This window comes from Ruegeria sp. HKCCA5426 (genome assembly GCF_013034585.1).
Lineage (GTDB): Bacteria > Pseudomonadota > Alphaproteobacteria > Rhodobacterales > Rhodobacteraceae > Ruegeria.
In genome coordinates this window covers 55,212-112,882 of record NZ_WQGH01000004.1, presented here as the reverse complement: position 1 = coordinate 112,882, position 57,671 = coordinate 55,212, and the positions used below count along the sequence as shown (strand labels likewise).

Here is a 57,671-nt window from a genome sequence, read left to right as displayed (position 1 = left end):
ACAAGGTCACGACCGACGCCTGCAAAGTCTGCCAGTGGCGCCATGATCGGCATCGAAAGCGTGGCCAGCCCAGACGAGGACGGCACCAGGAATGACATCAAGATCTGAATGCCAAACATCGCGTTGATAAAGGCGAACTCGCTCAGCCCCGAGACAAACCCCTCGGCTCCGGCGAGGATTGTGTCGGTGATTTTGCCCGCGTCCATAATCACGACCACGCCGCGCGCGACGCCAATGATCAGGGCAACGCCCAGCAAATCGCGCGCTCCGTCGACGAAGGTTTCCACAAAAGTCCCTTCGTCCATTCTAGACCCTTCATCCGTTTTCCCGACCCACCAAACGATGATGGACATCACCAGGAAGAGACCGGACATTTCCGCCATCCACCACCCCAGCGCGACAACACCATAGATCATAATGGCGAAGGTAATCCCGAAAAGAACCAGAATGATCGAACGCGTCTTGGTCATCTCGGGGAACGTATCATTGCTTTCCAAACCCTTTAGGAAATGCGCCCGGTTTTCCTCGACCTGATCGGCCACCACGGACAATGACGGGTCGGCTTTCACGCGTGATGCGTATCGCATGACGAATGCGATGCCTGCAGCAAGACAAAGAATAAGGATAATGAACCTAAGAACGATCCCGTTAGTGAACGGAATACCCGCACCTTGCGAGGCAACAACTGTTGCAAATGCGTTGAAGGTTGAGCCCAGGGTCCCAATGCCTGCGCCAAGCATGATCACCGCGACCCCGGTCAAGGAGTCGTACCCTGCCCGAATAAAGACCGGAATAATCAGAGCGTAGAACGCCAGGGATTCTTCCGCCATGCCATAGCTTGTCCCGCCAAAGGCAAAGGCGACCATCAGGATTGGGATCATCAGGATTTCCCGCCCGGCCAACCTGTGCAGCAACCAACCGATGCCGGCGTCGATAGCTCCTGTCTTGGTTACAACCATCAGGAAACCGCCGATGACTAAAACAAACAAAGCGACATCAATCGCCGCGCTGGATGAACTTCCCAGAAGACCGGGATCGTACATACCTGCAATCGGGGCAAGGATAACTGCCGTAAGTCCTTGGGGGTTCGGCTCGACTTCGTGGTAGGTGCCCGGGACAGGCGCTTCGCTGCCCAGAGCTTCGTTCATCTGACGGTCGTACTCACCGGCCGGAATAACCCATGTAAGGGCGGCCACGACGGCAATCAGTATGAACAGAATGGTAAAGGCGGTAGGAAATTTGAACTTGGACATATGAAACTCGCGCTGGGTGAAGCTGAGAAACTGGGCAGTTAAACATTTGAATATTTATGTCTCAACCTAGTACTAACGCGGTGACTTGTCACTTTCGTAAAACATGAGGTTGTCGAACACATTGAACAATGTCTGCCATGCGCTCAAAGAGGCCACTGACCACGCTGTAGAGGAAGGTCTGTACCGAGTCGCATCCGTATCGGATGAGAAGCCGTGTGCTTCGCCTACAAAAAAGCGTTTTTGCGTCTGGACCTCCACTTTACCTGTTGATACACGCTCCTCAGTTCCGGCGTAGCTCAGAGGTAGAGCAAGCGACTGTTAATCGCTGGGTCGTAGGTTCGATCCCTACCGCCGGAGCCAAACTCGGACCATCAGACAAGACATTCTCGGCCTATCGCCAGGACTCCCACGCAGTAGGGACGACATGTTCTGTCAGATTTTTGGCAACGTATCATTGCCAAAATTTTGCCAGGAAAAACGGCAACGGCTGGCAATTGTGTGCAACGCAGTGCAACTTTGGGTGTTTCGCCAGACATCCTAAACCCAGCGAAACCCCTTATTTTATGGCGATGCCGGTGTTCCCCAAATTCGAGCCAACGATCCGTTAATCAATTGGTCGTAGGTTCGATCCCTACCGCCGGAGTCATTTTCCCTTATTTCAAATACTTAGCCCGTAAGGGCATCCGAAAAGTCCGCACGAAGGTTGCGCTTAAGCACCTTGCCCGTAGCGTTCAGTGGCAGCGCGTCCACAAAGACAACCTTGTCAGGAATCTGCCATTTGGCAATTTTGCCGTCGAAGTATGACAGCAGTTCGTCCTCCGACGGGTCCTGCCCCTCGGCCTTTACCGCAACCAATAGAGGACGCTCGTCCCACTTGGGGTGCGGAACACCGATCACAGCGGCCGTCGCAAGCTTGGGATGGGCAACGGCGATATTCTCCAACTCAACTGAACTGATCCATTCGCCACCAGATTTAATGATATCCTTGGATCGGTCACGGATGGTCATGTACCCGTCGGCATCCAAAGTCGCCACATCGCCAGTGGCGAACCAGCCATCCTGCAGCAGGTTCTGATCCTGCAGTTCAAAATAGCTGTCCAGCACCCAATACCCGCGAACCAGCAAATCACCCTGAGTTTCACCATCGCGGGGCAGTTCATTGCCGTCATCGTCAACGATTTTCAGTTCGACGCCATAGCACGGCCGGCCCTGACTCTCGCGCAGCTTGTGCTGCTGTTTAATCGGCAGATCAGCGTGTTTCGCCATGGGTTGATTCGCCGTACCCAACGGGCTCATCTCGCTCATGCCCCAGGCGTGAACAGTGTCTACATCATAGGTGTCACGGAATGTTTCGATCATCGAGGGTGGGCAGGCCGCGCCGCCGATAACCGTTCGCTCCAGACTGGTAAGTTTACTGCCCGACTTCCCTGCGTGGGCCAACAAACCCTGCCAGATCGTCGGAACACCCATCGCCAGTGTAACGCCGTAGGTGTCAATCAGGTTCACCAACGCCTCACCATGCAGATCCGGTCCGGGCAGAACCATTCGTGAACCTGACATCGCGCAGGCATAAGGCGACCCCCACGCATTCACATGGAACATCGGCACCACCGGCATCACAACGTCCACGGCGGAGTACCCGATGACATCCCGCGTATTCGAACCGAAGCTATGCAACACGGTCGAACGGTGGGAATACAACACGCCCTTCGGATTTCCCGTTGTGCCGGATGTGTAACACAGGCTGGACGCAGTGTTTTCGTCAAAGCTGGGCCATTGGAACCCTTCATCACCTGCTTCGATCAGTTCATCATAGAACTGAACACCGGGAACCTGCGCGATCGCGTCATCGTTCCTTGGCCCCATCAGCACGAAATGCTGAACTTCGGTCAGATGTTCTTTGATCGCCGCAACCAGCGGAATAAAGGTCGCGTCAAAGAACAGAACCCGGTCTTTCGCGTGGTTGATGATGTAGGTGAGCTGTTCGGGAAACAGTCTGGGGTTGATCGTGTGACACACAAAGCCTGCACCAGAAGTTCCATAGTATATTTCCAGGTGCCGCCGATTGTTCCACGCCAGTGTCCCGATACGCGCTTGCGGTTTGAGGTCCAGTTTGGTCAAGGCTGACGCCAGCTTTCGCGCATTCACCGCCACTTGTGACCAAGTGCTTTCGGTCACGGACCCGTCGGTCTCAACCGAGATGATCTCGGTCTGACCATGATAGCGATCCGCGTGTTCAATCAGTGACGAGATCAGCAGCGGCTGCGTCATCATTTGTCCCAGCATGGACATCCTCCCTGTAGTTGCACCATTTCTTTGCGACAGTGCATTTGTTCCGCCCCCTGCAACGACCAGCAGGGCATCTGTTAGGGGACCCACCCTGCCAAGCATTTAATTTGCTGACAATAATAGAATGCAGCTTTCCGCTGCGGCAAAAAGAAGTTTTTTCCTCAGTCCCGATGGCGCATCACATACGCCACCAACGCGGCGGTCGAACCATCCTTTTCAGACGCCGATTCCTCACCTTCCACGATCGGGCCAAGCGATGTTGCCAGTTCCTTACCTAGTTCGACACCCCATTGGTCAAACGAGTTAATTCCCAACAGCACACCTTCGACAAATACACGATGTTCATACAGCGCGATTATCTGCCCCAAAACAAACGGCGTAAGTTTTGGGTATATCAATGTGGTTGACGGTCGGTTTCCGGAAAAGACCCGGTGGCGGGCCTGACGTTCCAGCTCGGTGCCTTCCAACCCCTTCGCGGCCATGCGTTGCCGTGCTTCGGGCAGCGAACGCCCTCGCATCAACGCCTCGGATTGAGCCAAACAATTCGCCAACAATAGACGGTGGTGATGCGAAAGCTCCGGCTCGTGCCCTTCGGCTGCAACCATGAATTCGCAGGGAATAACGTCGGTACCTTGGTGGATCAATTGATAGAAAGCGTGCTGCCCATTGGTTCCGGGCTCGCCCCAGACAACCGGCCCTGAAGGAACCGCCAACGCTGTGCCATCCATCGCCACGGATTTTCCGTTCGACTCCATCTCGAGTTGCTGAAAATACGCGGCCAACCGCAACAACCGCTGATCATAAGGCAGAACCGCACGGCTGGCATGGCCAAGAACTTGCCGATGCCAAATACCGACGAGCGCCAGCATGACAGGCATGTTTTCACCCCAGTCAGCCGCTCGGAAATGCACATCCATGGCCTGACCGCCCCGCAAGAAGGCATCAAAAGCATTCGATCCGACGGCGATCATCACGGGCAAACCAACCGGCCCCCAGACCGAGTACCTTCCGCCGACCCAATCCGCAAAGCCGAATACCCTGTTTTCGGGAATGCCAAAGGCTTGCGTCTTGTCCAAAGCGGTGGACACCGCCGCGAATTGTGTCGCCGGGTCGCCCCCACCTTCGGTCATCCACGCCCGAGCCGTTCGCGCATTGGTCATGGTCTCAATGGTTGTGAAGGTTTTCGAGGCGACAATGACCAGCGTTCGCGTCGGATCCAGTTGTCTCAACGTATCGGCGATATGCGCGCCGTCCACGTTCGACACATAATGCAACCTTGGCCCATCGTGATACGGGGACAAAGCATGAGTGGCCATAACCGGACCCAGATCGGACCCACCGATTCCGATATTCACCACATCCGTAAAGCTGCCCCCTGCCCCGGTGACGGCACCGCCGCGCACCTCTTCGGCAAAGACCCGCATACGTTGAAGCGTGTCCAAAACGTCAGGCATGACATCCAGACCATCAACTTCTACCGGGCCACCGTCCAAATTGCGAAGAGCCGTGTGCAGCACCGCGCGGCCTTCGGTTTCGTTGATCTTGGTACCGCTGAACATCGCCTCGCGACGGTCGGCCAAATCTGCCTCATCGCATAACTGAATTAGGGCATCGCGGATCGTCGTATCCAACTGGGTCTTCGAGTAATCAAACAGCAAGTCCCCGGTCGAAGCCGAGAAAATGCGCGCCCTGTCGGCCGAATGTTCGAACAAGTCCAAAATCGCGCGGTCCTGCGCGCCGGCTGCCAGAGTTCTGAGGTTATCCAGTTTCATTGTCGTCACTCCGCCCAGTGAACCGTCATCCCACTTAGCACCGCTGCGATCGGTGCCTCTTCCGGATGCAAGGTAAGTGCTTGTTTCAACGCCTCGCGCTTTGCAGCCCCGAAGATCACCAGATGTTTGGACAAGGCCCCGTCCAGAACCGGTGCCGTCAGGGTTATGCGCGCCTCTGGCTGGACTTCGGTCCGGGCGATGGCCAGCGGCGGCGCGTGCCTATCAAGGGCCTCTTCCAATCCCTGCATTCCAGGAAAAAGTGACGCCGTATGCATGTCCTCTCCCATCCCCAGAACAAGAACCGACAGGGGAAGGACCGGAGTGATCAGGCTTTCGACTTCCGGCAGTACTGTCTCGGGGTCCTTGCCGTCCAGATACAGCGGAACATATTGCGCCGCTGATGCGCGATTTGTCAGCAGACGCTCGCGGATCAGTTTTTCGTTGGATCGGTCGCTACTGCCTGGCACGCAACGCTCATCCGTCGGTAAAATCCACACTCTGTCCCATTCCAGATCAGCGGCACACAACCCGTCAAAAATCGGCCCCGGGGTAGTGCCGCCGGGAACCGCCAGCGAAATCATGTCGTGATGCAGCAACGCGGCTTCCAGATCTCCGGCCAAGACGTTGGCGACGTCGATGGCCAGCATGTCCCTGTCGGCGTATTCCTGTATTTTCATGGGTTTATCCCTTGCCACCGGCGACCATCCCGTTTCATCAGCAGTTCGGCGTCGCCCGGGCCGGTACTGCCACTTTCATATGGTTTCGGCACGTCCCCACGCGACTGCCAACCCGCAATAATAGGGTCGGTCCACGCCCATGCGGCCTCGACTTCGTCGCCGCGCATGAACAGGGTCTGATTGCCGCGGATCACATCCATCACCAGCCGTTCATATGCGTCCGGCGGCTCTTGGTTTTCAGGCCCCAGCGCCTCGGCAAAGCTCATGTCCAAGGGCACGTCAACCAGACGCATGCCCCCCTGCCCAGGCTCCTTGATCGTCACCTTCAGGGTGATCCCTTCGTTCGGCTGCAGGCGGATCGACAGGACATTCGCGTGACGGCCAGCCTGTTCACCAAAGATCGAGTGCGGCGCATCCTTAAACATAACATTGATGACCGACGAGCGCGCCACCAACCGTTTGCCCGTTCGCAAATAAAACGGTGTACCGGCCCATCGCCAGTTGCTGACATGCGCCCGCAGCGCCACGTAACTTTCAGTGGTCGATCGTGGATTGCCCACGATCTGACGGTAGCTTGGCCCGCCCCCTTCAAACTGACCGCGCACGATATGGTGCGGTTCAACCGGGTCCAAGGCGCGGATAACCTTGAGTTTTTCATCTCGCACGGCGTCTGGGTCGAATTTCGCCGGCGGTTCCATCGCGATCAGGCACAAAAGCTGCATCAGGTGGTTCTGCATCATGTCGCGCATCGCACCGGCGCGCTCATAATACTCTTCCCGCCCGTCTATACCTACGGATTCGGCCACGGTGATCTGAATGTGATCTACGTACTGGCTGTTCCAGAGAGGCTCAAACAACATGTTTCCGAACCGTACTGCCATCAAGTTCTGAACCGTTTCTTTGCCCAGATAATGGTCGATCCGGTAGATTTGCTTTTCCCTGAAATGCGCCGCCAAGGTCGCGTTCAACACCTTCGCGCTGTCCAAATCGTGACCAAACGGTTTTTCAACGACAATTCGGGTCTGTTCGGTCGCAAGATCATGTGACTGAATTCGCTCGGCCAACGAACCGAACAGCCTTGGCCCAACGGAAAAATAGAAGGCGCGCACCCTGTCGGGCTGAAGCTTGGCCGCCAATGTCGACCACCCTTCGTCGGAACCATCATCTAGTGCAACGTAATCGACGCAATGAAGAAATGCCGCCAGCGCCGCCGCATCCTTGCACTGGACCGAGGCATGCGTTTTCAGCGATTCGGCCACAACTTGCCGAAAGGTTGCGCCGTCGTGCTTTGTTCTGGCGGCGCCAATAATCTGCACCCCATCGGCCCATTGACCAGCACAAAACCGACGGAACAGCGCCGGAAGGATCTTGCGCTGCGCCAGATCACCGGTTCCGCCAAAAATGACCAGATCAAAGGGGTCGACGGGTATGACACGAGAAACCATGTGTTTTCCTTACCTTGCCCCTAGGGTCATGTCCAATGTTAGCGCAACCATATTTGCGGCAATCTGCGTCTTCACAACTCTGTCAGGTCGGTTCTGCCCACTTAACGAACACAGGCCAAGGCGCTAAGTCTTTCACACGAGCTCAAAGAACCGGAAACCGGAATGAAAGACAACGCCCCTCAAAGCGCCAATATTGGCAAATTTCAGAACAAATTGGTGACAGCAGACGGGCAAACCCGTGCATCCGTGGCGTTGAAGAATCCTCAGACGCTTTGGTTCAATACTGGCACGCTGTGCAATATCGAATGCACCAACTGCTATATCGCAAGCAGCCCGACCAACAACGCGCTGGTTTACATAACCGCAGATGAGGTGTGCGCATATCTGGACCAGATCGAAGAACGCGCGTGGCCGGTACGTGAAATAGGCTTCACCGGCGGTGAACCCTTCATGAATCCCCAAATGATCGGGATGACGCGCGCCGCGCTTGAACGTGGGTTCGAGGTTCTGATCCTCACCAACGCAATGCAGCCCATGATGCGTCCCAAGGTCCGCGAAGGCTTGTTGGACCTGCAACGCGACTTCGGCAACAAGCTGACTTTGCGGATTTCTGTCGATCACTTCCGCCCTGAGCTTCACGACGAAGAGCGTGGGCAAGGCAGCTTTGACAAGACCGTTGAAGGTATGAAATGGCTACGCGACAACGGGTTTCAAATGGCAGTGGCCGGGCGTTCGGTTTGGGGGGATACCGACGCAGAAAGCCGTGCAGGATATGCCGCATTTTATGAGGCCCATGGTTTTGACATCGACGCGCAGGACCCCGCGCGGACCGTTCTGTTCCCCGAGATGGACGAAACCATCGAAGTGCCTGAGATCACAACCGCTTGCTGGGGCATTCTGGATAAATCACCCGAGGCGGTCATGTGCTCAAACGCAAGGATGGTCGTGAAACGCAAGGGCTCTGACAAACCCGCCGTGCTTGCCTGCACCCTGCTGGCCTACGAACCGGAATTCGAGATGGGTGAGACATTGGCCGAGGCCGAAGCTGATGTGCACCTGAACCACCCGCACTGCGCCAAGTTCTGCGTATTGGGCGGCGCAAGCTGTTCGGGCTGATCAGTTCAACTCGGGCGATTTCCAGTATTTGGTTCCCGACGCCCCTGCCGAAACGCGCCACCCCTTCTTGCTAAGGACAAAGAAGGAACGACCATCAGTAAACCTGAGAGTCTCGTCAGTGCGTTCTTCACCGTACATGGCGTCCGATTGGGCCGTAGCGTCGTATCCATAGTCAATGAACTTGTCCAAATCCGCCTGCGTTTCAAACAGGATAACGAACTTGGTTTCAAACCCACCGATTCCAATCGCGGCACCGACCCCTCCGGTTCCCATGTTCATATAGGTGTGCTGTCCGGTCTCTTTCGACACGGCCACACCGCGTCCGTATCCGGCGGACACCGGAAATACCGTCACCTTTCTGGAATCAAAAACCGCATATCCCGCGCTGACATCGTAAAGCGCCTGAGCCTCGGGGTTCTCTGCCATAAGCTGGGTAAGAACCTCGTTTGCCATGGCGTCAAGTTTCGCGCGTGTCTCTTCCGGGGTGGCTTCGTTCGACATCAGATCGGCAGTGGAGTCGATGGTGTCATCCACGGCGCTCACGCCCTTTTCGACTGTGTTCCCAACCGACTCGGCCCCACGCCCAATGGCGTTTGCAGTGTTTTCAGCACCCTTCTTGATTTTATCCAGGACGCCTTCGGCAGCGACGGGACCGCCAAGCATTGTGACGGCAAAAGCGAGATACAGAATTCGAGACATTGTGACTTTCCATATGGCAAACGGTTTGCATGCCACTCTACTCAATAAAACCGCGTTGAGAATACCTGTTCAGTTTATCCTGAATTCACCGACCATGTTGCGCCATTCTCCGGGGGCAATCATTTTCCGGTGCGTGTACCTCACCGAATGCAGCGGTCCTTCAATCTCGCGCTGCCAGAATTCGATGAAATCAAACAGTTTCGGGTGGTCCGGGGCAAGATCGTAATCCTGCCAGATGAACGTATTCAGAACGTGGATATAGTCGGGCATGTGATAGAAGAATTCCGCCGTCGTCAGCCCATATCCCTTGAGCATTAATTCGGTTTCGCTTTGCTCCATGCAGACCTCCAATTTCTTGCAAGGTCTCGTTAGGGTAACATGGAAACCCTCAAACTATTGAATAACAATATGTTACTCCGGTGTTACTGTGGTTTTTTGCCGGAAATGCTCAGCTGGCTTGCACCTTATGTGCCGGGTCTGATAAGATGCACACACAAGATATAGACCCAAGCCAAAGATCGGGCAGTTTACGTGAGCGATACGCCAGAAACCCCAGAAAACATGGATGAAACCCCGCCTGAGCGTCCCGTTTATGACGGTCCGACGGTGTCCATCGAATCCGAGATGCGCACGTCCTATCTGGACTATGCCATGTCGGTCATCGTGTCCCGTGCGATCCCTGATCTGCGCGATGGTTTGAAGCCGGTGCATCGGCGAATTCTGTACGCCATGCACGAAACCGGGAACACGCATGACAAAGCGTATCGTAAATCGGCGCGTCCCGTTGGTGATGTGATGGGTAAGTACCACCCGCACGGCGACAGCGCGATCTATGACGCGCTGGTGCGGATGGCACAGGATTTCTCGATGTCGCTGCCGCTGCTGGACGGTCAGGGCAACTTTGGTTCGATGGACGGCGATAACCCGGCGGCCATGCGTTATACCGAAGTGCGGATGGACAAGCCTGCCGCATCCCTGCTGGCCGATATTGAAAAAGAAACGGTCGATTTTCAGGACAACTATGACGGCAAGGACAAAGAGCCGACTGTCCTGCCCGCGCGGTTCCCGAACATGCTGGTCAACGGCGCCGGTGGTATCGCCGTTGGCATGGCCACGAACATCCCGCCACACAATCTGGGCGAAGTGGTCGATGCTACGCTTGCACTGATCGACGACCCGGACCTGACCTCTGAACAGTTGATCGAATACGTCCCCGGCCCCGATTTCCCGACGGGCGGTGTGATGCTAGGCCGGTCAGGTGCGCGCAAAGCCTATCTGGAAGGTCGCGGAAGTGTCATCATCCGCGCCAAAACGCGGACCGAGGAAATTCGAAAAGACCGCTATGCCATCATCGTGGACGAGATCCCCTATCAGGTGAACAAGGCGTCGATGATCGAAAAGATCGCCGAGGCCGTGCGGGAAAAACGCATTGAAGGCGTGGCGCACGTACAGGACGAATCTGACCGCAACGGCGTACGGGTTGTTGTGGAACTGAAACGCGATGCAACGCCCGAAGTAGTTCTGAACCAGCTTTACCGTTTCTCGCCGATGCAAACTTCGTTCGGTTGTAACATGCTGGCGTTGAATGGTGGTCGGCCCGAGCAGCTGACTCTGCGCCGGTTCCTGACATCCTTCATCGACTTCCGCGAAGACGTCGTCGCCCGCCGCACCGCCTATGATCTGCGCAAAGCGCGGGAACGCAGCCACATCCTGTGTGGTCTGGCCGTGGCCGTGTCGAACGTGGACGAAGTGGTTGCCACCATCCGGTCGTCAGCCGATGCCGCCGAGGCGCGCGAAAAACTGATGACCCGCCGCTGGCCTGCGGCCGAGATCGAAGGCTATCTGCGCCTGATCGACGATCCTCTGTCCAAGATGAACGACGATGGCACCTATAACCTGACCGAGGTGCAGGCCCGCGCGATCCTTGAACTGCGCCTGCAACGCCTGACCCAACTGGGCGTCAAAGAAGTCACGGATGAGCTGGAGCAACTGGCCGCCAAGATCAAGGAATACCTTGATATTCTTTCCTCGCGCGAACGCATCATGTCGATCATCGGCGATGAGTTGCGCGAAGTGCGTGATCAGTTCGCCGTTCCGCGCCGCACCGAGATCGTCGACTGGTCCGGCGACATGGAAGACGAGGACCTGATTGAGCGCGAAGACATGGTCGTGACCGTCACCTCGGGCGGCTATATCAAGCGAACGCCGCTGGCTGATTTCCGCGCACAAAAGCGTGGCGGCAAGGGCCTGTCAGGGATGCAGACCAAGGAAGAGGACGTCGTTACCAACCTCTTCGTTGCGAACACACATACGCAACTACTGTTCTTCACCACCGAGGGGATGGTCTACAAGCTCAAGACCTGGCGCTTGCCACAGTCCAGCCGCACCGGAAAGGGCAAGGCGATCGTCAACATCCTGCCGATCCCCACGGGCGTGTCGATTGCCGCAATCATGCCAGTGGATGTGCCGGACGACGAATGGGAAAACCTGCAAATCGTCTTCGCCACCAGCGCAGGCGACGTGCGACGAAACCGCCTGTCAGATTTCACCAATGTGCGCCGCAACGGCAAGATTGCGATGAAACTGCCCGAAGATGTTGAACTGGTGAATGCACGCATCTGTTCCGAAGATGAAGATGTGATGCTGGTCACCAATTCTGGCCGAGCGATCCGCTTCCGCACCACTGATGTGCGCGTCTTCAACTCGCGCGAGTCGACCGGTGTGCGCGGTATCAAGCTGACCAATGGCGACCGCGTTGTGTCGATGTCTGTCATCCGCCATTTCGTGGCCGGACCGGACGAGCGCGCGGCCTACCTCAAGATGCGCCGTGCCGTTGCGGGCATCGCCGATGACGGCGAAACGGACGAGGATGAAGCCTCACCCGGTACGATCACGCAGGAACGCTATGCCGAGATGTCGGCAGCCGAAAACCTAATCCTAACGATCACCTCGGGGGGCGCGGGCAAGCTGAGTTCCAGCCACGATTACCCGGTGCGCGGGCGCGGCGGCATGGGCGTCGCGGCAATGGACAAGGCCATGCGAGGCGGTGAGCTGGTGGCATCGTTCCCGGTTGAAATCGACGACCAGATCATGCTGGCCACTTCCAAGGGCCAGTCGATCCGTGTGCCGGTAGAAGGCATTTCCTTCCGCTCGCGTAGCGCGGGCGGTGTACGGGTGTTCAATACCGGCAAGGGCGAAGAAGTCGTCAGCGTCGCCTGGATCGCCGATCAGGGCGACGAGGACGAAGACGAATAAGCTAGCCCAAAAGAATCTGTAAGACCCCGTAGGCCAGCCTGCGGGGTTTTTCACTAAACGTCGCGCTCTGCTTGACCGGATTCAAAGGACCACAGTCACTACTCAGCTTTCAGCGCATTCCGGATAGACGAACACCCCTCTCCATCCGTTCCCGGGACACTCTATTGACCGGGGGATGGAATTCACGTGCCTACGCGTTCAAGCGGGCATGCTACAGGCGGTAAATCTCGCCAAATTTGTCTTCCAGATACGCCATCAAAGGCTCTGGCCCCGGCTCAACCCCGCTTGCACGGGTAATGATGTCACGCGGGGCATAAAGCCCGCCATATTGCTGTAGATTTTCGCGCAGCCACCCCGTTGCGCCCGAGGTATCGCCCTGCGCTAGTTGCGTATCCAGATCAGGCAGCGCCGCGCGCAGGGTCTGGTAAAGGCATCCGGCATAGACATTACCCAGTGCATAAGTCGGGAAATAGCCAAACAGCCCCACCGACCAGTGCACATCCTGCAGACAACCATTAGACGGCTTGTCGACCGCATAGCCGAAATCGGCCTTGAACCGGTCATTCCACGCAGCTTCCAGATCGCTGACCTGCAAGTCCCCGGCCATCAGGGCGCGCTCCAGATCAAAGCGCAGCATGATGTGCAGGTTATATTGCACCTCATCCGCCTCGGTCCGGATGTACCCGTTATGGACGCCGTTTACGGTGGCGTAGAAGGCGTCGGCGTCGCTGATCCCGAAATCGCCAAAGGCTGCTGTCATCTGAGCGAACAACCAACCGGTAAAGGCGCGGGATCGGCCCAATTGGTTTTCGTAAATCCGGCTTTGGCTTTCATGCACACCCATCGACACCCCACTGCCCAGCGGGGTCAACGCATAGGCTTGATCGATGCCTTGTTCATAGGCGGCGTGGCCGACCTCGTGAATGGTCGAGTAGAAACAGTTGAACGGGTCAGTTTCACTGGTACGGGTGGTGATACGCACATCCAGTCCACTACCCGAGCTGAATGGGTGCACAGCCTTGTCCACACGACCTGTGTTCAGGTCATAACCAAAGGTGGTCGCCAGCTTCTGCGACAGGCGCATCTGGGTCAGTTCGTCAAATGTGCCAGTCAGGCTCTGCGGCACAGGGCGGTCCAGTACAGCGGCGCGTAAGGCCACCAGACGTGGGCGCATCTGGTCGAATATATCGGCAATCTGGGTGCCGGTTGTGTAGGGCTCGTAATCCTCGACCATGGCGTCATAGACGTCACCGCCTTGGGCCAGCGCCGCACCCTCTTCACGTTTCAGGGCGACGACCTCTTGCAGCACAGGCAGAAACGCCGCTACGTCCTCATCCGCACGTGCCTGCGCCCATGTGCCCTGGGCCGACGAAGTCACGCGGGCGATGGCCTTGGCCAGATCGGCGGGCACTTTGACCGTGCGCTCAAAAGACCGGCGAATTTCGCGGATCTGTGCCTTGCCGACCTCATCCTGCGGGTCGGCCTGATCCAGCCACTCGGCCACGCGTGGGTCGGATCGGCGGGCGTGCAGAACGGATTCGATCGCAGCCATTTCCTCGGCCCGTTGCGGGGCGGCCCCGCGCGGCATCACCGTTTCCTGATCCCAGCCCAGCCGCCCGGCAATCTGCCCCAGCGCCGAGGTTTCGCGTTGAAAGGCCATCAGGTCATCAAAGGCGGTCATGTCAAACTCCTCGGATCGAGGCTGCGATTGGATAGGCGGTCAGGAAGCGCGCGCGCAGGATCAGGGTCCAGACAACAACGGCCATGAACTGGTGGACAATCGCGATCTGCCATGGTGCGGCATAGACCACGGTGACAATCCCGATCACAACTTGCAGCGCCAGCGCCGCAAAGGCGGCATTGAAGGCGAACCGCGTCTGTGGATGCGCACTGGTGCTGCCGCGCCGCCAGACGATGACGCCGAAAATCAGCAACAGGTAGCCCGCACAGCGGTGAATGAACTGCACCAATCCCGGGCTTTCGAAGAAGTTTCGCCACATCGGCTCCAGCATGGTGGCATCAGGAGGCAAAAGCTGCCCGCCGATCAGAGGCCAGTCGGTATAGGATCGCCCCGCGTCGATCCCGGCCACCAAAGCGCCGATCAGGATTTGCAGGAACGCGAAATGCATAAGACCGGTCGAGAGAAAAAACAGCTTTGCCTCTTTCGCGCGGCGGGCCTGCATCAAATCACGTTCTTCGCGGCCCAGCTCAAAGATGTACCACGCAAGAAACCCGAGGATCACAAAAGCCAGCCCCAGATGCACAGCCAGACGATAGCTGGCGACGGCGGTCATACCCTCGCCCTGCGTTACGCCCGAGGCGACCATCCACCAGCCCACGGCGCCCTGAACCCCGCCCAAAGCACCGGGTATAAGCAGCTTACCCGTCCAACCAGTTGGAATTTTCCGCGCCATAAGGAAGCCAAAGAACCCGATTGCCCAGACCAGACCAATCACGCGGCCCAGTTGGCGATGGCCCCATTCCCACCAGTAGATCGTTTTGAAATCGTCCAATTCCATCCACTGGTTCTGGATGCGCCACTGGTCGATTTCCTTGTATTTGTCGAACTCGGACTGCCAGTCGGCTTCGGACATCGGCGGGATTGCCCCGGTGAAGGGCCGCCACTCGGTGATCGACAAGCCGCTGTCGGTCAGTCGCGTCAGACCGCCCACGCCGATCATGATCACAACCAGCGCAAACAGCATCATCAGCCAAGCCCGGATCGCCTTGCGTGCACCGCCACGCCCACGGTCGATCATACCGGGCTGAATTGCCTCTTGTTTCTGGTCGCCCGAGACCTCTTCGAAGATGCTGCGCTTGCCGCTCATGCTGTCCTCATGTCCTTGTTTCGTCGCACGCTAGGGTGAAGCGGAAGATAGGTCCAGCCTCAGCCCTTGTCCTTCCAGCGGACCATCTGCCGCATGATCCCGTGCAGCATCTGCACATCCGCCCGCGTCAGCCGCATCCGAGACCAAAGGTTGCGCAGGTTGGTCTTCATGCCTTCGGCCTTTTCGGGGGGATAGAAAAAGCCCGCCTCGTCCAGCCGGTCCTCATAATGTTCGACCAGCTTTTCGACCTCGATCCCCGTGGCCCAGTCACCCTTGCCCAGATCGGTGGCCTCATGCACCACATCGGCACTTTGGCGCATCCACTCATATGCAGTCAGCAACACACATTGCCCAAGGTTGAGCGAGGCATATTCGGGGTTCACCGGGACCGAGATGATGGCGTTGGCCTTGGCAATATCCTCATTCTCAAGCCCGGCGCGTTCGGGGCCGAACAGCACGGCAACCTTTTCGCCCGCCGCGACCTTTTCAGCGGCGATCTGCATCGCGCGCTCGGGGCTGTAGACCGGCTTGGTCAGCCCCCGTTGGCGCGCCGTGGTGGCGAAGACAAACGTGCTGTCCGCCAACGACCCAGCCAGATCGTCAAACAACAGCGCCTCATCCAGTAACCGCCCAGCCCCGCTGGACATCGCCACCGCCTTGGGGTTCGGCCAGCCGTCACGCGGGGCCACGATCCGCATCCGGTCCAGCCCGAAATTCCACATCGCCCGCGCGGCGGCACCGATGTTTTCACCCATCTGAGGGCGCACAAGCACAAAAGAAGGCTGAGGTTGATCGCTGGGCATACCTTACTCCGAAAGTTCCGCCTGCTCTAATCGCCCCGCCTGATTAGGGCAAGCCGCCGCTGCTTCTTCTGTTCCCAAATACCCGCTCGGCAGGCTAAAAAGTTTGCTTCCCCTGCTCAATCCGCTAAACCGCGCCGAGAACTGAAAACTGAAGGACGCGCCATGGACACCCCCGAGCAGCCGCAGATTTACCTGATTACGCCTCCGACCATTGCGCTTAGTACCTTCCCCGACCAATTGGGCCGCGTGCTGGACAGCACCGAGATCGCGTGCATCCGCTTGGCCTTGGCGGGCAGCGACGAAGATACCATCGCCCGCGCCGCTGATGCCTGCCGCGAGGTTGCCCACGCGCGTGATGTCGCCATCGTCATCTCAAACCATGTCCTGCTGGCGCAACGGCTGGGTTTGGACGGGGTACATCTGGATGACGGAGCCCGATCAGTTCGGGCTACGCGCAAAGAACTGGGCGCGGATGCCATCGTCGGCAGCTTTTGTTCCGCCTCCAGCCATGACGGCATGACCGCAGGTGAAAACGGAGCGGATTACGTGGCTTTTGGCCCGGTCGGCTCGTCAGCTTTGGGTGATGGCAGCATCGCTGAAAAGGACCTGTTCCAATGGTGGTCCGAGATGATCGAGGTTCCGGTTGTCGCCGAAGGCGGCCTGACGCCCGAACTGATCCGCGACCTTGCTCCCCATACCGATTTCTTTGGCATAGGCGACGAAATTTGGTCGCAAGACGATCCGGTCGCCGCGCTGAAGACGCTCACCGACGCGATGTGAGCGTTAACCCTTGCACCTGCTGTGACGCTGCGGCATGACACGGGCATGACTCAGACTAGTGACATCCTGTGTATCGGCTCGGTCCTGTGGGACGTGATCGGACGCTCGGCCAGCGCCATGCGGCAGGGATCAGACGTACCGGGGCGGATTACACGCCTGCCTGGCGGCGTGGCGATGAATATCGCCATGACGCTGGTGCGGTTCGGCATGACGCCCACCTTGCTGACCGCCATTGGCCGTGACCCCGAAGGGGATGAGCTGGTTAATGCCTGCGCCCGGCTGGGCATGGTCACGGATCACATCTATCGCTCACTGGACTTGCCGACCGATCGTTACATGGCTGTCGAAGGGGCAAACGGGCTGATCGCAGCCATCGCCGACGCGCACTCGCTCGAGGCTGCGGGGGCCAAAATTCTGCGCCCCCTGATGCACGGGCCACTGGGCTACGAGAACACTCCGTTCGAAGGCCCGATCGCGCTGGACGGCAACCTGACACTGACCCTGCTGGAAGAAATCGCCCAAAGCCCAGCCTTCGCCAAAGCCGACCTGCGCGTAGCTCCCGCCTCACCCGGCAAGGCCGAGCGCCTGCTGCCCTTCCTCAAACACGCTCGCGCCACGTTATACGTGAACCTTGAGGAAGCTGGCATTCTGTGCCAACGCGAGTTCGCCGATTCCGAAAGCGCCGCCAAAGGTCTGCTAGACCGGGGCGCGTTGCGGGTGTTGGTCACAGATGGCGGCAACTCTGCCACTGTCGGCACCTCGGATGAAATCCTGACCCAGACACCCCCGTCCGTTCTGATCACCCGTGTGACCGGCGCAGGCGATACTTTCATGGCGGCGCATATCGCGTCCGAGGCCGCCGGGGCCGCCCCCGACGCTGCCCTGACCCGCGCCCTGCACGCCGCCGCCACTTACGTTTCCGGAGAAACCCCACTGTGATCGACATCCAATACTCGGCCGAAGTGCGCGCCGCCAAAGACGCGGGCCACCCCATTGTTGCGCTGGAAAGCACCATCATCACCCACGGCATGCCCTACCCGCAGAATATCGAGGTCGCAGCGCAGGTCGAACAAGATATCCGTGACGCAGGCGCAGTACCCGCCACCATGGCGGTGATCAAAGGCAAGCTGCATGTGGGGCTCGAGGCCGACCAACTAAAGGCACTGGGACAAGCGCAGGGCGTCGCCAAAATCTCACGCGCCGACATGGCCGCTTGCATCGCCACCGGTGGAACCGGCGCCACCACGGTTGCCGCCACGATGATCGCCGCGCAATATGCCGGGATCGAGGTCTTTGCCACCGGCGGCATTGGCGGCGTGCATCAAGGGGCTGAAACCTCGTTCGATATCTCTGCCGATCTGCATGAGTTGGCGCAAACCCGGGTGACCGTGGTGGCAGCAGGGGCCAAAGCGATCCTTGATCTGGCCAAAACGCTCGAGGTGTTGGAAACGCTGGGCGTGCCCGTGATCGCCTATGGCCAGGACGAATTCCCCGCCTTCTGGTCGACGCAATCTCCCTACGCAGCGCCATTGCGCATGGACAGCGCAGCAGAAATCGCCAACGCCCACGCCACCCGTCGCGCCCTTGGCCTGCCCGGCGGCCAGTTGGTCGCCAACCCGATCCCCGCCGCTGATCAAATCCCGGCGCTGGAACTGGCCCCGATCATCGCTTCGGCTCAGGCTGATGCCGACGCACACAGGATCACCGGCAAAGACGTTACTCCCTACCTACTGCAGCGCATTTATGAACAGACCGAGGGGCGGTCGCTGACCGCGAACATCGCATTGGTCAGAAATAACGCAAAATTGGCCGCCGGCATCGCCCGTGCCCTGTCCGAGTGAGCAAAGCTATTGTACCAAAGCCCCGGACTGCTTAACTAAATTGGCAAACACGCAGGACCGTAATGAACACGCCCTTTGACGAAGAACCTCACCGCCGACCGGGCCTATTTTCCCGGCTGCGCGCGTCATTTCTGACGGGCATCGTTGTCATCGCTCCGGTCTGGCTGACCATCTGGCTGATCTGGTCCGTGGTGGGCTGGATCGACAGCGCGGTCCTGCCGCTGATCCCGCAGAAATTCCAACCCTCGGAATATGTGGGGGTGAACCTGCGCGGCGTGGGCGTGGTGATCTTCCTGATCTTCACCGTGCTTGTCGGCTGGATTGCCAAAGGAATTCTTGGCCGCTCGCTGATCCACTTTGCCGAAAGCCTCGTAAACCGGATGCCGGTGGTGCGCTCGGTTTATTCGGGGATCAAGCAAATATCGGAAACGGTGTTTGCCCAGACGGAACGGTCCTTTGAAAAAGCCTGCCTGATCCAATATCCCCGCCGGGGTATCTGGGCGATCGGATTTGTCTCGACCACTGCGCGGGGTGAGGTCAGCGACCGCGCTGAAACCGGTGGCAACCTGTTGAGTGTTTTTGTGCCAACCACACCCAACCCGACCTCTGGATTTCTGTTGTTCTTCCCGGAAGAGGACGTGATCCTGCTGGACATGTCGATCGAGGACGCGGCCAAACTGGTGATTTCGGCAGGTCTTGTTTATCCAAACGAAAAAGACCCGTCGCAGCCGCCCGAGTGATCAGCCGAACATTTCGGGCAGATTGACCGTGCTGCGCGTGCCAAGGTCGGATTTGTGCTCCGCCAGAAACCGATCCATGGCTCTGCGCCCTGCATCCTTGAGCTTGTGCAACACGACCGGGTTTGGCACGGTCTTGGTGGCCACCGACAAATCATTCATAAGATCATCATCTGCGATCATGTGAACCAGAACGCGGCTCATCTCTCCGGCCTTTAGTTTTCCATCCGCCAATAAGCGCTGAACAAAGCTGATCGCGCGCAGTTCTCGAAACAGGGAGGAATTGAAACTGATCTCATTGATACGGTTCTGAATCTGCTGCGGCGTCCGCGGTATCTCGTCCCGTTCCAGCGGGTTTATATTCACGATCACCACATCGTCTGGCAGATCACCATTGAACAACGGATAAAGTGCCGGATTGCCGGTATATCCACCGTCCCAATAAGCTTCGGTTCTGCCGGACTTGGGATCAAAAATCTCGACCGCCTGAAACAGGTTCGGCAAACAGGCCGAGGCCAAAATGGCACCGGTCGAAACCTCTTGCCCGGTAAAAACCCGTATCTTTCCGCTGCGCACACAGGTTGCACAGACAAAAAGCTGCGGCCCGTCATCTGCGCAAATCTCGTCAAAATTGAACCGATCCACCACGGGCTCAAGCGGATTGCGATAAAAGGGACCATACGCATAAGGCGAGACCAATCTCGACCATGCATCGCCCACGGAAAACGGTAGCGAATATTCCATGGCCTGTGCGATCTGCGCGGGCTCCAACGACTGCATCCAGTTGGCAAGGCGCATGTCACCAACCGCACCCATCCGGGACCAAAGACCATTCAGATTTTCCCGCGCCCCCGCGCGGCCATCGTGCACCATGCCCGATTTAAACGCCGCCCCATTCAACGCCCCGGCCGAGGTTCCAGTGATCGCCGCGACCTCGATATCCTCTTCATCAAGAATTCGATCCAACACACCCCAGGTAAACGCCCCATGTGCGCCACCGCCTTGCAAAGCCAGATTGATCCTCTTCACGACCCACCCCTTCTTCTGTTTAGAAATACTTCGGGGGTGTGGGGGCAGCGCCCCCACGTAATCTCACAAAGCGGTCCAACCGCCATCCACGGAAATCGTCGTCCCCGTGATCTGCGCCGCCGCGTCCGAGCACAAAAACACCGTCGTGCCCCCCAGTTGCTCGACCGTTGCAAATTCTTTCGACGGTTGCCGCTCCAGCAGGACGTTCTTCACGACGTCCTCGCGGCTCATGTTGTATTCCTTCATCGTGTTCGGAATCTGAGCGTCCACCAAAGGCGTCAGCACATAGCCCGGACAAATCGCGTTGCAGGTGATTGGTTCCTGCGCGGTCTCAAGCGCAATTGTCTTCGTCATCCCCACGACCCCGTGTTTGGCAGCGACATACGCCGCCTTATAAGGAGAGGCGGTCAGCCCATGCGCCGACGCGATATTAACCACACGACCCCATCCTGCCTTTCGCATCATCGGCAAAGCGGCGGCAGTCGTGTGAAAGGCCGAGCTCATGTTGATCGCAATGATTGCATCCCACTTGTCGACCGGAAACAGGTCGATCGGCGAAACATGCTGAATACCCGCGTTATTAACAAGGATATCGCAAGCCCCGGCCTGTTCGATCAGGGCGCGGCATTCGTCCCCCTTGGACATATCTGCCTTGATATAGCGCGCGTTGGTGCCAGTCTCCTGAGAGATTTCCGCAGCAAGGGCGTGGTCTTCGTCAAGGTCGGTAAAGGAATTCAGAACCACATCTGCGCCGGCCTTGGCCAATTCACGGGCAACCCCCAATCCGATCCCTGAGTTCGACCCCGTTACGATTGCCGTTTTTCCCTTAAGGCTCATGGCCGCTCTCCCTTAGAATCCGTATCGGCGACACAGTGCCATGCTGCACGTGCAAAGAAAACGAAGAATGACCTTGCGGAACGGATTGACAAAAACTCGGCCAAAAAAAACGCCCGCACGAAGCGGGCGTTAAGTTATTGAGGCAGGTTTCATACAGGCAAGAAACCTATCGAGCAGTGCACCCTTTATAAGCAATTCCACGCCTTCGTCCAAGCTAAAAGTTTGAAAAGAAGAAAAATCATCGGTACGATGAATCCCAACAAAATAAGGCCAGAGCAGGATTGTTTCCAAAATGAGCCCCGATTTTCTACGACCCGCACGCCCAGTGATCACGGGAATCACTTTCCTTTTGGGGGCCGCAATCGCCAGCGCAGAATCGGCGCATGGCATAGCTATGTACGGAGAGCCCGCCCTACCACCGGATTTTGTGTCTCTGCCTTACACAAACCCCGACGCGCCCAAAGGCGGGAAAGTCGTTTTCGGGAATACGGGCGGCTATAACAGTTTGAACCCGTTTGTGCAAAAAGGGACGTCCCCCTGGCAATTGCGGTTTTGGACGCATGAAAGCCTGATGGGGCGATCTTGGGACGAACCTTTCACACTTTACGGCCTGTTAGCCGAATCAGTTGAGACGGCGCCGGACCGGTCTTGGGTCGAATTCACGCTGCGCGAAGGCGCGCAATTTTCGGATGGAAGCCCCGTCACCGTTGATGACGTCATCTGGTCATATGAGATCCTGGGAACCGAAGGGCATCTGCGGTATCGCGGTCTCTGGGGCAAGATCGACAGCATCGAAGCGACCGGCCCCCGGACTGTGCGGATCACCTTTAACGAACCCGATCGCGAGCTTGCTTTGATCGCCGGTCTGCGCCCGATCCTGCAAAAGGCACAATGGAACGGTAAGGATTTTGCCAATGCCACACTGCACGATATTCCCGTAGGCACCGGCCCCTATGTAATCGACAGCTATGAGCCGGGACGATACGTCAACCTGCGGCGTAACCCCGAATACTGGGGAAGCGATGTTCCCTTCCGTCGGGGTACGATGAATCTTGATGAGATGCGGATCGAATTCTACGGGGACGGCACCGTTCTGTTTGAGGCTTTCAAAGCTGGTGAGCTGACCGCCGTGCGCGAGTTCAACGCAGACAAGTGGGAAACACAGTACAACTTCCCAGCCGTTCAGCGCGGCGATGTAGTAAAAACCGAAATTCCTCATGGTAAGCCATCGGGCATGACCGGATATGTCATGAACACCCGCAAAGCGCCGTTCGACGACTGGCGCGTTCGCGAAGCCCTGACGCTGGCCTTCAATTTCGAGTTCATCAACGACACGATCACCGGCGGGGCGCAGCCCAGGATCACGTCCTATTTCTCCGGCTCCGATCTCGCCATGCAACCTGGCGCAGCAACAGGCCGCGTGGAAGAGCTGCTTCAACCCTACGCGGCAGACCTGCCGCCCGGAACGCTTGAGGGATACGTCCTGCCGGAAGGTGACGGCTCGGCCCGCAACCGGTCAAACATCCGTAAAGCGACCAAGCTGCTGTCTGAAGCAGGCTGGACCATTCAGGACGGCGTCCTTCGCAACGCAAACGGTGATGCGTTCACGCTGAACGTGTTGCTGCAACAGGGCGACAGCGAAGGCGAGACCGCCATCGAGATCTATAGCCGGGCGCTGGAACGTCTGGGAATTCAAGTATCAACAGAACAGGTAGACAGCGCACAATTCACCGGGCGTACCTCAGACTTGGATTTTGACATGACGTTTTTCCGACGCGCCCTCTCGTTATCGCCGGGCAACGAACAACGGCTGTATTGGGGGAGTGAAAATGCCGATACTCCCGGCACCCGCAACCTGATGGGCGTGGCCTCACCTGCTGTGGACGGATTAATTGATGCCATGCTTGCGTCAGAAAGCCATGAGGACTTCGTTGCCGCCACCCGCGCCTTAGACCGCGTGTTGACAGCCGGTCGATACGTCATTCCGATCTGGAATTTCGACGTCGGGCGGATCGCGCACGCCAAAGAACTGAAGCAACCGGAAACCCTGCCAATTTACGGCGACGGGCCCGAGTATATGCCGCAGGTCTGGTGGTTCGAAGAGTAACGCAAACGCACGGACCAGACCCGATTTCAGGCGGAATTCAATTGCGTTCGGCTTTTCGGCGAAAAACGGCACACGCGCCAATAGGCCCAACATCTTGCGTCACAAATTGGGACAGCTGCTACAGATTGGTACGGATACTAATTTGAGTTAATAAACAGAAACTTCGCACAAAAAGCTTTACGCAATGCATCCATGCGTTGTAGCCTTGCAGCATTATAGCGCTTTGCGCGACCTGATTATTGCTTTGAATTTCGGAACATAGCCTTTTCTCAGCCTCGCAGCGTGCGCCTTTTACGGACCAGCCCCCACTCACTCCAAACTTGGGTCCGTATGCCCGTTGCGGATTGCCTGCAACGGGCATTTTGATCCTTGCAGCAGATCGGAAATGGGTGCGACATTTTGTCATGCGCTGACGACCCATGCCCCTTCGTACCCTGTTTATGGCCGAGCAGCTTTGAAACCTGGAAACCGGAAAGCTTGCAGATGTTGAACTGGAATGACCTGACGCAAGACTGGGACGCAATGTATTCGCGCGCCAAACGGCGCTTTCCAAACCTGCGCGACAAGGACAAGCCGCTGTTCAGCAAGGATCGCAAAGGATTTGAGGCTTACCTTGCAGAACGTCACCACCTGACAGTGAACGAAGCCCACGAAGAGCTTGAGGACTTTCTGTTCACGGAAGGCCTGAACCGAGAATTCAGCCGGTCGTTAACTAAGTGACGTCACCCAAAGGATCGTCGCGTCTTCGTCGCTGACAGACACCACGTTGTGCCCCATGCTGCCGTCGTAATAGGCGCTGTCGCCGCGGCGCATTTCCACAGGTTCATAAAATTCGGTGTACAGACGTACAACGCCTGTAAGCACGTAAAGAAATTCTTCCCCGTCGTGGCGAACCCAACCCTCGAACTCGTCCATCGACCGCGCCCGCACACGCGCCCGATAGGGCAGCATCTGCTTTTTCGTCAGCGTTTCGGCCAGCAACTCGTGCTCGTATGTCGTCGTGGGATGGGCTGTGCCCTCTCCCATCCGGGTGACGGCCATACGACCAATCACCTGTTCCCGCTGTGGCGGGGTGAATAGCTGGGGCACTGAAATCTCAAGCCCGGTCGCCAGCTTTTTCAGCGCATCATAGGTCGGAGACATCTGGCCATTTTCGATTTTGCTGAGTGTCGAACGCGCCAACCCTGCCTGAGTTGCCGCTTGTTCCAACGTCCATTTGCGCGCCTTGCGCAGCTCGCGCACGCGGGCGCCAAGGTCCAGCGGCTCAACCTCCGCGGGCTCGCCCGAGTCTCGGGCCAATCGGATCAGGGATGTCTGTTCGTGCGTACTCATGTGCAATTCTATAGGGCTAGGTTGACCTGCTTGCAACGGAACAGACGTCGCGTTAGCCAGTCGCTATGCTTTCTGTCTTCGATCAAGGCCCTGCTTTGGCCTGTCCATCCCCGTTCAATCTGGCGGCGCATGTATTGCGTCAGGCCAATCGGCTGGCCGACAAAACCGCCCTGTCGGTTGTCGGATCGACCAAGGCGGAACACTGGTCATACGCACAGTTGAAACGCGCCATTCTTGGCACCGGAACTGGTTTGCTGCAGTCCGGCCTAAACCCCGGAGACATCGCTTTGATGAGGCTGGGCAACACGGTCGACTTCCCCATCGCCTATCTGGGTGCGATATCGGTGGGGATCGTACCTGTGCCGACCTCGTCCCAATTGACCGAACCCGAAACCGCAAAGATCATCCAAGACCTAAAGCCAGCAGCCGTTCTGCGTGACCTGACCGTGGCCTGCGCCAACCATCCTGTGCAGATCACTTTGCCCGATCTGACCGCCATGCGGGACCTGTCCCCAGCCACATTTCAGATGGGCGATCCCGAGAGGATGGCTTACGTCGTCTATACCTCGGGCACCTCTGGGAAACCTCGGGCTGTCGCACACGCCCATCGCGCAATCTGGGCCCGGCAGATGATGGTGGATGGGTGGTACGGTCTGCGCGAAAATGACCGCCTGTGCCACGCCGGAGCGTTCAACTGGACCTACACCTTGGGCACGGGTTTGATGGACCCGTGGACGATCGGCGCGACAGCGTTGATCCCCGAGCCCGGAACCGATCTGTCCACCCTTCCCGCGCTTCTGCGCGAGCACCAAGCCACTATTTTCGCGGCCGCTCCGGGCGTCTTTCGAAAAATCGTCGGAACGACCGATCAGCTAACCTTGCCGCACCTACGGCATGGGCTCTGCGCAGGTGAGAAGCTGTCGCCCACGCTTCATACACAATGGAAACACGCCACAGGGACCGAACTGTTTGAGGCCTATGGCATGTCCGAATGCTCGACCTTCATCTCGTCCAGCCCCGAACACCCCGCGCGGGGTGAGGCCTTGGGCCAACCGCAGCCCGGCCGGCGCGTGGCCATCCTTGGGCCAGATGGTCCAGTCCCGCAAGGAACCGAGGGCACCATCGCCATCCACCGCTCGGATCCTGGCCTGATGTTAACCTATCTGAATGCCCCGGGCGAAGCGCAGGCGCGGATGCAGGGCGATTGGTTTCTAACCGGCGATCAGGGCGCGATGGCCGTGGATGGGCAGATAACTTATCTGGGCCGCGACGACGATATGATGAACGCGGGCGGATACCGCGTGTCCCCGGTCGAGGTTGAGGCCGTGCTGTCACAATACCCCGGCATCACGCAGGCAGGTGCCGCCGCCGTCGAGGTGAAACAGGACACATTCCTGATAGCAGCCTTCTATACAGGCCCGGAAAAGCTGGACGAAGATGCCCTGCGCACCTATGTGGAAGCAAATCTGGCGCGCTACAAGCAGCCGCGCGCCTTTATCCACCTGCCCGAGCTGCCGACTGGCGGCAATGGCAAACTCCTGCGCCGGGCGCTTCCGGCCTATTTCAAGGCGACCACCGAATGACCCAGACCGTCAAGCTTGACATCATGTCCGACCCGATCTGCCCGTGGTGCTATATCGGCAAGACCCATTTGGACAAGGCGCTGGCCGCGATCCCAGATCACCCCTTTGTCATCGAATGGCACCCTTTCCAACTGAATCCAGACATGCCGGACGAGGGCATTGGCCGCCGCGAATATCTGGAACGCAAGTTTGGCGGCAAAGAAGGTGCTGTCCGTGCCTACGCCCCGGTTGTTGAGCACGCTGAAAACGCTGGCCTGAAAATCGACTTTGAAGGGATGAAGCGCACTCCCAACACGCTGGACGCCCACCGCCTGATCCACTGGGCCGGGATCGAAGGGAAACAAAACGCGGCGGTCGACGCACTGTTCGACGCCTATTTCGTTCAGACACGCGACATCGGAGATCACGAGGTTCTGGCGGATATCGCCGACGGTATCGGAATGGACGCTGCGATCGTGCTGAAACTGCTGAAATCAGATGCTGATCGTCAGGACATCAGTGACCGCGACACGCATTCGCGCCAGATGGGAGTGAACTCGGTCCCGACCTTCATCGTCGCCAACCAGCACGCGGTTCCCGGCGCCCAACCTCCTGAAATGTGGGAGCGCGTGATCGGTGAAATCATGTCTCAGCTTGAGGCTTCCCCTGCAAATTAGCACAGCCCTCTGTGCACATTTAGTCTCTGGTGCCACCTGACCTGCCGTGATAGCGCGATCAGGTCAGGAGGGCACAATGGCCGGTCGTATGTCACGAGGAGAGTTCGTCGCACTTGTCGCGATGATGTTCGCAACAATCGCGTTCTCGATCGATTCCATGCTGCCCGCCCTGCCCGAAATCGGCGCGCAGCTCAGCCCGGATGACATCAACCAAGCGCAGTTGATCCTGACCTCATTCGTTCTGGGGATGGGGATCGGGACATTCTTTACCGGTCCGCTGTCTGATGCATTCGGGCGTAAACCTGTCATCTACGTCGGCTCTGCACTGTATATTCTGTCGGCGGCGGTGGCATGGTCCAGTTCCTCGCTCGAGATGCTACTGATCGCACGGATTTTTCAGGGTATCGGCTGTTCCGCCCCGCGCGTTGTCGCGATGGCAATTATCCGGGATCTGTATTCCGGCCGCGAAATGGCCCGTATTGTCTCGATCGCGATGATGATCTTTACGCTGGTTCCGGCCATCGCGCCAATGATGGGTGCCGGAATTATCGCACTGACCGGATGGCGCGGAATTTTCGCGTCTTTCGTGCTGTTTTCACTGATCACAATCGTCTGGATGGGGCTGCGCCTGCCGGAATCTCTGGCTGCTGAAAACCGACGCCCTTTGCGTCTGCCGCTGATGCTGGACGCGGCGCGCCAGATGTTTGCACATCCAACGGTAAGGGTTTCGATTATGGTGCAGACCCTGTGCCTTGGGATGCTATTCACCATGCTGACCATGGTGCAGCCGATCTATGACGTCATCCACGACAGCGCCGAAAGCTTTCCCTTCTGGTTCGGTTTCGTGGCGCTTATGTCCGGCTCTGCGAGCCTGCTGAACGCAGCCCTTGTCATCCGTCTGGGAATGCGCCGGATCGTGACCTGGGTTCTGGGTGCGCAGATCGTTTTCACGACCTCGGTCATCGTTCTGAACAGCATGGACCTGTCACCGACTCTGTCATTCGCCGTATTCGTAAGCTGGCAAACCGCCGTATTCTTTATGGCGGGCATGACCATGGGCAACCTCAACGCCATCGCGATGGAACCTATGGGCCATATCGCTGGCATGGCGGCCTCGGTCATCGGAGCGATCTCAACGGTTCTTGCCGCGGCGATCGCTGCACCCATTGGCCTGCTGTTCGACGGATCAATCGCACCTTTGGCAACCGGGATACTGACGATGAGCACACTGGGTTTTGGCCTAATGCTGCACATGGGTCGGATCGAAAACAGATTGCCAGCCTGATCTGTGCACCCCCGGTGAATCAGGTTAACCTCCGCTCAACCCGAGTGGAGATTTTCAATGAGCGACTATTACGATCTGGGAACCCATACCTGCACGGTCACCACCGCCTCGGCCAAAGCGCAGCTATGGTTCGACCGCGGGTTGGTCTGGACCTACGGCTATAACCACGATGAGGCCGTAGCCTGTTTCCAGCGAGCGGTCGAAGCCGATCCGAATTGCGCAATGGCACATTGGGGCGTCGCCTATGCCGCCGGTCCGAACTATAATGTGCCGTGGAATCTGTTGGATGACCGCGGCAAGAAGAAGGCGCTGACGTTGGCATTTGACGCGACGCAACGGGCGCTTGCTTTGGTCGATGGCTGTACCCCAGTCGAGCAGGCACTGATACACGCCCTGCCCACGCGTTATCCGCAGGACGACCCAACAGATGATATGCACCAATGGGACTATGACTTTGCAGACGCAATGCGCGCGGCGTTTGCTGAACGACCCGACCATCTGGACCTGCGTACCATCTATGTTGAATCGCTCCTGAACCTCACGCCTTGGCAGATGTGGGACCTGAAAACAGGCAAACCAGCCGAGGGTGCTGCGACGCTTGAAGCCCAAAAAGCGCTGGAAGATGCGATGGCGAACGATCCAGCAGCCATGTCTCATCCCGGCCTTCTCCATCTATATGTGCACCTGATGGAGATGTCGCCAACCCCCGAAAAAGCGTTGAAAGCAGGGGATGTTCTGCGAACATTGGTGCCTGATGCGGGCCATCTGGTGCATATGCCCACCCATATCGACGTATTGTGCGGTCACTATCAAAACGTCGTTCATTGGAACGAAAAGGCGATCGAGGCAGACCTTAAGTATTACGAGCGCGAGGGCGCTTTCAACGTGTACACAGGCTATCGCCAGCACGATTATCACTTTGTCATCTACGGCGCGTTGTTCCTGGGTCAGATCGAGCCGGCCCTGCGCGCCAATCAGGGCATGTGGGACACCACACCCGAAGAGATGCTGCGCATCGAAAGCCCGCCAATGGCGGACTACTTCGAAAGCTATATGTCCATGGGCCCTCACATCCTGATCCGTTTTGGCCGCTGGGAAGAAGCCAAGGCGCTTGAGCCACCAGAAGACACCGACCTGTTCCTGACCCTGACCGCGACGACCTACTATGCCCGCGCCATCGCTTTTGCAGCGACGGGACAGGTGGCCGAAGCCGAGGCCGAGGAACAACTTTTTCTTGCTGCCAAGGCCCGCGTCCCCGACACCCGGCTGATGCACAACAACCGTGTTACTGACCTGCTGGAGATCGCGCAGGAGATGCTGAGGGGCGAGATTGAGTACCGCAAGCGTAATTACGATGTGGCCTATGCCCATCTGCGACGCTCGGTCGAGTTGGACGACAACCTGCCTTATGATGAGCCGTGGGGCTGGATGCAGCCGACCCGTCACGCATTGGGCGCGTTGTTGTTCGAACAGGACCACACTGCCGAAGCTGAAGCTGTTTATCGCGAAGATTTGGGACTGGGCGGCACTCTTAGCCGCGCCTCGATCCATCCAGACAATGTCTGGAGCCTTAAGGGGTTGCACGATTGCCTGAAAGCGCGTGGCGAGGTCGACGAGATCAAGCAAATCAGCCAAAGACTGGATCTGGCACTTGCCCGCGCCGACCGTGCCGTCGGCGCATCCTGCTTTTGCGCGCAGGCGGCGATGAAGGCCGCTGAATGAAGCCCCTTCTGCTTGTTGCCGCCTTTACCTGCGGCCCGGCGCTGGCGGATCGCCAGACCTTTCCCCCTGTGGATGAGGCTGACCAAGACCCAAGCCTTTTGGCGTTTCGGGCCGAGTTGTTGACCAAGGTCAAAGCGCGTGACGCTGACGCGGTCATAGCTGCGGCCTGTCCTGACATTTACCTTAGCCACGGCGGGAATGGCGGCCCCGAAGAGTTCCGAGAGCTTTTGGCCCCCGATCCGGCCACCATGTCGGACCAAGGAGGCGAGGCCTATTGGTCCGATCTTGAAAACACCTTGTTGCAGCCCGGCTATTTCGACGAAGACGGTGAGTTCTGGATGCCGCATCAGTGGCAGATCACCCTGCCCGCCACGTTAGACCCTTATATGGCTTACTTCGTCAATGCTGCGGACGTGACTCTGCGCCAGTCTCCAAACAGGGGCGCGCCTATTCTGGATCTGATCAGCCACGAGGTCGTTATCGTCCGGGACTATTCCGAGATTGACGAATACCAGCAGGTTTTGCTGACCGATGGCGGCCAGGGCTACATGCACAGCATGTTCCTGTGGCCAATGGTCGGGTATCGCGCCGCATTCGCCAAGTCAGAGGGCGGTCAATGGCAATTATGCACCTTCGTCGCCGGTGACTAAGGCGTCACCGGACCGAGCAATGTGATTTAGGTTTTGGCCTTTTTCTCGGCCATAACCTTTTCGGCCAGGTCCCGCGCAATAGAGAAGGCACCTTTGATCTTATCGCTGTCCTTCTTCCAGTCACGCCGCACGACGATCTTGTTGTCTTTGACCTTAGCCAACCCGCGCTGGTTCTGGATGAATTCGACCAATCCCTGAGGTGACGCGAATTTGTCATTGTGGAACTGGATCGTCGCGCCCTTTGGCCCTCCGTCCAGCTTGGCAATACCCGCGCGTTTGCACATGGCTTTGATGCGCACGACCAGCATCAATGTGTTCACCTCTTTCGGCAATTTTCCAAATCGGTCAATCAGTTCCGCCGCGAATCCTTCCAGTTCAACCTTTGTCGACAGCGATGACAGGCGACGATAGAGGCCCAGACGAACATCCAGATCGGGCACGTAGTCCTCGGGGATCAGAACGGGTACGCCAAGATTGATCTGCGGGGCCCATTGGTCGTCGCTATCTGACAGCCCCTCCATCTCGCCGGCTTTGATCTTGGCAATCGCTTCTTCCAGCATCGACTGGTAAAGCTCATAGCCCACATCGCGCATTTGCCCCGATTGTTCTTCGCCCAGTAGGTTACCCGCGCCACGAATGTCCAAGTCTTGGCTTGCCAGCGTGAACCCCGCCCCCAGTGTATCCAACGAGCCCAGAACGCGCAGACGTTTCTCGGCCGTGGCAGTCAGCTTCTGGCGCGGCTTGGTGGTTAGATAGGCATAGGCGCGGGTTTTTGAGCGCCCCACCCGACCACGGATTTGGTACAATTGGGCCAGACCGAACATATCCGCCCGATGCACAACCATCGTGTTCGCGGTTGGGATATCCAGCCCACTTTCTACAATCGTTGTGGCCAGCAGAACGTCGTATTTGCCGTCGTAAAAGGCGTTCATGCGATCGTCGAGTTCACCCGCCGCCATCTGACCGTGGGCCACCACATAGGTCAGTTCGGGCAGTTGTTCCTTCAGGAACTCCTCGATCTCGGGCAGGTCCGAAATGCGCGGGACCACGTAAAAGCTCTGGCCACCGCGATAATGTTCACGCAGCAGGGCCTCGCGGATCGTGACCGCGTCAAACTCGCTGACATAGGTGCGGATCGCCAGACGGTCGATGGGCGGCGTGCCGATGATCGACAGGTCGCGCACGCCAGTTAGCGAAAGTTGCAGGGTGCGCGGGATCGGCGTGGCGGTCAGGGTCAGGACGTGGATGTCGCTGCGCAGCTGTTTCAGGCGTTCTTTGTGGCCGACGCCGAAATGCTGTTCCTCGTCGATGATCAGCAGGCCCAGATTGTTGAAGCGGATGCCCTTGGCCAACAGCGCGTGGGTGCCGATCACGATATCGACCGTGCCGCGCGCCAGCCCGTCGCGTGTTTGCTGAGCGTCTTTTGCGGAGACAAACCGCGACAACTGCCGCACCTCAAGCGGGAAGCCCCGGAAGCGTTCTTTGAAGCTGGCCGCGTGTTGGCGGGCCAGCAGGGTGGTTGGCGCGATCACCGCCACCTGCACGCCCGACATGGCGGCGACAAAGGCCGCACGCATGGCGACCTCGGTCTTGCCAAAGCCGACATCGCCGCAGATCAGACGATCCATCGGTGCGCCGGAATGCATATCCTCCATCACCTCAGAAATCGCGCGCAACTGATCGTCGGTTTCCTGATAAGGGAAACGGGCGCTGAATTCCTCCCACGCATGGGGCGGAGGGTCCATGATGGGGGCTTTGCGCAAGGCCCGTTCGGCTGCGATGCGGATCAGCTTGTCCGCCATTTCGCGGATACGCTCTTTTAGCTTGGCCTTTTTCGCCTGCCACGCGCCGCCGCCCAGACGGTCTAGCAGACCTTCGTCATGGCCGTATTTGGACAGCAACTCTATATTTTCGACCGGCAGGTACAGTTTTGATTGCTCGGCATATTCCAGCAGCAGGCATTCATGAGCGGCACCGGCGGCAGTGACGACCTCCATCCCCATATAAAGACCGATGCCGTGATCCACATGCACCACAAGATCGCCGGGCGTTAGGGATTGGGTTTCAGTCAGAAAGTTCTCGGCCTTGCGGCGTTTCTTGGGCTGACGGATCAGGCGATCACCCAGCACGTCCTGTTCGGCAATCACCGTCAGGTCGGGGGTCTCGAACCCATGCTCCAGCGCCCAGACGGCCAGATGCAGGCCGCGTTTGCCAACGCGGGTGCCATCGGTGACGGGGATCGCCTCGGCCAGCCCTTCATCCTCGATCAGCCCGGTCAGACGTTCGCGCGCGCCTTCGGAATAAGACGCGATCAGCACCGGGCCTTTGGCCATTTTGTCGGTGATATGCGCAGCTAGGGCACCAAACAGGCTGATGCTCTCCTGCTGCCGTTCGGGTGCAAAGTTTCGACCGATCCGTCCGCCTGCGTCGATCACGCCCGGTCCGCTGGCTTGTGGCAGGGGGCCAAACTGCAGAACCCGCCGGTCGCCAATCGCCTGTTCCCACGAAGCATCGTCCAGATACAACAATCCGGGTGGCGTCGGCTTATACACCGTATCCATGCGCGATCGGTTTTCCAAAGCCAAGCGCCGGGTTTCATACTGATCGGCAATCGTATCCCACCGCGCAAGACGCGCGGGTGTCACCTGATCATCCAGCGAGATCGTCGCCCCCGGCAGGTAATCGAAAAGTGTCTCCAGCCTTTCGTGAAAGAACGGAAGCCAATGTTCGACACCTTGATGTTTGCGCCCCGCACTGACGGCCTCGTACAAAGGATCATCGGTCCCCGCCGCGCCAAATTCGATGCGGTAGTTCTGGCGAAACCGAGTAATGGCGGCCTCGTCCAGAATAACCTCGGACACCGGGGCCAATTCCACGACCTCAAGCTTTTCGGTCGTTCGTTGTGAGACAGGATCAAACCGGCGCGCACCGTCCAGAACATCGCCGAACAGGTCCAGCCGCACGGGACCGGACTCACCGGGCGGGAAAATGTCTATGATGCCGCCACGAACCGCATAATCTCCGGGCTCCATCACGGTGGGACTTTGGGCAAATCCCATGCGGACCAGAAACGCGCGCAGGGCCTGTTCATCGACACGATGATTCACGCGTGCGGTAAAGGCAGCTTGTCTTAGCACGTCCCGCGCTGGAACGCGCTGTGTTGCCGCGTTCAGGGTTGTCAGCAAAACGAAACGTTCTGGCATCTGATGGACCAGAGCTGCCAATGTCGCGACCCGCGCCGCCGCAATATCCGCATTCGGCGACACCCGATCGTATGGCAGGCAATCCCAGCCGGGAAACACAAAGACGGGAACGTCCGGTGCGAAGAAAGCCAGCGCCGCGCGCATCGCTTCCATCCGCTTGTCATCACGCGCGACATGACAGACCGGACCGCCGCTCCGGGTCATTTCGTTCAGAGCAAGCTGTGCGTCAAACCCTTCGGGGGCGCCGCCAACCGTCACATGGTTCGGAGCCGTCATCGCCTTGCCTTTCCGAATTCTCTATCCCAGAACGCCGATGGAAAAGTTCTGATACATACCCCAAAGCGATGTGATCAAGATCGAAATTATTCCAACGATCTGCGTATAGATTCTGCATCGCGTGAGAATTTTTGACACGACATCCATGCCCGGTTCGGTCCGTTGTAACTTGCGCGCAGCGGAAATGTTGATCAGCATCACCACACAAAGCGGAAACAAAAGCAGAAAGACCGCCTGAGCGAACTCAACTCCGTAGAAAAACCCAAGTATCGCCAGCCCGGTAAAGAAAAAGCAACTTAACGCCAAAATGACCAGCCCGGACACATCCACGATGTATAAAAGCCGGTTCTTGTTGATCCTGACGACGTCCAACAGGTCTTCTTCAGCCTGCCCACCGATGCGGCGTGCGCGAACGACCAGGTCATAAGGAACCCCCATGGCCCAATGGCTGGCCGACGACCATAGAACGGCCAAACCGATCCAATACCAAAGGTTGGAAAAGCTGCGCATGTCGATGAGTTCAAAAATCGAAGAGTATAAGTCCACGCGTCAGCCCTTTGTTCACTGTCCTTAGGGACCCTCTTCGCATCGGCGCGTCCATCGTTACCCTTGAGACTACGCGGAATTCATGCCACCCAATGCGGGAATATTCAAGGAGAGCGCGACATGAAACCGACCAACGCCCCTTTTCCATTGGCTCGTTTCCGTAGAGCGCGGCAATCTCAGGCCATTCGGGGTCTTGTGCGCGAAAACACACTGACCACAGATGACCTGATCTGGCCGGTATTTGTGCGCGACGGCGAAGGGATTGAAGAACCGGTTCCTTCTATGCCTGGTGTTGTACGTCGGTCCGTCGATCTGATTGCGAAGGCCGCAGTCGAAGCGCAAGCGCTTGGAATACCTGCGATCTGCATCTTTCCTTACACTGACCCCAGTCTGAAAACCGAAGACTGTGCCGAGGCGTGGAATCCCGACAACCTGTCGAACCGCGCCATTCGCGCCATCAAATCCGCAGCTCCGGATATTGCTGTTATGACAGATGTGGCATTGGACCCCTACAACATCAACGGTCATGACGGGTATGTCGTCGATGGCGCGATTGTGAACGATGAGACGGTTGAGGCGCTGGTGAAGATGACGCTGGCCCAGGCCGACGCGGGTGCTGACATCATCGGGCCATCTGACATGATGGACGGCCGGATCGGGGAAATGCGCCGCGCGCTGGAATCCGCAGGCCACCAGAATGTGATGATTCTGAGCTACGCCGCCAAATACGCCAGCGCCTTCTATGGTCCGTTCCGAGATGCAGTTGGCGCGTCTGGTGCGCTGACGGGTGACAAGAAGACCTACCAGATGGACCCGGCCAATTCGAACGAGGCCATGCGCCTGATCGAACGTGATCTGACGGAAGGAGCCGACATGGTCATGATCAAGCCGGGCATGCCCTATCTGGACATCTGCCGACGCGTCAAAGACACGTTCGGCGCACCCACTTATGCCTATCAGGTGTCCGGTGAATACGCGATGATTCAGGCCGCTACGCAGAACGGCTGGATCGATGGGGAAAAGGTCATGCTGGAAAGCCTTCTCGCGTTCAAGCGCGCGGGATGTGACGGCATCCTGACCTACTTTGCCCCAGAGGTCGCCCGGCACCTTCAGGGCTAAGACCTCAAACTGTCGCGATAATTCGCCTATTGTGATCGGAGGTGATGCAGCTTTCCCGTGACACGTGGACTCAATAGGCGTATCCTCGCCCATAAGATCGGGAACACCCGACAACTCAGGCAGTCATACAGAGAAAAAACATGAGCAGTTCCAATCCCATTCGACTAAGTCGTCGTGGCTTTGCCTTTGGCATGGCCGGGCTGACCCTAACCGCAGCTTGCGGCAACGGTGTCGGCAACTCGAACGCGGCAACGATCGACGCGCGCGTCGATGCCACGCTGACCGAAATGTATTCACGCTATCCGAACACGGTGGAAATCGCAGAAAAAGCCAACGGCATGCTGGTCATGCCCTTGATAACCGAAGCCGGGTTCGTTTTTGGCGGCGGTTATGGCCGTGGCGCATTGCGGATCAATGGCGCAACCGTGGACTACTATTCTGCCGTAAAAGGCACCGCTGGATTGCAGGTCGGGGCGCAGCAATACGCCCACGTCCTGTTCTTCATGACACAGGACGCGCTGAATGACTTCCGTCGTTCCAGCGGATGGACGGCTGGCGCGGATATCGGCTACGTGGTCAGCGATCAGGGCGACTCTCTTTCGACCAACACAACAACGTTGCGCTCCCCGGTACTGGCCGCCGTTTTCGGTCAGGCGGGTCTGCAGATCGGCGCAACCGTCGATGGCACGAAATACACTCGGATCATCCCGTAACACAGCACTAACCCCCTCAGTGCTTAACCCCTGCCATGGACGTATCTCTGTGGCAGGGGTTTTTCTTTGCGACGTTGCGCAAAGATACACAATCTTCCGGCGTTCCTCTTTCGGTTGGGATGGGCTTCTACTAATCTGACGCCAAACGGAGATAGATAAGAAAATGGGCCTCAGATGGGATTAGTATTTCGTTGGCTGGTGCGCCTCGCCACGGGCCTCGTTCTTCTTAGTCTGGCCGCCGTCATACTGGTCTACTTTCTGGCCAGCCAATCCCTGCCCGAATACGATCAAACCGTCGAGGTACGCGGGCTGACAGCGCCCGTGGAAATCGTGCGCGATACCGCCAATGTGCCGCATATTCTGGGCGAGACTGACCCGGATGTCTTCTTCGGGCTTGGGTACGCACATGCGCAGGACCGTCTGTGGCAAATGACCGTCCTGCGACGCACCGCCCAAGGGCGCTTGTCCGAAGTGTTCGGCGCGCGCACGGTTTCAATCGACAAGTTGCTGCGTCGGCTTGACCTTTACAGCCTCGCCCATCGCTCGGTCGATGTGCAGGACGACTATACCAAGGCTGCGCTGCGCGCTTACGCGGCCGGTGTCAACGCGCGGCTGGACGAAATTAACGAGATGGCGCTTGGGCGTGGCGCGCCCGAAATGTTCCTGTTCAATGCGCCTGTTTCCCCTTGGCAACCCGGTGACAGCCTCGCTGTGATCAAATTGATGAGCCTTCAGTTGTCCGGCCATCTTGAAGACGAAGTGCTGAGGGCGCGCACGTCGCTCATGCTGAACAACTCGGCGCGGCTGGCCGATATCCTGCCCGATGTACCGGGTGCCGGAATTGCGGCCCTGCCCGAATATGCCGCCTTGTTCCCGGGTTTGCCCCGATATGTAGACGGATCGCCGATGCCAGACAGTCCGCTTTCGCCATTCCCGAAACGTGGATTAGCCGGGGCATCAAACGCCTGGACTGCAGCACCATCACGATCGGCCATTGGTGGGACGCTGCTGGCGAACGACCCGCATCTGGGTTTCACTGCACCCGGAGTTTGGTATCTGGCCCGGCTGGAACTTGAAAAAGGTGGCGTCATCGGCGCAACGATTCCGGGCATTCCTTCGGTCATGGCGGGGCGCAGTGATCGGCTGGGATGGGGGCTGACCTCATCTTATCTGGATGATCAGGACGTTCATATTGAACAGCTCAACCCCGACAATCCCGAAGAATACCTGACCCCGGACGGGTACAAGTCATTCCGAACCCGCCCGTCAATCATCGAGATCAAGGATGAGGCGCCCATCACACTGACCCTCCGATGGACGGAGAATGGACCCGTTCTGCCCGGCAGCCACTACGATCTGGGAACCATAACACCGCAGGGCCACGTTGCATCGCTGTCCTGGACGGCCCTAAGTGCGCAAGACACGTCAATGACCGCGTCGATGGCCTTGATGAATTCTGATACCGTGCCGCAGGCGATTGGCGCAGCCGAACTGTTTATCGCGCCATCTCAGAACCTTTCACTGGTGGATAAGGACACGATCGGCATGAAGCTGATCGGGGCCATGCCCAAGCGCGACCAGCACAATCAAAGCCGTGGACGCATCCCCACCCCCGGATGGCTGACCGAGAACCGCTGGCAAGGCCGCCTGCCCTATGCGGACAACCCCGAGTTTGTGGCCCCTGCCGGTGGCATACTGGGCAACACAAACAACAAGGTCATAGACCGCCCCTTCCCCGAGCATGTTTCATATGAATGGGGTGACACGCAGCGCATTCACCGCTGGGAACGCCTAATGCAGTCGCGCGAGGTTCACACGCGTGACAGCTTTATCGAGGCGCAACTGGACACCGTCAGCTTTACCGCCCGCTCGCTGCTGCCCTTGATTGGCGCGGACCTGTGGTTCACCGGAGCATCGGCCCCAGAAGGCACGCCCGAGCGTCAGCGCCAGATCGCGCTGGGATTGCTGGCCGAGTGGAATGGCGAGATGAACGAACATCTGCCCGAACCACTGATCTATGCCGCGTGGCTACGTGCGCTGCAAATCCGCCTGATCTCTGACGAGCTTGGCCCGTTGTCTGCCGATTACAAACATGTTGAGCCGCTGTTCATAGAACGTGTTTACCGCGATATCGACGGCGCGGCAGTATGGTGTGACGTACGTCAAAGTGCGCCCACGGAAACCTGCACCGACATGGCGCGGCTGGCGCTGGACGACGCGCTGATCTGGATTTCAGAAAAATATGGCGGGTCGCTGGAATCCCTGCGCTGGGGCGACGCGCATCAGGCGACCCATGACCACCCGGTTCTGGGCTCGGTCCCGGTTCTGCGATTCTTCGTCAATATCCGCCAATCCACCAGCGGCGGCGACAATACATTGCTGCGTGGGCGCACGTCGGGCGAAGGGCCGGACCCGTTTCAGAACGTGCACGGCGCGGGTTATCGGGGCGTCTATGATTTCGCGGACCCTGACAGTTCGGTCTTCATTACGGCCACCGGTCAATCGGGCCATTTCCTGTCGCGCTACTATGACGATCAGGCGCAACTTTGGCGGCGTGGGGAGTATATTCCGATGTCGCTGGATCTTGATCTGGCCCGTGCAGCGGCCGTTGGTGTGACGAATTTGATCCCGCGCTGATTTCGTCTGTTCGGCAAGACCTTGCCCCTTTTTCACGGTTGCGTGGACGCAGCCCCTTGTTTTGGCTTACGATCCCAGTGGTCATTGATTGGAACCGGGGGGGTATTCATGGCCAGTATTCGGGACACGTTGAACAACCTCGCGCGGGATTACGCAATCGCGTGGAGCTCTGGCGATCCCGAAGCGGTCGCCGGTTTTTTTGCACCGGACGGAACAATCACAGTCAATCGTGGTGATCCGTTTGTCGGACGCTCGGCAATCGCGGATATGGCGCGCGGGTTCTTTGACGAGTTTGTCGACCTAGAAGTTCGATGCGATATGCTGAGATGGGCCGGAACCCACGCAATCTTTGTCTGGACACTGGAAGGGCACCACGCCGAAACCCGCAATCACGTCATCACCCGGGGTTGGGAAGAATGGGACATGACGGCTGACAACAAGGTTCAGTCTTCGATGTGGTGGTACGACGCAGAAGACTATCAGCGGCAGATCGACGGGGTCTGACCCAGCCTACCCCTTGGTAATCTGGTACGAACGAGGGATGCCCTGCGTGATCCCGAACCAGTCCGAGTTTTGCGTGCGTTCCTGATGCGCATCAAACGACGCTTGATCCCGAAACACCTCGTTGACATTAAACCGACCCGGGGTTTCCGCGTCTTCGGTGACTTCGAAGGACAAGCACCCTGGTTCCGCCCGTGTCAGCGCAATATGCTTGGGCAATGCGGCGCGTACTTGCTCAAGACGATCTATCGGTACGTCGATATGACCAGTCAAAAAGACCTTGCTCTCGGACACTGTGCCCCCCGTCAACTCAAAGCGCCGCAAACCGCGCGGCTTGCTTGTCGGTCCACAGAACCGTTATCTGGAACCCGTCCTCTGTCTGCTTTTCGGATCGGACGACGTCCTGACGGAATAGCCACGCGCGCTTGTTGCCTTCGGCAAATCCAAGGGTCAACGTGCTTTCGTGCCGTACGCCCTGCAGTTTGACCGCGATATCGGCCAGTAGCGGCTCTATCCCCTCACCCGTCACTGCGGAAATCGCAAAGATCGCAGGATCGCGATCCGAACGCGCTATGGCGGCTTCGCGATCCTCGTCGCTCAGTAGGTCGATCTTGTTCCAAACCTCAAGCCGCGGACGTTCGTCAACAACCCCAAGCGAGCTCAGGATCGTTTCGACATCCCGCGCCTGTTCGTCCGTTTCGTCATGGCTGATATCGCGCACATGAACAATGATATCAGCGCCCAGAACCTCCTCCAGCGTGGCGCGGAAGGCCGCGACCAGCTCGGTCGGCAGGTTCGAGATGAACCCAACTGTATCCGACAGGATCACCTCGGGGCCATCAGGCAGTTCAACCCGGCGCATAGTCGGGTCCAACGTGGCGAACAACATGTCCTTGGCCATCACCTCTGCCCCAGTCAGCCGGTTGAACAGCGTCGACTTGCCTGCGTTCGTGTAGCCCACTAGCGCAACGATGGGATATGGCACCTTAGCGCGCGCCGCACGGTGCAGGGTGCGGGTCTTGACCACCTTCTGCAATTGGCGACGCAAACGAACAAGCTGTTCGTCAATGGCGCGTCGGTCGGCTTCGATCTGTGTTTCACCCGGACCGCCGACAAATCCCAGCCCGCCCCGCTGCCGTTCAAGGTGGGTCCACGCCCGAACAAGGCGCGTCCGCTGATAGCTGAGCGCAGCCATTTCGACTTGCAGAACACCCTCGCGGGTCCGCGCACGATCGCTGAAAATCTCAAGGATCAGCCCCGTCCGATCAAGGATTTTGACCTTCCAAGCTTTTTCAAGGTTGCGCTGCTGAACAGGGGTAACCGGCCCGTCAATCAGAACCAGTTCGATTTTGTTATCGTGCAGCCGTTCTGCCAGTTCTTCAATCTTGCCGCTGCCGAACAGCAACCCGGGCTGGGCGCGTTGCAGGCGCACGATTTCCGAGCCGACCACGTCAAGGTCGGGCAAAGCGGCAGCCAGTGCCACCGCCTCTTCCAGCGCCGGTTCAGGAACACGGCGCTGTTCATCTGACTTGATTTCCGGATGCAGCACCCAAGCGCGGGTGCGCGTCCTATCGTGTTCCATCAAGAGGCGTCTTCGCCCTCATACAGGCTGATCGGCTGCGACGGCATGATGGTCGAAATCGCGTGCTTGTAGACCAACTGCGACTGTCCGTCGCGGCGCAACAACACGCAGAAGTTATCGAACCAAGTAATCACACCCTGCAATTTCACACCGTTGATCAGGAAAATTGTGACCGGGACCTTTGCTTTCCGTACATTATTCAGGAACGCGTCCTGCAGATTCTGTCTGTCCGAAGCCATATTTTTATAATCTCGCCATTGTTCTTGCTACGCGCTGCGGACCAACGCGCTCCCTCCGGCGGAGTATGGAGTGTCGTTAACCGAGTTTCCAGATGAAAAATAAGACATTCTGCGGGTGTGGATTCTTAGCCCCGCCAAAGTGTTGGCGTTATCAGCGCTACAATCGCCAGTGTTTCAAGCCGACCAATGACCATTGCGGCGCACATTGCCAGCTTGGCGCCTTCCGACAAGTCCACCAGCCGCAGCGGAACATCCGTGGCCAGTTCGATCAACGGCCCGGTCGTACTAAGCGCGGCAACCGTCAAAACCATCGCCTGTTCAAACCCAGCCCCGGTCGCGGCCAGCAGCAAGTTGAAGGCCGCAGCGGTCAGCGCAAACATCATCAAAAAGATCCAAGCGATGAAGGCACCATCGCTTTGGATGCGTCTGTTGCCGCCACCCACCCCACTTACCGAGGACGGATAGATCAGTCGATCAATTTCGCGCGCACCGTTGAGGTACAGGGCAAACACGCGCAACAGTTTGACGCCACCTGCCGTTGTCGCAACGCCCCCGCCAATCAAGGCCAACCCCATCAGGATCAGGCCGGGTGTTCCCAATCCGGACAGTTGCTGCGCATCGTTCCAGTTGGCACTTTCGAATCCTGCAGTCGTGAGAAAGGACAAGGCCGTGAATGTCATGCCCCAGATAACGTTCAACGCCTGCAGCGGCTCCATCGTGTTGCCAATTTCATTCACACCCGCCCACACACGAATGAACAGCAGTATCGCGACCGAAAGGACAATCATCAGCCCGATCCGGAACTCCGGGTCTTTGTCCAGCCGAGAATACCCTGTCATGGCTGTATCGGTCGAAAACGTCAGACGGGAAAGCGCGAAGAAGAGAAACAGAAACAAAATCGCCTCACCGGTAATTCCCGCCTGCGCGCCCTCAAGCCCCCCCACAGGAGAAATGCCGGACGTGGCCATGGTAGACATGGCATGGCAGATCGCGGTCAAACCCTGCTCACCCGCGATCAGCAGAAGCAACCAGATCACTGCCGTCAGACCAGCGTAGACGGGCGTCAGAGTACGCGCGACACGTATCAAACGACCACGCGGATCGACCTTTTCACTCTGCGCCACGCCCGAGACCGGTCGTCCCGGCTGCCCTCGGGCCGTTACTTCGAACCCACCCAGTGACAAGGGTGCCAGAATAGCTGCGGCAGAAATCCACATCAGCAAGCCACCCATCCATCCCACTTGCGCCCGCCATAGATGTAGCGGCGCGGTCAATCGGTCAGGGTCGGGAAAAATGTCCGCTCCGGTCGTCGTCAATGCGCTGACCATGTCGAAATACGCATTCAGGAACGTGGTGTTCCCCAAAGCATCATGCAGCGGGATCGCCAGAAAGATCGGCAGGATTGTAAAACAGGCCAGCAACACAGCCAACTGCCCCAATGTGCCGCGCCGTGGAACCCGGTTGGATGATGCAAGCGCAACGGTTGCAACGACAAACAACCCCAACAACCCCGAATAGAAGAAAGACCGGGACGTGTCGTGGTCATCCAGCGCGAGCGCATAGATCGCGGGGACCCACATCGACAAAGCAGCGATGCCCCAGATGAGCAGGAACAACGGCAATCGCCGCACCAGCCCGATCCTGTGTGCCTGCGCCCGCTCCATCAGAAGAAATCAATCGAGACCTGTAGCAACCGTTCGACCTCGGGCACGTCCTTGGCCATGGCAAAGATGGCGACCACGTCTTTTTCCTCGATCCGCAAGCTGCCGGTTGGCCGAAACAATTCTTCCCCTTTGCGAACCGCGCCAACAAGGACACCTTCGGGAAAGTCGATATCGCGCAACCGCTGCCCCGCCATAGGTGAGGTGGACAGAACCTCAGCCTCGATCACTTCGGCCTCGGCATCGCCGATGGAATAAACCTGCCGAACACGTCCATGGCGAATGTGACGCAGGATCGAGCTGACCGTGGTCGCGCGCGGGTTGATATAGGCATCAATTCCCAAAGGTCCCATCAAAGCGACCATGCTGGGGTCATTGATCAGCGCAATCGCCAGTGCACAGCCTTCGGCCTTGGCGCGCACGGCAGCCAGCATGTTGGCACGGTCGTCGTCGGTGACGGCCAGCATCGCGTCTGCACGTTCAATCCCGGCTTCGCGCAGCAAAGCGGCATCCAATCCGTCGCCATTCAAAACAATCGTACGCTCCAGCGCCTCGGCCGCGAGTTCGGCGCAATTGCGGTCCCGTTCGATGATTTTGGCACGTACGCGGCTTTCGCGTTCTTCCAGCGTGCGGGCAACTTCGAGCCCGACATTGCCGCCGCCGACAATGACGACGCGATCCTGTTTCTTTTGCGCCTTTCCGAACACTTCCATCGTTCGGTCCACGTCTTTGACATTGGCAAAGACATAGCATTCGTCGTCGACGAAAAGTTGGTCCTCGGATTCGGGGGCAAAAAGGGTGCCTTCGCGCCGCACCCCGACGACAACAGAGCTGAGCGTGGAGAATAGATCGGTCAATTGCCGCAAAGGGGTGTTCACAATTGGGCAATCCTCGTCGATGCGAATCCCCAAAAGCTGCGCCTGGCCGTCCATGAACATTTCGGTATCAAAGGCTGAAGGCGCCGAAAGGCGGCGCATGGCGGCGGCTGCGACCTCTCGCTCTGGGCTGATCACCACGTCGATGGGAAGGTGATCCCGGCGATAAAGATCCGAGTGGATCGCCTCAAGATAAGATTTTGACCGCAGTCGCGCGATTTTCCGCTGAATCGAGAATACCGAATGCGCCATTTGGCAGGTGACCATATTCACCTCGTCCGAATGGGTGGCGGCAATGATCATCTCGGCGTCGCGCGCACCTGCGCGTTCCAACACGTCGGGGTAGCTGGCGAACCCGGCGATGCCCTGAACGTCCAGTGTTTCCGTCGCCCGCCGCACGAGGTCCGGGTTATTGTCCACAACTGTAACATCATTCAGTTCACCCGACAGGTGCCGTGCAATCTGCCAGCCAACCTGACCGGCACCGCATATGATGACCTTCATGTTTTTGGCCCTCTTGCCTGAAATCTTTGAATGACAGATGCCCTTATAGCGGTCAATTGAATTGTCATACCCGTGCAATCAAGGCAAGATAACCCTATGAAAACAGTGCTTCGATTGCTTATTCCTGTTCTGACGCTCACCTCCTGCGGCCCACTTTCCATGTATTACCGTGAGGGTGAAAGCGTATCGCGCATGCAAACGGACACGACCGAGTGTCGGGTGCAGGCGGTCAACAACGTGCCGGTCGCCACTCAAGTGCGGCAATCCCCGCCAACATATTGGCCCGGTCGAACCTATTGTCACGGTAACGGAAGATGCTACCGATCGGCTGGATGGTGGCAGCCGGGGCAAGTCTACACCGTGGATGTAAACCAAGGCCTGCGCAACAATGTCGAAGCGCAGTGCATGGCCAGAAAGGGATATCGACCCGTCAGCCTGCCGCCGTGCAGGCAAAATGTGAAGTCACGGGTTCCTGCGCAGCGAACGACACAACTCCCGCCGCTGAGCACCGAGTCGTGTTTCGTCAAATTTAACGACGGCGCGTTTCAGATCATAACCCCCGGGGTACCGGGCTAAAGTCACCGGCAGCTTATTCTGCCGGCTCCGGTTCATCCAATTGCGCGACACGTGCACCCGACTTGTTCGACGTCACAACACCCAGCGATTTCAGCTTGCGGTGCAGCGCGCTGCGCTCCATCCCGACGAAGCTGGCGGTGCGACTGATATTGCCACCGAACCGGTTGATCTGCGTCAGCAGATATTCACGTTCGAACGCCTCGCGCGCCTCACGCAAGGGCAACGTGGCCAATGCACCTGACAGTACGACACGGCCGGAATCGTCCGCTTTCTCATCCTCGGCGGGCAGCTCCTTGGCCTCGATTGGGCCCGTGCCGTCACCCAGGATCAACACCCGTTCGATCAGGTTCTTCAACTGGCGTACATTGCCCGGCCAGGTCATCGTCTGAAGCAGAGCGACGGCTTCCTCAGATATCTCACGCATGGGTAGACCTTGGGATTCATTGCACATTTCGATGAAATGCTGCGCCAGAACCGGGATGTCCTCGCGCCGGTCTTCAAGCGAAGGCACATCAATCGGCACGACGTTCAAACGGTGATACAACTCTTCCCGGAACCGTTCTGCCGCGATCTCTGCGTCAAGATCCTTGTTCGTCGAAGAGATCACCCGCAAATCCACCCGCACCTTGTCAGATCCGCCGACGCGCTGAAACTGCTGATCAACCAATACGCGCAATATCTTGGATTGCGTGCCAAGCGGCATATCCGCAACCTCGTCAAAGTAGACCACGCCCCCATGCGCTTCTTCCAGAAGCCCGGATTCAACACCGCGCTCCGACGACTCTCGTCCGAACAGAACCTCTTCGACCCGCTCAGGTTCGATACCCGCGCAGTTTACAGTCACGAAGGGCGCATTCGCCCGGTTGGAATGGGCGTGAATATAACGCGCCGCGATTTCCTTGCCGGACCCGGCAGGGCCGCTCAACATTACACGGCCATTAGATTTGGTGACTTTGTCCAACTGACTTTGCATCGATCGGAAGGCGGCGGATTTGCCGATCATGTCCGAATTCGTGACCTCTTTACGCTTGAGCGATGCATTCTCGCGGCGCAGGCGCGAGGTTTCCATTGCGCGCCGGATCACCACCATCAATTGATCAATGTTAAAGGGCTTTTCGATAAAGTCATAAGCCCCCTGTTTGATTGCAGCCACCGCAATTTCAATATTCCCGTGCCCCGAGATGATCACCACTGGCACATCGGGATTGTCACGTTTCACAGCCTTGAGGATGTCGATTCCGTCCATGCGGCTGTCCTTTAGCCAGATGTCCAAAATCAAAAGCCCCGGCGGTTCCGAATTGATTGCCGCCATGCACTCGTCCGAGTTGCCAGCCAGCCGGGTTGAATAGCCTTCGTCCTCCAGAATGTCGGACACCAGCTCGCGAATATCGCGTTCGTCATCTGCGATCAGAATGTCACTCATCTTTGGCCTGCTTTCAGTTTGTTTATATGATTTGCCTGCTTTTGTGGCGCAGCCGTCTGGGTAAATTTGCCCCCCGGCAAACGGATAACGGCCATCGCGCCAAAATGGTCCTGTCCGTCAAATGCCGGTGCATCTTCCAACGTCAGCGCACCGCCATGTTCTTCGATAATCTTCTTGACGATAGGAAGTCCCAGACCGGTTCCCTCGTCACGTGTGGTTACGTATGGCTCAAACAGCCGCGCCCGATCTTCGGGCAACCCTATTCCGTTGTCTGCAATGGTGATGATTGTCCCTGCATCATCACAGGTTACATCCACTTTTATCTGTGGTTTGAGATTTTTCGGAGCACCTTTTTTCTTCAAGGTTTCAATCGCTTCTCCGGCATTCTTGATAAGATTGATCAAAGCCTGATTCAGCATCGTCGCGTCCAGATCCGCCACGACTGGGTGGTTCGGAAGCGTTGCATCAATCTGAACGTCGGGCTGACCGGATTGTTGCAGCAACACCGCCTCGCGTACCAGATCGACGACGTTTTCCTCGTGTCGGTCAGGTTCGGGCATACGCGCAAACTTCGAAAACTCGTCCACGATCCGCCTTAGATCATTGGTCTGCCGCACAATCACGTCCGTCATGGATTCGAGGCTGTTGCAATCTTCCTCATCCAGCTTGCGAGAGAATTTGCGTTTGATCCGCTCGGCACTCAGTTGAATTGGGGTCAGCGGATTCTTGATCTCATGCGCAATGCGGCGGGCCACATCACCCCAGGCCGCCATGCGCTGCGCGCTGACCAGATCGGTTACGTCATCAAAGGCCACAACGTAACCTTCCAGACCACCATCCTCGCCCCGCCGGATTGCCATGCGCACCAGAAGGTTCTCCAACCTGCCCTTTCGGGTCACTTTGACCTCGCCCTGAACGGCTTCCTGACCGCTGTCCTTGAGGCTTTCAAACAAAGGAAGAAACTCCGGCACGGCAATACCGATGGCCAGATGTTCTTCCTTACTGGACCAGTCCAAAAGGCGTTCCGCCGACCGGTTCACGAATGTCACGCAACCATCGGAATCCACACCCACAACGCCGGACGTTACAGAGCTGAGGACCGAGTCGAACAGCCGCCGACGCCGCTCAATCTGGCGCGTATTTTCAAGCAGAGTGTCGCGTTGGCCTTTCAGTTGCCGAGTCATCTGGTTGAAATAACGGCCCAGCATGGCGATTTCGTCGTCGCTGGCCTCTTCGATCACCTGCACACTCAAGTCACCCGCCCCAACCCGCTGCGCCGCCGTGGTCAATCGTCCGACAGGGCGTGACAGTCGCTCGGCAAACCACATGCCCAAAGACACAGCCGCCAAAATCAGGATCACCGCAAAGCCCAGATAAAGCAGGCCAAACTCGAACAGTACCCTGCCCCGTTCGTTTTCAAGCTGTTGATAGAACTGGACTGTTTCTTTGGTGTCATCCAACAAGGTAAGCAGTTGCCCGTCTACCTCACGACTGACGTAAAGATAGCGATCCAAATAGGCCTGAAGGGGTACCAAGGCCCGAAACTCGCTGTTTTGCCAATCGGCAATTATCAGCAATCCGGTGTCCGTCGCTTCGATCATCTGCTCAGGCGTAGGGGCTTCGTAGTTGAACAGGTACGAACGATCGCCCCGGGATTTGATCTCGCCACTGCCGTCGATGACGTAAGCCTCGCGCAAGCCTCGCTGAATCTGCGACTGACCCTGCGCCAGAACGGTGCGCAATTCGGCGTCCGAAATGTAGTAATCCCGCGCCCGGGCCGTATCCAAGAACCGCGCCAGAACGGTGGCGTCTTGGGTAAGTCCTTCGCGGTGCTCCTGTTCATAAGCCTCAGCAGCGGTCAAGGACGAGCCTACAACTTCGCGGACGCGGTCCGAGAACCAACCTTCAAGCCCGATATTCACCGTCAGCCCTGCGAAAATCGCGACGGTGACTGTTGGCACCAGCGCCAACAGCGTGAAAGCGCCGATCAGACGCAAATGAAGACGAGAACCCGCGGATTTAGCCCTTCGCGCGGCGATCAGGCTTCCAAGTTGGCTTAGGACCAGTGCCGCAACGACCAGAACATATACCAGGTCAGCCAGCAAGATCAGGCGCAGCGTCGGCGCCGTCGTTCCCAGATCGAATGGACCAATGACGAGGTATGTGGCCAACGCAAGGACGGGGCCCAGCAAAACCAGACCCAAGGTGCTAAAATTGCGCAGCTTTCGTGACTTTCTCCACCGATTGATCGATAGGATCAGCCCGCTCTGTGCCCGGGTTGCCACCGTCTGCCCTCATCCTGATGTGCCGCTTGCGCGGCTTACCGCCATATTTCGTGGTCGTTGCCGGACATAGGCCCGGATGCCACGCTTTGTGTGGCTATATTACATCAGTTTGCGTCGCCGTGTCACCTGAATATCGAGATCAGTAATCTTTTTCCGAAGCGTATTCCGGTTTATGCCCAGCAGATCGGCACATTTCGCCTGATTTCCGCCGGTTGCGTCCAATGCCAGCTCGATCAAAGGGGCTTCAACCTCGCGCAGGATGCGTTGATACAGGCCCGGAGGTGGCAATAAATTGCCGTGCAGATCAAAGTAACGACGCAAATGACGCGCGACAGAGGCGGACAGTTTTTCGCGCTCACCATCCCCCAGAACCGGTTCGGCTTCGGGTTGACTGCCCAAGACCATCTCGACCTCGGCCTTCGAAATCTCGTCGGCGCGGCTGGTCAGGCTTAGACGGCGGATCGCATTTTCAAGCTGCCGCACGTTGCCGGGCCACGAATACCGGCGTACCAGTTCCACCGCCTCGGGGCTGAGCCAGCGTTTTGCGCCATGCTCGCGCTCCTCTCGCGCCAGAAAATGATCGGCCAAAAGCGTGATGTCATCCACCCGTTCGCGCAAGGCCGGAACATGGATTGTTGCGCCACACAGCCGGTAATACAGGTCCTGCCGAACACGACCGCTTTCCATCGCTTCAGTCAGGTCCGACTGGCTGGTGGCCATGAATCGGGGGACATGATCGCCCGGTGTGTCCATCATCCGCACAATCCGGGCCTGCAATTCATCTTCGATATCCGCGATCTCATCAATCAGCAGCGTGCCGCCACGCACACGGGCCATCACGCGGGCCGGACCTTCCAGATCACGCAAGTCCGCAGCCGTGGCTGTGACAAACGGCAACGTCCGGCGATCAGAGAAATCATGAATAGCACGTGCTATCAGAGACTTACCTGTTCCGCTTTCACCCGAAATCATCACTGAAAGATCGGTATTCATCACCCGCGCAACCAGACGATAAAGCGCCTGCATGACCGGTGTCCTACCGACCAGCGGCAGTTCTTCAGGGCGATCATCCGACGGTTCCGTGACCTCGGTTTGAACCCGCTGTTTCTGCTCCAACGCCCGCGCGGTGCGCTTCATCAGGTCTGGAAGGTCGAACGGTTTGGGCAAATAGTCATATGCGTCCGCCTCTGCCGCCTGAATCGCCGTCATGATCGTGTTTTGCGCGGAAATGACGATCACCGGCAGACCGGGCCGATCTTGGGCAATCTTGGGCAACATCTCCAACCCGTTCCCGTCCGGCATGACAACGTCCGAGATCACGACGTCACCCTTACCTTCACCAACCCAGCGCATCAGCGTGGTCAGCGAGGATGTCGCATGTACCTTGCACCCTGCCCGCGTCAGGGCCTGTGTCAGGACCGTGCGGATTGTGCGATCGTCATCTGCGACCAATACTGTTCCATCCATCGGGTGCTCTCCTTATCTTCAGCTCTTGCCGGCTGTGTTCTACGTTGCGTCTTTTGGCGCCCGCCTCAGCGAGATGCGGAACACCGTGCGACCCGGCACCGAGTCGGCGGAAATCCAGCCGTCATGGTCCGAGATGATCTTGCTCACCAGCGCCAGCCCAAGGCCGGTGCCGTTTTCCTTGCCCGACACGAACGGGTCAAAAATATCGCTGCGAATCTTATCCGGCAGACCCGGCCCGTCATCCATGATTTCGATCTGCAGGGGCAGCGAATGCCCCGATCCATCGCTGCGCCGCAGTCGGAAGGAATGTTCGAAATACGTGCGAAGCCGGATTGTTCCCCCTTTAGGATCAGCTGCTTCCGACGCGTTCTTCAACAAGTTCAGTACAACTTGCAGAAACTGATCCGGGTCTCCATAGGCCAACGGCAACGAGGGGTCGTAATCTTCGATGATCGTCATATGGGCACCAAACCCCAGCAGCGCCGAGCGCCTTGCACGGTCCAGAACATCGTGAATATTGACCGGCTTGAAATCGGGCTGCGAGAGGTTGCCGAACTGCTCCACCTGCTCCAACAGCTTTACGATCCGGCGGCTTTCAGCGACGATAAGATCCGTTAATTCAAGGTCTTGCTGCGAGATATTCATGCTCAATAACTGCGCTGCCCCAGTTATTCCGGCCAACGGATTCTTGATCTCGTGCGCCAGCATTTCGGCCATGCCGATGGCGGACTGCGCCGCAGATTTGACCGTATTGCCGCGTGTCATCCGCCCTGCCAATTCGCGCGGCGAGATGATCATGATCATCGACCCCGTATGCCCAACCAAAGGTGCAATCTGCAACGCGCATTGCAGCGGTGCGCGGCTGCCGGACCCTACGTCAACGTCGTTCACGAACAACGGGGTGCTTTGTTGACGGGCGCGCAGAAACGCCTCTTCCAGCGGGGCATCGACAGCGATCTGGTCCCAGACTGGGTTGCCGATTACGGACTTGCGGGACGCATTCAAAAACCCCTCACCCGCCGAATTTACATCGGTGATCCGATCCTCGGCGTCAATAATGAAGGCTGGAACCGGCAATGAGGCCCAAATGCTCTGATCCGAAGTCATGCCGCAGCCTCCGCATCGCCTATAAGCGCATCGCCCAGCAGACGCAGAACCTCAGCCGTGTCGCGGGACGTCAGCACAGCGCGACGCAAACTCGGGGGGGTACCTGCCTCATCCATGTACCAGCCAAGGTGTTTTCGCGCGACCCGCAGCCCCAGGTCTGCACCGTAGAATTCGAGCATTGACTGATAGTGCCCCTGCACCATTTCAACCAGATCATCCCCTGTGGGAACGACCGGAGCTTGGGCGCCATACAAGTCGTGGCAAATCTGCGCCAGCAACCACGGCTTACCCTGGGCACCCCGCCCGATCATGACCCCATCTGCGCCCGACTTTTCCAGTGCAGTCCGCGCCGCGCTTGCGTCCACGATATCGCCATTGGCAATGACAGGGATCGATACAGCCTCTTTCACGGCCCGAATTGCGGCCCAATCCGCGCGCCCCTTATAGAACTGACACCGCGTGCGGCCATGGATCGTGACCATACGGATACCCGTGTCCTGCGCACGCCGCGCAACGTCCGGGGCATTCAACAGGTTATCGTCCCAGCCAAGGCGCGTCTTCAGCGTGACCGGCACGTCAACGGCATTCACGACTGCCTCGATCAGCGTCAGCGCGTGATCCGGTGTCTTCAACAACGCCGATCCGGAATAGCCGTTCGTCACCTTCTTGGCCGGGCACCCCATGTTAATGTCAATCACCCGTGCACCCCGATCTGCAACCTGCCGTGCAGCTTCGGCCATCCAATATGCCTCGCGCCCTGCTAGTTGAACGGCGGTGTTTTCGACGTCGGCCGAAAGCTCGGCCCGTTCGCGCACGCCGGGCTTAGCTTGAACCATCTCCTGACTGGCGACCATCTCACTGACGACCATCCCGGCGCCAAAGCGCATCACCAGATCACGAAACGGTCGGTCGGTGATTCCGGCCATCGGAGCCAGCATGACTGGCGGGTCTAGGTGTTTGTCAGCGAGTTGCAGGGTCAACGTGCTTAATCCTTGGGCAGTTGCGGCTTTGATATCGAATTGAGCGTATATGAACAACAAAACGGGGGGGCAAAAGCCCGGAAAATCATCACGTGCCTATTTTTTAGGCACGGTTACGCGGGTGATTGCCTCTGCATTCACCGCACCCTAAACATTGCGCTCAAATCACCGGAGTGACCGCCCCATGACCACCGCCGCTATCATCGTCGCCGCAGGACGCGGAACGCGCGTTGGAGGGGATATTCCAAAACAGTGGCGACCACTTGCAGGGCGTCGCGTCGCGGACTGGACGATTGACCGCTTCCAGGGTCAGGTCGACCACATCGTTCTTGTCCTGTCCGAGGGCGATCAACCCGCCTGGAGCGAGTTTGAAAGAACGAACCTGATCCTCGCCGCAGGTGGGTCGGACAGGGCAGCGTCTGTGCGCAACGGACTGGACGCGCTGGCCGATTTGGAAATCGAACATGTTCTGATTCACGATGTGGCGCGCCCTTGCGTGACCACCGATCTTATTCAGTGTGTTCTGTCGGCCCTGAACGATTCCCCTGCTGCCGCTCCGGGGCTTGCCGTCACGGATGCCTTATGGACCGGAGATGGACATTTCGTTACGGGAACACAGGACCGAACCGGCCTGTTCGCTGCGCAAACGCCACAAGGCTTTCACTATGGTGCGATTGTCTCAGCCCACGCGGCCCACCCCGGAGGCGCAGCAGACGATGTCGAAGCCGCACGCGCGGCGGGTCTGGACGTGGCGATTGTTCCAGGTGATGCGGACAACTTGAAAATTACACGGCCCGAGGATTTTGCCCGGGCTGAACGCATATTGGGAACGAATATGGATGTAAGACTGGGCAACGGGTACGACGTGCATCGGTTTGGCGACGGGGATCATGTGATCCTGTGCGGCGTGAAAGTTCCGCATGATCGCGGCCTACAGGGCCACTCAGACGCAGATGTGGGAATGCACGCCGTGACTGATGCGATCTATGGCGCGCTGGCACAGGGTGATATTGGCCAGCACTTCCCGCCCTCGGACCCGCAATGGAAGGGCGCGGCCAGCGAGATTTTCCTGCGTCACGCGGTCGAATTGGCCGAAACGATGGGTTACGCAATTTCGAATGTGGATTGCACGCTGGTCTGCGAATACCCCAAGATCGGCCCCCATGCGAGCGCGATGCGCGCGGAAATGGCCCGGATCATGGGCCTACGGACCGATCAGGTCTCGGTCAAAGCGACCACATCTGAACGTCTGGGCTTTACCGGCCGAAGCGAGGGGATCGCCTCGCTTGCCACCGCCTGTCTGGTGAAGTCATGACCGCCGCGCGCCTGATCGGAACGGTCTGCGGTGTGGGCTATCTGCGCCCTGCGCCGGGCACATGGGGATCGCTGGTCGCCCTGCCCCTTGCATGGCTGCTGCATACGCTGGGCGGCTTTCCCCTGCTGGTGATCGCCACGCTGGCAGCGTTCTTGGGTGGTCTTTGGGCGACTCGCGTGATGACTGCAGGGCAAGAGGATCACGATCCGTCCGAGATTGTTATAGATGAGGTCGCGGGCCAGTTCATCGCGCTTTGGGCGGTTTCCTACCCCTCATGGGCGCATGGGATCGACATTACCGCACTCTGGCCCGGTTGGATTGCTGGTTTCCTGCTATTCCGGCTGTTCGACATCACCAAGCCCGGTCCGGTTGGTTGGGCCGACCGCAAGGGGGATGCGATGGGCGTTATGCTGGACGATGTAATCGCCGGGGTATTCGCCGCCATTGGTGTGATACTGCTGGCCGGACTTGCACATGGAGTTCTTGGGCTATGAACGTGACTGACCTGCTTGACCGCGCCAAGGCGCAAGGGGTGATGATCGCCACTGCCGAAAGCTGCACAGGGGGCATGGTGGCCGCAGCGCTGACCGACATTCCCGGCAGCTCGGCCGTGGTTGACCGCGGTTTCGTCACGTACACCAACACCGCCAAGCAACAGATGCTGGGTGTTAACGCCGGGACGCTGGACGCCCATGGCGCAGTCTCGGAACAGGTCGCCCGCGAAATGGCCGAAGGCGCATTAAAGCATTCCGAGGCGCAACTAGCCGTGTCCACTACCGGTATCGCAGGCCCCGGCGGGTCCGAGTTCAAACCCGAAGGGCGCGTGTGCTTCGGACTAGCTGCCAGCGGGATGCCAACGCATGTTGAAACCATCGAATTCGGCGCGCTCGGCCGTGACAAGGTTCGCGTTGCCGCGCGCGATCACGCGTTGAACTTGCTTTCAACTGGGCTTTTCACACTCGCCCAAAAATAAGGCATTTTGCCAGAATTGATGCGCATTTAACCATCACTTCACAAAAAGCCCCCAAAATAGGCGGGTTTTTCGATCATTGCCTCTTTTTTCCACGCTCTCCCTCCGCTTCAAGCCCCGCCACACATGCTGATGAGGAGAGCGGCCAATGAATGGAGCCGATACCGCCTGGATCATAGTTGCAACCGCACTGGTCCTTTTCATGACACTTCCGGGCCTGGCCCTGTTCTATGGCGGCCTTGTGCGTGCCCGTAACGTGCTGAGCGTTTTCATGCACTGTTTCTCGATCGCCTGCCTGATGAGCATTCTGTGGCTGGTCGCGGGCTACTCGATTGCGTTCGGCGACGGCGGGTCGGGCCTGTGGGGCGGTCTGGGCAAAGCCTTTCTAAACGGCGTCGATGCAGACAGCCTTTCAGGCAATCTGCCCGAGGTTCTTTTCTTCGCGTTCCAGATGACATTTGCCATCATCACGCCCGCGCTGATCGTGGGTGCCTATGTGGAACGCGTTGGTTTTGGCTTCGTGCTGACCTTCTCGGGCCTGTGGATGCTGCTGTGCTATGCGCCGGTGGTGCATTGGATCTGGGGCGGCGGCATGCTGACCGATGGCGGTATTCTGGGTGAGGTCGGCGTGCGCGACTTTGCAGGCGGAATTGTGGTGCATGAAACCGCAGGTCTGGCCGCGTTGATCATTGCCGTGGTGCTTGGTCCCCGCCTTAACCGCACGACGCCGCCGCACAACCCCGGATTCGTGATGGTTGGTGCCGCGATGCTGTGGGTCGGCTGGTTCGGCTTCAACGGTGGGTCGCAACTGGCCGCTGACGGCGGCGCCGCGATGGCGATGACCGTGACACATATCTCGGCCGCAACCGCCTCGCTGACATGGGCGCTGTACGAGCGGATCAAGTACGGCAAAGCCTCGATGGTTGGTCTGGTGACCGGCACGATTGCGGGTCTGGCGTCAATCACCCCGGCTTCGGGCTATGTCGACCCGGTACAGGCGCTGATCATCGGTGCTGTCGCAGGTGTGTTGTGCCAAGAGGCCGTCAATGTCATCCGCAACGTGCTGAAAATCGACGACACGCTGGATGTCTTTGCCGTGCATGGTGTCGGAGGCATTTTCGGCACGATCATGATCGCCGTGTTTGGCCTTGGCGCTTGGACCGCACAGTTGGGCGGGTTGGTTATCGTGGGTGCCTTTACGGCAGTTGTCACATTTGTGTTGATCAAGGTGGTTGCACTGATCACCCCGCTTCGCGTAGACGCCGAGACCGAGACAAACGGCCTCGACCTGTCGGTACACGGTGAGCGGGCCTATGACATGAGCAGCTAAGCCCACCTTGGCGCTCGGGCCCTTTTGGGCCATGGCGGGCCTCGCATCTGCGGGGTCCGCTTTTCTTTTGCCCGCCCTCTCGACTCTGGGTGGCGGGGCGCGCTATCAGCCCGCAACGTGTTTTCAGCCCAGAGGTTTGCACCATGATCCCCAGCTCGTACCCCGACAGCACCGAAATCGCCCGCCTGACCGCGCGGATGCTGCTGGAGATCAAAGCCGTCCACTTCAATTCGCGTGAGCCGTTCACTCTCGCTTCGGGCCTGCCTAGCCCAACCTATATCGACTGCCGCAAGCTGATTTCATACCCGCGTATCCGGTCGACTCTGATGGATTTCCTGACCGTCACCGTGATGCGCGACGCGGGGTTCGAGGCGTTTGACAACATCGCGGGTGGAGAAACCGCAGGCATCCCGTTTGCCGCCATGGTGGCCGAGCGCATGGCCCTGCCGATGACCTATGTACGCAAAAAGCCCAAAGGCTATGGCCGCAATGCCCGGATTGAGGGCGCAATGTCTGAGGGAGAGCGCGTCTTGCTGGTCGAAGACCTGACCACCGATGGAGGTTCCAAGCTGTCATTCGTCGACGCGATCCGCGACACGGGTGCCATCTGCGGCCATACCGCAGTAATCTTCTACTATGGGATCTTCCCCGAGACCGAGAAAACCCTGGGCGACCATGGCGTGAAGCTGCATCACCTGTGCACCTGGTGGGATGTTCTGGCCGAAGCAAAGGCGCAGAAAGCCTTTGATGCTGAGACACTTGATGGGGTCGAAGCCTTCCTGAATGATCCGCGTGGATGGCAGGAAACCCACAAAAGCTGATAATCCACCTGTGCATAAGCTGGGGGTAACTCGGCGTAGAATCGCCCCCAGACGCTTGCATCTAGTGTCGCCGGCTGGATGGCACACTAAATGTTGCGCGGCGCAGCGTTCTTTGGCAAAGTTGTCCAAACTTATCCCAAGCTGAAGCTGAGTTATACGCAACTTATCTTCAGAGATTTACAGATGGCCCAACGGGCGCCGGATTGATTAGAACTGTCGCACGGGCAGCGGGGACAAAATGAACGAGATTAGCAGCATCGAGCAGGCAGCGGCGCAGATTCAGAATGCCGAAACTATGCCGCACTCCATCGAGGCCGAGCAGCAGCTTCTGGGCGCGATCCTGACGAATAATGATCTGTATGACCGGGTAGCCTCGATCATCGGGGCCGAGCATTTCTATGACCCGGTCCACGCCCGCATCTATGAAGTCGCCGCCAACCGCATCGCCAAGAATGCGCTGGCCTCACCCGTCACGCTGAAATCCTTCATGGCCGAGGATGAGGGCCTGAAGGAATTGGGCGGCCCCGCCTATCTGGTCAAACTGGCGGGCGCCTCGATCAGTGCGTTTGCCGTGCATGATTATGCCCAGATGATCTATGACCTGGCCATTCGGCGCGAGTTGATCCGACTGGGTCGGGACATTTCAGACAAGGCGGCGCGGGTCGATGTATCAAGCGAACCAAAAGAACAAATCGTCGAGGCCGAGCAACAGCTTTATCAGTTATCCGAGCAGGGCCAGACCGAACAGGGATTTCAATCCTTCCTCAAGGCGGTCACAGAAGCCGTCAACGTCACCAACGAAGCGTATCAGCGCGGCGGTGGCATGGCAGGGATTTCCACCGGTC

The 57,671-nt window shown here is 58.2% G+C and carries 48 protein-coding genes and 1 tRNA gene (2 of these 49 cut by a window edge); 24 read left to right on the top strand and 25 right to left on the bottom strand.

Going from position 1 to position 57,671, the window contains the following annotated elements:
• Positions 1 to 1,253 carry the 5' portion of a YfcC family protein gene (locus GOV87_RS07815; RefSeq protein WP_170654237.1) on the bottom strand. It extends 235 nt beyond the left edge of the window, so 1,253 of the gene's 1,488 nt are visible here — the first part of the coding sequence; the start codon lies at positions 1,251 to 1,253; the stop codon falls past the left edge of the window.
• 285 nt (positions 1,254 to 1,538) lie between these two features.
• On the opposite strand from GOV87_RS07815, the gene GOV87_RS07810 reads away from it, so the two are divergent.
• A tRNA-Asn gene (locus GOV87_RS07810) sits at positions 1,539 to 1,613 on the top strand.
• Positions 1,614 to 1,919: 306 nt separating this feature from the next.
• On the opposite strand, the gene GOV87_RS07805 is transcribed toward GOV87_RS07810, so the two are convergent.
• From GOV87_RS07805 to zwf, 4 genes are all read right to left on the bottom strand, one after another.
• The gene (locus GOV87_RS07805; protein WP_171211391.1) at positions 1,920 to 3,539 is read right to left on the bottom strand and encodes a long-chain-fatty-acid--CoA ligase; all 1,620 of its coding nucleotides are present in this window, start codon (positions 3,537 to 3,539) and stop codon (positions 1,920 to 1,922) included.
• 164 nt (positions 3,540 to 3,703) lie between these two features.
• Entirely contained in the window at positions 3,704 to 5,314 is a 1,611-nt protein-coding gene (pgi, locus tag GOV87_RS07800; protein ID WP_171211390.1) for a glucose-6-phosphate isomerase, read from the bottom strand.
• Between the two features lie 5 nt (positions 5,315 to 5,319).
• The gene (gene pgl / locus GOV87_RS07795; RefSeq protein ID WP_171211389.1) at positions 5,320 to 5,991 is read right to left on the bottom strand and encodes a 6-phosphogluconolactonase; all 672 of its coding nucleotides are present in this window, start codon (positions 5,989 to 5,991) and stop codon (positions 5,320 to 5,322) included.
• Positions 5,988 to 7,436, bottom strand: a complete 1,449-nt coding sequence (gene zwf / locus GOV87_RS07790; protein ID WP_171211388.1) for a glucose-6-phosphate dehydrogenase — start codon at positions 7,434 to 7,436, stop codon at positions 5,988 to 5,990. Before zwf ends, pgl begins: the two co-directional genes overlap by 4 nt.
• Before the next feature lie 162 nt (positions 7,437 to 7,598).
• Here zwf and GOV87_RS07785 point away from each other — a divergent pair, with 162 nt between their 5' ends.
• Positions 7,599 to 8,552 carry a radical SAM protein gene (locus GOV87_RS07785; RefSeq protein WP_171211387.1) on the top strand — a complete coding sequence of 318 codons (954 nt, stop codon included), beginning with the start codon at positions 7,599 to 7,601 and terminating at the stop codon, positions 8,550 to 8,552.
• Here GOV87_RS07785 and GOV87_RS07780 read toward each other — a convergent pair whose 3' ends face one another.
• On the bottom strand, positions 8,553 to 9,251 hold the full coding sequence (locus GOV87_RS07780; protein ID WP_171211386.1) for a hypothetical protein: 699 nt from the start codon (positions 9,249 to 9,251) through the stop codon (positions 8,553 to 8,555). It abuts the gene before it with no gap.
• Between the two features lie 69 nt (positions 9,252 to 9,320).
• Positions 9,321 to 9,590 carry an usg protein gene (locus GOV87_RS07775; RefSeq protein ID WP_171121572.1) on the bottom strand — a complete coding sequence of 90 codons (270 nt, stop codon included), beginning with the start codon at positions 9,588 to 9,590 and terminating at the stop codon, positions 9,321 to 9,323.
• Between the two features lie 192 nt (positions 9,591 to 9,782).
• On the opposite strand from GOV87_RS07775, the gene gyrA reads away from it, so the two are divergent.
• Positions 9,783 to 12,506, top strand: coding sequence for a DNA gyrase subunit A (gene gyrA / locus GOV87_RS07770; protein WP_171211385.1), 2,724 nt, complete (start codon positions 9,783 to 9,785; stop codon positions 12,504 to 12,506).
• Between the two features lie 211 nt (positions 12,507 to 12,717).
• On the opposite strand, the gene GOV87_RS07765 is transcribed toward gyrA, so the two are convergent.
• Genes GOV87_RS07765 through GOV87_RS07755 form a run of 3 tightly spaced genes read right to left on the bottom strand, consistent with a single transcriptional unit; the run spans position 12,718 to position 16,137 of the window.
• On the bottom strand, positions 12,718 to 14,187 hold the full coding sequence (locus GOV87_RS07765) for a carboxypeptidase M32 (RefSeq protein ID WP_171211384.1): 1,470 nt from the start codon (positions 14,185 to 14,187) through the stop codon (positions 12,718 to 12,720).
• Position 14,188: 1 nt separating this feature from the next.
• Positions 14,189 to 15,334 (bottom strand): heme A synthase, encoded by a 1,146-nt coding sequence (gene ctaA / locus GOV87_RS07760; protein WP_171211383.1) that lies wholly within the window; start codon positions 15,332 to 15,334, stop codon positions 14,189 to 14,191.
• A gap of 59 nt (positions 15,335 to 15,393) precedes the next feature.
• Complete coding sequence (locus tag GOV87_RS07755) at positions 15,394 to 16,137, bottom strand: RNA methyltransferase (protein ID WP_171121576.1); 744 nt, start codon at positions 16,135 to 16,137, stop codon at positions 15,394 to 15,396.
• Positions 16,138 to 16,299: 162 nt separating this feature from the next.
• Here GOV87_RS07755 and GOV87_RS07750 point away from each other — a divergent pair, with 162 nt between their 5' ends.
• The 4 genes from GOV87_RS07750 to GOV87_RS07735 all read left to right on the top strand — a co-directional run bounded on the left by GOV87_RS07750 (position 16,300) and on the right by GOV87_RS07735 (position 19,498).
• Positions 16,300 to 16,917, top strand: a complete 618-nt coding sequence (locus GOV87_RS07750; RefSeq protein ID WP_171211382.1) for a thiamine phosphate synthase — start codon at positions 16,300 to 16,302, stop codon at positions 16,915 to 16,917.
• A gap of 45 nt (positions 16,918 to 16,962) precedes the next feature.
• The gene (locus GOV87_RS07745) at positions 16,963 to 17,856 is read left to right on the top strand and encodes a PfkB family carbohydrate kinase (protein WP_171211381.1); all 894 of its coding nucleotides are present in this window, start codon (positions 16,963 to 16,965) and stop codon (positions 17,854 to 17,856) included.
• Entirely contained in the window at positions 17,853 to 18,758 is a 906-nt protein-coding gene (locus GOV87_RS07740; RefSeq protein WP_171211380.1) for a pseudouridine-5'-phosphate glycosidase, read from the top strand. Before GOV87_RS07745 ends, GOV87_RS07740 begins: the two co-directional genes overlap by 4 nt.
• Positions 18,759 to 18,820: 62 nt before the next feature.
• Positions 18,821 to 19,498: a DUF502 domain-containing protein gene (locus GOV87_RS07735; RefSeq protein ID WP_171121580.1), complete on the top strand. Its 678-nt coding sequence runs from the start codon at positions 18,821 to 18,823 to the stop codon at positions 19,496 to 19,498.
• Here GOV87_RS07735 and GOV87_RS07730 read toward each other — a convergent pair whose 3' ends face one another.
• Positions 19,499 to 20,524 (bottom strand): patatin-like phospholipase family protein, encoded by a 1,026-nt coding sequence (locus GOV87_RS07730; protein ID WP_171211379.1) that lies wholly within the window; start codon positions 20,522 to 20,524, stop codon positions 19,499 to 19,501.
• A 63-nt stretch (positions 20,525 to 20,587) separates the two neighbouring features.
• Positions 20,588 to 21,361 carry a 3-hydroxybutyrate dehydrogenase gene (locus tag GOV87_RS07725; RefSeq protein WP_171121582.1) on the bottom strand — a complete coding sequence of 258 codons (774 nt, stop codon included), beginning with the start codon at positions 21,359 to 21,361 and terminating at the stop codon, positions 20,588 to 20,590.
• A 292-nt stretch (positions 21,362 to 21,653) separates the two neighbouring features.
• Between GOV87_RS07725 and GOV87_RS07720 the strand changes: the two genes are divergently transcribed.
• Positions 21,654 to 23,468: an extracellular solute-binding protein gene (locus GOV87_RS07720; RefSeq protein ID WP_171211378.1), complete on the top strand. Its 1,815-nt coding sequence runs from the start codon at positions 21,654 to 21,656 to the stop codon at positions 23,466 to 23,468.
• A gap of 483 nt (positions 23,469 to 23,951) precedes the next feature.
• Positions 23,952 to 24,188, top strand: coding sequence for a hypothetical protein (locus tag GOV87_RS07715; RefSeq protein ID WP_171121584.1), 237 nt, complete (start codon positions 23,952 to 23,954; stop codon positions 24,186 to 24,188).
• On the opposite strand, the gene GOV87_RS07710 is transcribed toward GOV87_RS07715, so the two are convergent.
• Complete coding sequence (locus GOV87_RS07710) at positions 24,177 to 24,800, bottom strand: helix-turn-helix domain-containing protein (protein WP_171121585.1); 624 nt, start codon at positions 24,798 to 24,800, stop codon at positions 24,177 to 24,179. The genes GOV87_RS07715 and GOV87_RS07710 overlap by 12 nt on opposite strands.
• 65 nt (positions 24,801 to 24,865) lie before the next feature.
• On the opposite strand from GOV87_RS07710, the gene GOV87_RS07705 reads away from it, so the two are divergent.
• From GOV87_RS07705 to GOV87_RS07685, 5 genes are all read left to right on the top strand, one after another.
• Positions 24,866 to 26,383: a class I adenylate-forming enzyme family protein gene (locus GOV87_RS07705; RefSeq protein WP_171211377.1), complete on the top strand. Its 1,518-nt coding sequence runs from the start codon at positions 24,866 to 24,868 to the stop codon at positions 26,381 to 26,383.
• Entirely contained in the window at positions 26,380 to 27,039 is a 660-nt protein-coding gene (locus tag GOV87_RS07700) for a DsbA family oxidoreductase (protein ID WP_171211376.1), read from the top strand. Before GOV87_RS07705 ends, GOV87_RS07700 begins: the two co-directional genes overlap by 4 nt.
• Before the next feature lie 76 nt (positions 27,040 to 27,115).
• Positions 27,116 to 28,324, top strand: coding sequence for a multidrug effflux MFS transporter (locus GOV87_RS07695; RefSeq protein WP_171124817.1), 1,209 nt, complete (start codon positions 27,116 to 27,118; stop codon positions 28,322 to 28,324).
• A 57-nt stretch (positions 28,325 to 28,381) separates the two neighbouring features.
• Positions 28,382 to 30,046: a hypothetical protein gene (locus GOV87_RS07690; protein WP_171211375.1), complete on the top strand. Its 1,665-nt coding sequence runs from the start codon at positions 28,382 to 28,384 to the stop codon at positions 30,044 to 30,046.
• On the top strand, positions 30,043 to 30,696 hold the full coding sequence (locus GOV87_RS07685; protein WP_171211374.1) for an SH3 domain-containing protein: 654 nt from the start codon (positions 30,043 to 30,045) through the stop codon (positions 30,694 to 30,696). Before GOV87_RS07690 ends, GOV87_RS07685 begins: the two co-directional genes overlap by 4 nt.
• 26 nt (positions 30,697 to 30,722) lie before the next feature.
• Here the strand turns inward: GOV87_RS07685 and mfd are convergent, their stop codons facing one another.
• A complete protein-coding gene (gene mfd, locus GOV87_RS07680) occupies positions 30,723 to 34,175 on the bottom strand; it encodes a transcription-repair coupling factor (protein ID WP_171211373.1) in 3,453 nt (1,150 codons plus the stop codon).
• A gap of 21 nt (positions 34,176 to 34,196) precedes the next feature.
• Positions 34,197 to 34,721, bottom strand: coding sequence for a component of SufBCD complex (locus GOV87_RS07675; RefSeq protein ID WP_171121592.1), 525 nt, complete (start codon positions 34,719 to 34,721; stop codon positions 34,197 to 34,199).
• A gap of 120 nt (positions 34,722 to 34,841) precedes the next feature.
• On the opposite strand from GOV87_RS07675, the gene hemB reads away from it, so the two are divergent.
• From hemB to GOV87_RS07655, 4 genes are all read left to right on the top strand, one after another.
• Entirely contained in the window at positions 34,842 to 35,840 is a 999-nt protein-coding gene (gene hemB / locus GOV87_RS07670; RefSeq protein ID WP_171211372.1) for a porphobilinogen synthase, read from the top strand.
• Positions 35,841 to 35,980: 140 nt separating this feature from the next.
• The gene (locus GOV87_RS07665) at positions 35,981 to 36,553 is read left to right on the top strand and encodes a YSC84-related protein (RefSeq protein ID WP_171121594.1); all 573 of its coding nucleotides are present in this window, start codon (positions 35,981 to 35,983) and stop codon (positions 36,551 to 36,553) included.
• A gap of 174 nt (positions 36,554 to 36,727) precedes the next feature.
• Positions 36,728 to 39,190: a penicillin acylase family protein gene (locus GOV87_RS07660; protein WP_171211371.1), complete on the top strand. Its 2,463-nt coding sequence runs from the start codon at positions 36,728 to 36,730 to the stop codon at positions 39,188 to 39,190.
• A gap of 108 nt (positions 39,191 to 39,298) precedes the next feature.
• A complete protein-coding gene (locus GOV87_RS07655; protein WP_171211370.1) occupies positions 39,299 to 39,694 on the top strand; it encodes a nuclear transport factor 2 family protein in 396 nt (131 codons plus the stop codon).
• A gap of 6 nt (positions 39,695 to 39,700) precedes the next feature.
• Here GOV87_RS07655 and GOV87_RS07650 read toward each other — a convergent pair whose 3' ends face one another.
• From GOV87_RS07650 to dusB, 10 genes are all read right to left on the bottom strand, one after another.
• The gene (locus GOV87_RS07650; RefSeq protein WP_171211369.1) at positions 39,701 to 39,985 is read right to left on the bottom strand and encodes a putative quinol monooxygenase; all 285 of its coding nucleotides are present in this window, start codon (positions 39,983 to 39,985) and stop codon (positions 39,701 to 39,703) included.
• 16 nt (positions 39,986 to 40,001) lie between these two features.
• The gene (gene hflX, locus GOV87_RS07645) at positions 40,002 to 41,273 is read right to left on the bottom strand and encodes a GTPase HflX (protein WP_171211368.1); all 1,272 of its coding nucleotides are present in this window, start codon (positions 41,271 to 41,273) and stop codon (positions 40,002 to 40,004) included.
• Entirely contained in the window at positions 41,273 to 41,512 is a 240-nt protein-coding gene (gene hfq / locus GOV87_RS07640; RefSeq protein WP_010440340.1) for an RNA chaperone Hfq, read from the bottom strand. Before hfq ends, hflX begins: the two co-directional genes overlap by 1 nt.
• Before the next feature lie 125 nt (positions 41,513 to 41,637).
• Positions 41,638 to 43,176 (bottom strand): TrkH family potassium uptake protein, encoded by a 1,539-nt coding sequence (locus tag GOV87_RS07635; RefSeq protein WP_171211367.1) that lies wholly within the window; start codon positions 43,174 to 43,176, stop codon positions 41,638 to 41,640.
• Positions 43,176 to 44,552: a Trk system potassium transporter TrkA gene (trkA, locus tag GOV87_RS07630; RefSeq protein WP_171211366.1), complete on the bottom strand. Its 1,377-nt coding sequence runs from the start codon at positions 44,550 to 44,552 to the stop codon at positions 43,176 to 43,178. Before trkA ends, GOV87_RS07635 begins: the two co-directional genes overlap by 1 nt.
• A gap of 589 nt (positions 44,553 to 45,141) precedes the next feature.
• Positions 45,142 to 46,551, bottom strand: coding sequence for a sigma-54 dependent transcriptional regulator (locus GOV87_RS07625; RefSeq protein ID WP_171211365.1), 1,410 nt, complete (start codon positions 46,549 to 46,551; stop codon positions 45,142 to 45,144).
• Positions 46,548 to 48,836, bottom strand: coding sequence for a PAS domain-containing sensor histidine kinase (locus GOV87_RS07620; RefSeq protein WP_171211364.1), 2,289 nt, complete (start codon positions 48,834 to 48,836; stop codon positions 46,548 to 46,550). Before GOV87_RS07620 ends, GOV87_RS07625 begins: the two co-directional genes overlap by 4 nt.
• Positions 48,837 to 48,935: 99 nt before the next feature.
• Positions 48,936 to 50,303: a response regulator gene (locus tag GOV87_RS07615; protein ID WP_171121603.1), complete on the bottom strand. Its 1,368-nt coding sequence runs from the start codon at positions 50,301 to 50,303 to the stop codon at positions 48,936 to 48,938.
• A 39-nt stretch (positions 50,304 to 50,342) separates the two neighbouring features.
• Positions 50,343 to 51,410: a nitrogen regulation protein NR(II) gene (locus GOV87_RS07610; protein WP_171121604.1), complete on the bottom strand. Its 1,068-nt coding sequence runs from the start codon at positions 51,408 to 51,410 to the stop codon at positions 50,343 to 50,345.
• Positions 51,407 to 52,390: a tRNA dihydrouridine synthase DusB gene (gene dusB / locus GOV87_RS07605; RefSeq protein ID WP_256369265.1), complete on the bottom strand. Its 984-nt coding sequence runs from the start codon at positions 52,388 to 52,390 to the stop codon at positions 51,407 to 51,409. The genes GOV87_RS07610 and dusB overlap by 4 nt, the downstream gene beginning before the upstream one ends.
• Before the next feature lie 184 nt (positions 52,391 to 52,574).
• Between dusB and GOV87_RS07600 the strand changes: the two genes are divergently transcribed.
• The 6 genes from GOV87_RS07600 to GOV87_RS07575 all read left to right on the top strand — a co-directional run.
• Positions 52,575 to 53,705, top strand: coding sequence for a bifunctional 2-C-methyl-D-erythritol 4-phosphate cytidylyltransferase/2-C-methyl-D-erythritol 2,4-cyclodiphosphate synthase (locus tag GOV87_RS07600; RefSeq protein ID WP_171211362.1), 1,131 nt, complete (start codon positions 52,575 to 52,577; stop codon positions 53,703 to 53,705).
• Positions 53,702 to 54,199, top strand: coding sequence for a phosphatidylglycerophosphatase A (locus tag GOV87_RS07595; protein ID WP_171124788.1), 498 nt, complete (start codon positions 53,702 to 53,704; stop codon positions 54,197 to 54,199). The genes GOV87_RS07600 and GOV87_RS07595 overlap by 4 nt, the downstream gene beginning before the upstream one ends.
• On the top strand, positions 54,196 to 54,678 hold the full coding sequence (locus GOV87_RS07590; protein ID WP_171211361.1) for a CinA family protein: 483 nt from the start codon (positions 54,196 to 54,198) through the stop codon (positions 54,676 to 54,678). Before GOV87_RS07595 ends, GOV87_RS07590 begins: the two co-directional genes overlap by 4 nt.
• A gap of 145 nt (positions 54,679 to 54,823) precedes the next feature.
• On the top strand, positions 54,824 to 56,005 hold the full coding sequence (locus tag GOV87_RS07585) for an ammonium transporter (RefSeq protein WP_171211360.1): 1,182 nt from the start codon (positions 54,824 to 54,826) through the stop codon (positions 56,003 to 56,005).
• Positions 56,006 to 56,148: 143 nt separating this feature from the next.
• Positions 56,149 to 56,826: an orotate phosphoribosyltransferase gene (locus GOV87_RS07580; RefSeq protein ID WP_171211359.1), complete on the top strand. Its 678-nt coding sequence runs from the start codon at positions 56,149 to 56,151 to the stop codon at positions 56,824 to 56,826.
• Between the two features lie 238 nt (positions 56,827 to 57,064).
• Positions 57,065 to 57,671 carry the beginning of a replicative DNA helicase gene (locus GOV87_RS07575; RefSeq protein ID WP_171211358.1) on the top strand. The gene runs 884 nt beyond the window's last position, so the window shows 607 of its 1,491 coding nt (coding positions 1-607); its start codon is at positions 57,065 to 57,067; its stop codon lies beyond the right edge, outside the window.

What these genes read in the sequence shown, in the direction of transcription:
- GOV87_RS07805 (WP_171211391.1), bottom strand. Translation starts at nt 3,539, where the DNA reads ATGCTGGGACAAATGATGACGCAGCCGCTGCTGATCTCGTCACTGATT.
- pgi (WP_171211390.1), bottom strand. Translation starts at nt 5,314, where the DNA reads ATGAAACTGGATAACCTCAGAACTCTGGCAGCCGGCGCGCAGGACCGC.
- pgl (WP_171211389.1), bottom strand. Translation starts at nt 5,991, where the DNA reads ATGAAAATACAGGAATACGCCGACAGGGACATGCTGGCCATCGACGTC.
- zwf (WP_171211388.1), bottom strand. Translation starts at nt 7,436, where the DNA reads ATGGTTTCTCGTGTCATACCCGTCGACCCCTTTGATCTGGTCATTTTT.
- GOV87_RS07785 (WP_171211387.1), top strand. Translation starts at nt 7,599, where the DNA reads ATGAAAGACAACGCCCCTCAAAGCGCCAATATTGGCAAATTTCAGAAC.
- GOV87_RS07780 (WP_171211386.1), bottom strand. Translation starts at nt 9,251, where the DNA reads ATGTCTCGAATTCTGTATCTCGCTTTTGCCGTCACAATGCTTGGCGGT.
- GOV87_RS07775 (WP_171121572.1), bottom strand. Translation starts at nt 9,590, where the DNA reads ATGGAGCAAAGCGAAACCGAATTAATGCTCAAGGGATATGGGCTGACG.
- GOV87_RS07765 (WP_171211384.1), bottom strand. Translation starts at nt 14,187, where the DNA reads ATGACCGCCTTTGATGACCTGATGGCCTTTCAACGCGAAACCTCGGCG.
- ctaA (WP_171211383.1), bottom strand. Translation starts at nt 15,334, where the DNA reads ATGAGCGGCAAGCGCAGCATCTTCGAAGAGGTCTCGGGCGACCAGAAA.
- GOV87_RS07755 (WP_171121576.1), bottom strand. Translation starts at nt 16,137, where the DNA reads ATGCCCAGCGATCAACCTCAGCCTTCTTTTGTGCTTGTGCGCCCTCAG.
- GOV87_RS07750 (WP_171211382.1), top strand. Translation starts at nt 16,300, where the DNA reads ATGGACACCCCCGAGCAGCCGCAGATTTACCTGATTACGCCTCCGACC.
- GOV87_RS07745 (WP_171211381.1), top strand. Translation starts at nt 16,963, where the DNA reads ATGACTCAGACTAGTGACATCCTGTGTATCGGCTCGGTCCTGTGGGAC.
- GOV87_RS07735 (WP_171121580.1), top strand. Translation starts at nt 18,821, where the DNA reads ATGAACACGCCCTTTGACGAAGAACCTCACCGCCGACCGGGCCTATTT.
- GOV87_RS07725 (WP_171121582.1), bottom strand. Translation starts at nt 21,361, where the DNA reads ATGAGCCTTAAGGGAAAAACGGCAATCGTAACGGGGTCGAACTCAGGG.
- GOV87_RS07720 (WP_171211378.1), top strand. Translation starts at nt 21,654, where the DNA reads ATGAGCCCCGATTTTCTACGACCCGCACGCCCAGTGATCACGGGAATC.
- GOV87_RS07715 (WP_171121584.1), top strand. Translation starts at nt 23,952, where the DNA reads ATGTTGAACTGGAATGACCTGACGCAAGACTGGGACGCAATGTATTCG.
- GOV87_RS07710 (WP_171121585.1), bottom strand. Translation starts at nt 24,800, where the DNA reads ATGAGTACGCACGAACAGACATCCCTGATCCGATTGGCCCGAGACTCG.
- GOV87_RS07705 (WP_171211377.1), top strand. Translation starts at nt 24,866, where the DNA reads ATGCTTTCTGTCTTCGATCAAGGCCCTGCTTTGGCCTGTCCATCCCCG.
- GOV87_RS07700 (WP_171211376.1), top strand. Translation starts at nt 26,380, where the DNA reads ATGACCCAGACCGTCAAGCTTGACATCATGTCCGACCCGATCTGCCCG.
- GOV87_RS07695 (WP_171124817.1), top strand. Translation starts at nt 27,116, where the DNA reads ATGGCCGGTCGTATGTCACGAGGAGAGTTCGTCGCACTTGTCGCGATG.
- GOV87_RS07690 (WP_171211375.1), top strand. Translation starts at nt 28,382, where the DNA reads ATGAGCGACTATTACGATCTGGGAACCCATACCTGCACGGTCACCACC.
- GOV87_RS07685 (WP_171211374.1), top strand. Translation starts at nt 30,043, where the DNA reads ATGAAGCCCCTTCTGCTTGTTGCCGCCTTTACCTGCGGCCCGGCGCTG.
- mfd (WP_171211373.1), bottom strand. Translation starts at nt 34,175, where the DNA reads ATGACGGCTCCGAACCATGTGACGGTTGGCGGCGCCCCCGAAGGGTTT.
- hemB (WP_171211372.1), top strand. Translation starts at nt 34,842, where the DNA reads ATGAAACCGACCAACGCCCCTTTTCCATTGGCTCGTTTCCGTAGAGCG.
- GOV87_RS07665 (WP_171121594.1), top strand. Translation starts at nt 35,981, where the DNA reads ATGAGCAGTTCCAATCCCATTCGACTAAGTCGTCGTGGCTTTGCCTTT.
- GOV87_RS07660 (WP_171211371.1), top strand. Translation starts at nt 36,728, where the DNA reads ATGGGATTAGTATTTCGTTGGCTGGTGCGCCTCGCCACGGGCCTCGTT.
- GOV87_RS07655 (WP_171211370.1), top strand. Translation starts at nt 39,299, where the DNA reads ATGGCCAGTATTCGGGACACGTTGAACAACCTCGCGCGGGATTACGCA.
- hflX (WP_171211368.1), bottom strand. Translation starts at nt 41,273, where the DNA reads ATGGAACACGATAGGACGCGCACCCGCGCTTGGGTGCTGCATCCGGAA.
- hfq (WP_010440340.1), bottom strand. Translation starts at nt 41,512, where the DNA reads ATGGCTTCGGACAGACAGAATCTGCAGGACGCGTTCCTGAATAATGTA.
- GOV87_RS07635 (WP_171211367.1), bottom strand. Translation starts at nt 43,176, where the DNA reads ATGGAGCGGGCGCAGGCACACAGGATCGGGCTGGTGCGGCGATTGCCG.
- trkA (WP_171211366.1), bottom strand. Translation starts at nt 44,552, where the DNA reads ATGAAGGTCATCATATGCGGTGCCGGTCAGGTTGGCTGGCAGATTGCA.
- GOV87_RS07625 (WP_171211365.1), bottom strand. Translation starts at nt 46,551, where the DNA reads ATGAGTGACATTCTGATCGCAGATGACGAACGCGATATTCGCGAGCTG.
- GOV87_RS07615 (WP_171121603.1), bottom strand. Translation starts at nt 50,303, where the DNA reads ATGGATGGAACAGTATTGGTCGCAGATGACGATCGCACAATCCGCACG.
- GOV87_RS07610 (WP_171121604.1), bottom strand. Translation starts at nt 51,410, where the DNA reads ATGACTTCGGATCAGAGCATTTGGGCCTCATTGCCGGTTCCAGCCTTC.
- GOV87_RS07600 (WP_171211362.1), top strand. Translation starts at nt 52,575, where the DNA reads ATGACCACCGCCGCTATCATCGTCGCCGCAGGACGCGGAACGCGCGTT.
- GOV87_RS07595 (WP_171124788.1), top strand. Translation starts at nt 53,702, where the DNA reads ATGACCGCCGCGCGCCTGATCGGAACGGTCTGCGGTGTGGGCTATCTG.
- GOV87_RS07590 (WP_171211361.1), top strand. Translation starts at nt 54,196, where the DNA reads ATGAACGTGACTGACCTGCTTGACCGCGCCAAGGCGCAAGGGGTGATG.
- GOV87_RS07585 (WP_171211360.1), top strand. Translation starts at nt 54,824, where the DNA reads ATGAATGGAGCCGATACCGCCTGGATCATAGTTGCAACCGCACTGGTC.
- GOV87_RS07580 (WP_171211359.1), top strand. Translation starts at nt 56,149, where the DNA reads ATGATCCCCAGCTCGTACCCCGACAGCACCGAAATCGCCCGCCTGACC.